General features: G+C 70.9%; 58 protein-coding genes and 1 tRNA gene (1 of these 59 cut by a window edge). 30 read left to right on the top strand and 29 right to left on the bottom strand.

The genetic code is table 11. From position 1 onward, the window contains the following. From GXW76_RS09500 to GXW76_RS09480, 5 genes are all read left to right on the top strand, one after another. Positions 1–460, top strand: the 3' portion of a protein-coding gene (locus tag GXW76_RS09500) for a microcin C ABC transporter permease YejB (RefSeq protein WP_211861773.1). It extends 659 nt beyond the left edge of the window; only the last 460 of its 1,119 coding nucleotides appear in the window; its start codon lies off the left edge, out of view; the stop codon is at positions 458–460. 250 nt (positions 461–710) lie between these two features. Beyond that, a complete protein-coding gene (locus GXW76_RS09495) occupies positions 711–1,751 on the top strand; it encodes an ABC transporter permease (protein ID WP_211861772.1) in 1,041 nt (346 codons plus the stop codon). Then, positions 1,751–3,358, top strand: a complete 1,608-nt coding sequence (locus tag GXW76_RS09490) for an ABC transporter ATP-binding protein (RefSeq protein ID WP_211861771.1) — start codon at positions 1,751–1,753, stop codon at positions 3,356–3,358. The genes GXW76_RS09495 and GXW76_RS09490 overlap by 1 nt, the downstream gene beginning before the upstream one ends. Continuing rightward, a complete protein-coding gene (locus tag GXW76_RS09485; protein WP_211861770.1) occupies positions 3,355–3,822 on the top strand; it encodes a hypothetical protein in 468 nt (155 codons plus the stop codon). The genes GXW76_RS09490 and GXW76_RS09485 overlap by 4 nt, the downstream gene beginning before the upstream one ends. Next, complete coding sequence (locus GXW76_RS09480; protein WP_211861769.1) at positions 3,822–4,754, top strand: 2-hydroxyacid dehydrogenase; 933 nt, start codon at positions 3,822–3,824, stop codon at positions 4,752–4,754. The genes GXW76_RS09485 and GXW76_RS09480 overlap by 1 nt, the downstream gene beginning before the upstream one ends. 66 nt (positions 4,755–4,820) lie before the next feature. On the opposite strand, the gene GXW76_RS09475 is transcribed toward GXW76_RS09480, so the two are convergent. The 9 genes from GXW76_RS09475 to gmd form a co-directional block, all read right to left on the bottom strand. After that, the gene (locus tag GXW76_RS09475) at positions 4,821–5,222 is read right to left on the bottom strand and encodes a MarR family transcriptional regulator (RefSeq protein WP_211861768.1); all 402 of its coding nucleotides are present in this window, start codon (positions 5,220–5,222) and stop codon (positions 4,821–4,823) included. Positions 5,223–5,304: 82 nt separating this feature from the next. Then, complete coding sequence (locus GXW76_RS09470; protein ID WP_211861767.1) at positions 5,305–6,699, bottom strand: leucyl aminopeptidase family protein; 1,395 nt, start codon at positions 6,697–6,699, stop codon at positions 5,305–5,307. A 164-nt stretch (positions 6,700–6,863) separates the two neighbouring features. Beyond that, on the bottom strand, positions 6,864–7,691 hold the full coding sequence (locus GXW76_RS09465) for an SGNH/GDSL hydrolase family protein (protein WP_211861766.1): 828 nt from the start codon (positions 7,689–7,691) through the stop codon (positions 6,864–6,866). Further along, on the bottom strand, positions 7,688–8,575 hold the full coding sequence (gene rfbD / locus GXW76_RS09460) for a dTDP-4-dehydrorhamnose reductase (RefSeq protein ID WP_211861765.1): 888 nt from the start codon (positions 8,573–8,575) through the stop codon (positions 7,688–7,690). The genes GXW76_RS09465 and rfbD overlap by 4 nt, the downstream gene beginning before the upstream one ends. Beyond that, a complete protein-coding gene (gene rfbC, locus GXW76_RS09455) occupies positions 8,575–9,141 on the bottom strand; it encodes a dTDP-4-dehydrorhamnose 3,5-epimerase (RefSeq protein WP_211861764.1) in 567 nt (188 codons plus the stop codon). Before rfbC ends, rfbD begins: the two co-directional genes overlap by 1 nt. Further along, positions 9,138–10,019 carry a glucose-1-phosphate thymidylyltransferase RfbA gene (rfbA, locus tag GXW76_RS09450; protein WP_211861763.1) on the bottom strand — a complete coding sequence of 294 codons (882 nt, stop codon included), beginning with the start codon at positions 10,017–10,019 and terminating at the stop codon, positions 9,138–9,140. Before rfbA ends, rfbC begins: the two co-directional genes overlap by 4 nt. Further along, positions 10,016–11,077, bottom strand: coding sequence for a dTDP-glucose 4,6-dehydratase (gene rfbB / locus GXW76_RS09445; protein WP_211861762.1), 1,062 nt, complete (start codon positions 11,075–11,077; stop codon positions 10,016–10,018). Before rfbB ends, rfbA begins: the two co-directional genes overlap by 4 nt. Before the next feature lie 139 nt (positions 11,078–11,216). Continuing rightward, a complete protein-coding gene (fcl, locus tag GXW76_RS09440) occupies positions 11,217–12,179 on the bottom strand; it encodes a GDP-L-fucose synthase (RefSeq protein WP_338150920.1) in 963 nt (320 codons plus the stop codon). Beyond that, the gene (gmd, locus tag GXW76_RS09435) at positions 12,172–13,257 is read right to left on the bottom strand and encodes a GDP-mannose 4,6-dehydratase (RefSeq protein ID WP_211861761.1); all 1,086 of its coding nucleotides are present in this window, start codon (positions 13,255–13,257) and stop codon (positions 12,172–12,174) included. The genes fcl and gmd overlap by 8 nt, the downstream gene beginning before the upstream one ends. A 319-nt stretch (positions 13,258–13,576) precedes the next feature. On the opposite strand from gmd, the gene dctP reads away from it, so the two are divergent. From dctP to GXW76_RS09400, 7 genes are all read left to right on the top strand, one after another. Beyond that, positions 13,577–14,566, top strand: coding sequence for a TRAP transporter substrate-binding protein DctP (gene dctP, locus GXW76_RS09430; RefSeq protein ID WP_211861760.1), 990 nt, complete (start codon positions 13,577–13,579; stop codon positions 14,564–14,566). A gap of 5 nt (positions 14,567–14,571) precedes the next feature. Continuing rightward, positions 14,572–15,066, top strand: a complete 495-nt coding sequence (locus GXW76_RS09425; RefSeq protein ID WP_211861759.1) for a TRAP transporter small permease — start codon at positions 14,572–14,574, stop codon at positions 15,064–15,066. Further along, positions 15,063–16,364: a TRAP transporter large permease gene (locus tag GXW76_RS09420; protein WP_211861758.1), complete on the top strand. Its 1,302-nt coding sequence runs from the start codon at positions 15,063–15,065 to the stop codon at positions 16,362–16,364. Before GXW76_RS09425 ends, GXW76_RS09420 begins: the two co-directional genes overlap by 4 nt. Positions 16,365–16,408: 44 nt before the next feature. Further along, positions 16,409–16,852: a type II 3-dehydroquinate dehydratase gene (locus GXW76_RS09415; protein WP_211861757.1), complete on the top strand. Its 444-nt coding sequence runs from the start codon at positions 16,409–16,411 to the stop codon at positions 16,850–16,852. A gap of 654 nt (positions 16,853–17,506) precedes the next feature. After that, positions 17,507–17,707, top strand: a complete 201-nt coding sequence (locus GXW76_RS09410) for a hypothetical protein (protein WP_211861756.1) — start codon at positions 17,507–17,509, stop codon at positions 17,705–17,707. Positions 17,708–17,792: 85 nt separating this feature from the next. After that, positions 17,793–17,951, top strand: a complete 159-nt coding sequence (locus GXW76_RS09405; RefSeq protein WP_211861755.1) for a hypothetical protein — start codon at positions 17,793–17,795, stop codon at positions 17,949–17,951. Between the two features lie 248 nt (positions 17,952–18,199). Continuing rightward, positions 18,200–18,445: a hypothetical protein gene (locus tag GXW76_RS09400; protein WP_211861754.1), complete on the top strand. Its 246-nt coding sequence runs from the start codon at positions 18,200–18,202 to the stop codon at positions 18,443–18,445. Positions 18,446–18,570: 125 nt separating this feature from the next. On the opposite strand, the gene cysK is transcribed toward GXW76_RS09400, so the two are convergent. Beyond that, the gene (cysK, locus tag GXW76_RS09395) at positions 18,571–19,587 is read right to left on the bottom strand and encodes a cysteine synthase A (RefSeq protein WP_211861753.1); all 1,017 of its coding nucleotides are present in this window, start codon (positions 19,585–19,587) and stop codon (positions 18,571–18,573) included. A gap of 498 nt (positions 19,588–20,085) precedes the next feature. Between cysK and GXW76_RS09390 the strand changes: the two genes are divergently transcribed. Next, entirely contained in the window at positions 20,086–20,535 is a 450-nt protein-coding gene (locus tag GXW76_RS09390) for an RrF2 family transcriptional regulator (RefSeq protein ID WP_211861752.1), read from the top strand. A gap of 224 nt (positions 20,536–20,759) precedes the next feature. On the opposite strand, the gene GXW76_RS09385 is transcribed toward GXW76_RS09390, so the two are convergent. Then, the gene (locus tag GXW76_RS09385) at positions 20,760–21,728 is read right to left on the bottom strand and encodes a Bug family tripartite tricarboxylate transporter substrate binding protein (RefSeq protein ID WP_211861751.1); all 969 of its coding nucleotides are present in this window, start codon (positions 21,726–21,728) and stop codon (positions 20,760–20,762) included. Positions 21,729–21,738: 10 nt separating this feature from the next. After that, the gene (locus tag GXW76_RS09380; RefSeq protein ID WP_211861750.1) at positions 21,739–22,737 is read right to left on the bottom strand and encodes a tripartite tricarboxylate transporter substrate binding protein; all 999 of its coding nucleotides are present in this window, start codon (positions 22,735–22,737) and stop codon (positions 21,739–21,741) included. Between the two features lie 168 nt (positions 22,738–22,905). Here GXW76_RS09380 and lpdA point away from each other — a divergent pair, with 168 nt between their 5' ends. The 10 genes from lpdA (at position 22,906) to GXW76_RS09330 (ending at position 30,348) form a co-directional block, all read left to right on the top strand. Beyond that, positions 22,906–24,297 carry a dihydrolipoyl dehydrogenase gene (lpdA, locus tag GXW76_RS09375; RefSeq protein WP_211861749.1) on the top strand — a complete coding sequence of 464 codons (1,392 nt, stop codon included), beginning with the start codon at positions 22,906–22,908 and terminating at the stop codon, positions 24,295–24,297. A 145-nt stretch (positions 24,298–24,442) separates the two neighbouring features. Next, the gene (locus GXW76_RS09370) at positions 24,443–24,724 is read left to right on the top strand and encodes a PGPGW domain-containing protein (RefSeq protein WP_211861748.1); all 282 of its coding nucleotides are present in this window, start codon (positions 24,443–24,445) and stop codon (positions 24,722–24,724) included. A 42-nt stretch (positions 24,725–24,766) separates the two neighbouring features. Further along, positions 24,767–25,129, top strand: a complete 363-nt coding sequence (locus tag GXW76_RS09365) for a DUF423 domain-containing protein (protein WP_211861747.1) — start codon at positions 24,767–24,769, stop codon at positions 25,127–25,129. Continuing rightward, positions 25,126–26,034 carry an SAM-dependent methyltransferase gene (locus GXW76_RS09360; protein ID WP_211861746.1) on the top strand — a complete coding sequence of 303 codons (909 nt, stop codon included), beginning with the start codon at positions 25,126–25,128 and terminating at the stop codon, positions 26,032–26,034. The genes GXW76_RS09365 and GXW76_RS09360 overlap by 4 nt, the downstream gene beginning before the upstream one ends. A 227-nt stretch (positions 26,035–26,261) precedes the next feature. Beyond that, on the top strand, positions 26,262–26,570 hold the full coding sequence (locus GXW76_RS09355; protein WP_211861745.1) for an EF-hand domain-containing protein: 309 nt from the start codon (positions 26,262–26,264) through the stop codon (positions 26,568–26,570). A 52-nt stretch (positions 26,571–26,622) separates the two neighbouring features. After that, positions 26,623–27,486, top strand: a complete 864-nt coding sequence (locus tag GXW76_RS09350; protein WP_211861744.1) for a YihY/virulence factor BrkB family protein — start codon at positions 26,623–26,625, stop codon at positions 27,484–27,486. Between the two features lie 34 nt (positions 27,487–27,520). Further along, the gene (locus GXW76_RS09345) at positions 27,521–28,609 is read left to right on the top strand and encodes an enolase C-terminal domain-like protein (RefSeq protein WP_211861743.1); all 1,089 of its coding nucleotides are present in this window, start codon (positions 27,521–27,523) and stop codon (positions 28,607–28,609) included. A gap of 10 nt (positions 28,610–28,619) precedes the next feature. After that, positions 28,620–29,540, top strand: coding sequence for an NAD(P)-dependent oxidoreductase (locus GXW76_RS09340; RefSeq protein WP_246514057.1), 921 nt, complete (start codon positions 28,620–28,622; stop codon positions 29,538–29,540). Positions 29,541–29,652: 112 nt separating this feature from the next. Next, positions 29,653–29,738: transfer RNA gene (locus GXW76_RS09335), tRNA-Leu, on the top strand. A 64-nt stretch (positions 29,739–29,802) separates the two neighbouring features. Further along, the gene (locus GXW76_RS09330; RefSeq protein ID WP_211861741.1) at positions 29,803–30,348 is read left to right on the top strand and encodes a hypothetical protein; all 546 of its coding nucleotides are present in this window, start codon (positions 29,803–29,805) and stop codon (positions 30,346–30,348) included. Between the two features lie 61 nt (positions 30,349–30,409). On the opposite strand, the gene GXW76_RS09325 is transcribed toward GXW76_RS09330, so the two are convergent. Continuing rightward, positions 30,410–30,832, bottom strand: coding sequence for a hypothetical protein (locus GXW76_RS09325; RefSeq protein WP_211861740.1), 423 nt, complete (start codon positions 30,830–30,832; stop codon positions 30,410–30,412). Between the two features lie 154 nt (positions 30,833–30,986). Here GXW76_RS09325 and GXW76_RS09320 point away from each other — a divergent pair, with 154 nt between their 5' ends. Then, the gene (locus tag GXW76_RS09320; protein ID WP_211861739.1) at positions 30,987–32,399 is read left to right on the top strand and encodes a phenylacetate--CoA ligase family protein; all 1,413 of its coding nucleotides are present in this window, start codon (positions 30,987–30,989) and stop codon (positions 32,397–32,399) included. Positions 32,400–32,636: 237 nt separating this feature from the next. Here the strand turns inward: GXW76_RS09320 and GXW76_RS09315 are convergent, their stop codons facing one another. From GXW76_RS09315 to GXW76_RS09290, 6 genes are all read right to left on the bottom strand, one after another. Next, positions 32,637–33,224: a GNAT family N-acetyltransferase gene (locus GXW76_RS09315; RefSeq protein WP_211861738.1), complete on the bottom strand. Its 588-nt coding sequence runs from the start codon at positions 33,222–33,224 to the stop codon at positions 32,637–32,639. A gap of 215 nt (positions 33,225–33,439) precedes the next feature. Further along, positions 33,440–35,056 (bottom strand): acyl-CoA dehydrogenase, encoded by a 1,617-nt coding sequence (locus tag GXW76_RS09310; protein WP_211861737.1) that lies wholly within the window; start codon positions 35,054–35,056, stop codon positions 33,440–33,442. Then, positions 35,053–35,238 (bottom strand): hypothetical protein, encoded by a 186-nt coding sequence (locus GXW76_RS09305; RefSeq protein WP_211861736.1) that lies wholly within the window; start codon positions 35,236–35,238, stop codon positions 35,053–35,055. The genes GXW76_RS09310 and GXW76_RS09305 overlap by 4 nt, the downstream gene beginning before the upstream one ends. A 10-nt stretch (positions 35,239–35,248) precedes the next feature. After that, positions 35,249–36,106: an aldose epimerase family protein gene (locus tag GXW76_RS09300; RefSeq protein WP_211861735.1), complete on the bottom strand. Its 858-nt coding sequence runs from the start codon at positions 36,104–36,106 to the stop codon at positions 35,249–35,251. Between the two features lie 35 nt (positions 36,107–36,141). Further along, positions 36,142–37,479 (bottom strand): ATP-binding protein, encoded by a 1,338-nt coding sequence (locus GXW76_RS09295; protein ID WP_211861734.1) that lies wholly within the window; start codon positions 37,477–37,479, stop codon positions 36,142–36,144. Positions 37,480–37,585: 106 nt separating this feature from the next. Beyond that, positions 37,586–37,738, bottom strand: coding sequence for a hypothetical protein (locus GXW76_RS09290; protein ID WP_211861733.1), 153 nt, complete (start codon positions 37,736–37,738; stop codon positions 37,586–37,588). A gap of 260 nt (positions 37,739–37,998) precedes the next feature. Between GXW76_RS09290 and GXW76_RS09285 the strand changes: the two genes are divergently transcribed. The 4 genes from GXW76_RS09285 to GXW76_RS09270 are packed head-to-tail and all read left to right on the top strand — an operon-like array spanning position 37,999 to position 42,367. Then, a complete protein-coding gene (locus GXW76_RS09285) occupies positions 37,999–39,639 on the top strand; it encodes an amidohydrolase (RefSeq protein ID WP_211861732.1) in 1,641 nt (546 codons plus the stop codon). After that, positions 39,636–40,589 (top strand): CobW family GTP-binding protein, encoded by a 954-nt coding sequence (locus tag GXW76_RS09280; RefSeq protein ID WP_211861731.1) that lies wholly within the window; start codon positions 39,636–39,638, stop codon positions 40,587–40,589. Before GXW76_RS09285 ends, GXW76_RS09280 begins: the two co-directional genes overlap by 4 nt. 19 nt (positions 40,590–40,608) lie before the next feature. Continuing rightward, positions 40,609–41,580 (top strand): tripartite tricarboxylate transporter substrate binding protein, encoded by a 972-nt coding sequence (locus GXW76_RS09275; protein ID WP_211861730.1) that lies wholly within the window; start codon positions 40,609–40,611, stop codon positions 41,578–41,580. Between the two features lie 28 nt (positions 41,581–41,608). After that, positions 41,609–42,367 (top strand): sulfite exporter TauE/SafE family protein, encoded by a 759-nt coding sequence (locus GXW76_RS09270; protein ID WP_211861729.1) that lies wholly within the window; start codon positions 41,609–41,611, stop codon positions 42,365–42,367. 6 nt (positions 42,368–42,373) lie between these two features. On the opposite strand, the gene GXW76_RS09265 is transcribed toward GXW76_RS09270, so the two are convergent. The 3 genes from GXW76_RS09265 to GXW76_RS09255 all read right to left on the bottom strand — a co-directional run bounded on the left by GXW76_RS09265 (position 42,374) and on the right by GXW76_RS09255 (position 45,378). Continuing rightward, entirely contained in the window at positions 42,374–43,840 is a 1,467-nt protein-coding gene (locus GXW76_RS09265) for an aminotransferase-like domain-containing protein (protein ID WP_211861728.1), read from the bottom strand. Between the two features lie 273 nt (positions 43,841–44,113). Next, on the bottom strand, positions 44,114–44,824 hold the full coding sequence (locus GXW76_RS09260; RefSeq protein WP_211861727.1) for a response regulator: 711 nt from the start codon (positions 44,822–44,824) through the stop codon (positions 44,114–44,116). Beyond that, positions 44,821–45,378: a MarR family winged helix-turn-helix transcriptional regulator gene (locus GXW76_RS09255; RefSeq protein WP_211861726.1), complete on the bottom strand. Its 558-nt coding sequence runs from the start codon at positions 45,376–45,378 to the stop codon at positions 44,821–44,823. The genes GXW76_RS09260 and GXW76_RS09255 overlap by 4 nt, the downstream gene beginning before the upstream one ends. 150 nt (positions 45,379–45,528) lie before the next feature. Here GXW76_RS09255 and GXW76_RS09250 point away from each other — a divergent pair, with 150 nt between their 5' ends. Next, positions 45,529–46,608, top strand: a complete 1,080-nt coding sequence (locus GXW76_RS09250; protein WP_211861725.1) for a branched-chain amino acid aminotransferase — start codon at positions 45,529–45,531, stop codon at positions 46,606–46,608. Positions 46,609–46,691: 83 nt separating this feature from the next. Here GXW76_RS09250 and GXW76_RS09245 read toward each other — a convergent pair whose 3' ends face one another. The 6 genes from GXW76_RS09245 to GXW76_RS09220 form a co-directional block, all read right to left on the bottom strand. After that, positions 46,692–47,534, bottom strand: a complete 843-nt coding sequence (locus GXW76_RS09245; protein ID WP_211861724.1) for an NAD-dependent epimerase/dehydratase family protein — start codon at positions 47,532–47,534, stop codon at positions 46,692–46,694. Between the two features lie 4 nt (positions 47,535–47,538). Further along, the gene (locus GXW76_RS09240) at positions 47,539–48,837 is read right to left on the bottom strand and encodes a TRAP transporter large permease (protein WP_211861723.1); all 1,299 of its coding nucleotides are present in this window, start codon (positions 48,835–48,837) and stop codon (positions 47,539–47,541) included. Between the two features lie 7 nt (positions 48,838–48,844). Then, positions 48,845–49,360, bottom strand: coding sequence for a TRAP transporter small permease (locus tag GXW76_RS09235; RefSeq protein WP_211861722.1), 516 nt, complete (start codon positions 49,358–49,360; stop codon positions 48,845–48,847). After that, entirely contained in the window at positions 49,357–50,358 is a 1,002-nt protein-coding gene (locus GXW76_RS09230; RefSeq protein WP_211861721.1) for a TRAP transporter substrate-binding protein, read from the bottom strand. The genes GXW76_RS09235 and GXW76_RS09230 overlap by 4 nt, the downstream gene beginning before the upstream one ends. A gap of 108 nt (positions 50,359–50,466) precedes the next feature. Further along, positions 50,467–51,354, bottom strand: coding sequence for a dihydrodipicolinate synthase family protein (locus GXW76_RS09225; RefSeq protein WP_211861720.1), 888 nt, complete (start codon positions 51,352–51,354; stop codon positions 50,467–50,469). Continuing rightward, positions 51,351–52,061: a GntR family transcriptional regulator gene (locus GXW76_RS09220; protein WP_211861719.1), complete on the bottom strand. Its 711-nt coding sequence runs from the start codon at positions 52,059–52,061 to the stop codon at positions 51,351–51,353. The genes GXW76_RS09225 and GXW76_RS09220 overlap by 4 nt, the downstream gene beginning before the upstream one ends. A 55-nt stretch (positions 52,062–52,116) precedes the next feature. On the opposite strand from GXW76_RS09220, the gene araD reads away from it, so the two are divergent. Beyond that, positions 52,117–53,844 carry an L-arabinonate dehydratase gene (gene araD / locus GXW76_RS09215; RefSeq protein WP_211861718.1) on the top strand — a complete coding sequence of 576 codons (1,728 nt, stop codon included), beginning with the start codon at positions 52,117–52,119 and terminating at the stop codon, positions 53,842–53,844. Here the strand turns inward: araD and GXW76_RS09210 are convergent. Continuing rightward, positions 53,838–54,398 carry a hypothetical protein gene (locus GXW76_RS09210; RefSeq protein WP_211861717.1) on the bottom strand — a complete coding sequence of 187 codons (561 nt, stop codon included), beginning with the start codon at positions 54,396–54,398 and terminating at the stop codon, positions 53,838–53,840. The two genes, araD and GXW76_RS09210, sit on opposite strands and share 7 nt — an antisense overlap. Between the last annotated feature and the right edge of the window lie 311 nt (positions 54,399–54,709).

The raw sequence follows: 54,709 nt of genomic DNA, 5'->3' as shown, positions 1-54,709 counted from the left end.
CACCCTGCCCTTCTGGCAGCGTGCGCTGGACTACGCCTGGCACATGGCCTTGCCGACGCTGACGATGGTCATCGGCGGCTTCGCCGGGCTGACCATGCTGACCAAGAACGCCTTCCTCGACGAGATCGGCAAGCAATACACCGTCACCGCGCGCGCCAAGGGCAACACGGAAGGGCGCATCCTCTACGGACACATCTTCCGCAACGCGATGCTGCTCATCATCGCGGGGTTTCCCGCGGCCTTCATCAGCATCCTGTTCACCGGGGCGCTGTTGACGGAAATCGTGTTCTCGCTCGACGGGCTCGGGCTGCTCGGCTTCGAAAGCGCGATCCGGCGCGACTACCCGGTGATGTTCGCGACGCTCTACATCTTCACGCTGCTCGGGCTGGTCATGCAGATCGTGGGGGACTTCACCTACACCCTCGTGGACCCGCGCATCGACTTCGAGGCGCGGCGGTGATGCGGGGGGCGGTCGTGGCGCTGCGCGCGCCGCGGGAGGGCTCTGCCCTCCCGCACCCACCCGCCAGGGGCCTAAGGGCCCTTGGAACCCGATACTTGGCCGGTTGGGAGGAGGGGCGCCGAGCGCGCTCCCGGCCCGGCGGTCGCTTCGAGCCCCTCCTCCCAACCGGCCAATTCATGGTGTCCAGAGGCCTTTCGGCCTTTGGCGGGGGGTGCAGGGGGGCAGCGCCCCCCTGCGGCGGAGCAGCCCCATGACGCTCTCCCCCCTCACCCGCCGGCGCCTCGCCAATTTCCGCGCCAATCGGCGTGGCTACTGGTCGCTCGTGATCTTCGGCTTCCTGTTCTTCGTGACGCTTTTCGCGGAGTTCATCGCGAATGACCGCCCCCTGGTCGCGAAGGTGGACGGTCGCTGGTTCGTGCCGGTGCTGACGGACTATGCCGAGAGCGACGTGATCGAGGACGGCCTGCCGACGCTGGCGGACTGGCACGACCGCGGCTTCCGGGAGGAGTTCGAGGCCAAGGGCGGCTGGATGGCCTGGCCCTTGGTGCCCTATTCCTACCGGACCGTGGTGCGGGATATCGGGCGGCCGGCGCCCTCCCCGCCCTCCGCGCAGAACTGGCTCGGCACGGACGACCAGGCGCGGGACGTGTTGGCGCGCGTCATCTACGGCTTCCGCATCTCGGTGCTGTTTGGCTTCTCGCTGACGATCGTGAGTTCCGTCGTCGGCATCACGGCAGGCGCGGTGCAGGGCTTCTATGGCGGGCTGACGGACCTGCTGTTCCAGAGGTTCATCGAGATCTGGTCGGGGATGCCGCAGCTCTACCTGCTCATCATCCTGGCCAGCGTGATCGAACCCACCTTCTGGGTGCTGCTGATCTTCCTGCTTCTGTTCTCCTGGATGGGGCTCACCGGCGTGGTGCGCGCGGAATTCCTGCGCGGGCGCAACTTCGACTATGTGCGCGCGGCGAAGGCGCTCGGCGTGTCGGATCCGGTGGTGATGTTCCGCCATATCCTGCCGAATGCGATGGTGGCGACGCTGACCTTCCTGCCCTTCATCCTCAGCGGATCGGTGACGGTGCTGGCGAGCCTCGACTTCCTCGGCTTCGGCCTGCCGCCGGGCTCGCCCTCGCTGGGCGAGTTGGTGAACCAGGGCAAGAACAACCTGACCGCGCCGTGGCTGGCGATGACGGGCTTCGTCGTGCTGGGCGGGATGCTGACGCTGCTGATCTTCGTGGGGGAGGCGGTGCGCGACGCCTTCGACCCGCGCAAGCTGCCGGGGGGCTCGCGCTGATGCCGTTGCTGGAGGTCGAGAACCTGGCCGTTGCCTTCCGCGGCAAGCGCGTGGTGGAGGGCGTCTCCTTCGCCGTCGAACGTGGCGAGACGGTCGCGCTGGTCGGTGAATCCGGCTCCGGGAAGTCGGTCACCGCCCTGTCCTGTCTGCGGCTCCTGCCGGGCGCGGGCGGCAATCCGGAAGGGCGCATCGCCCTGGACGGCACCGAGGTGCTGACGGCACCCGATGCCGAATTGCTCCGCCTGCGCGGCGGGGTGGCGGGCATGGTGTTCCAGGAACCGATGACCTCGCTCAACCCGCTGCATACGGTGGAGCGCCAGGTCTCCGAGGCGATCACGCTGCACCAGCCGCTGGCGAATGCGGCGCTGCGGGCGCGCGTCATCGAACTCCTCCGCCGCGCGGGCTTCCCGAATGCGGAGGATCGCCTCGGCGCCTATCCGCACCAGTTGTCCGGCGGCCAGCGGCAGCGCGTGATGATCGCGGCCGCGCTCGCCAACGACCCGAAGCTGCTGATCGCGGACGAGCCGACCACCGCGCTCGACGTCACCATCCAGGCGCAGATCCTGGAACTGCTGGAACAGCTCAAGCGCGACCTCGGCATGGCGCTGCTGCTCATCACCCACGACCTCAACATCGTGAAGAAGCACGCCGACAGCGTGGTGGTGATGAAGGACGGGCGCGCGGTCGAACAGGGCCGCGTCGCCGAGGTCTTCGCCGCGCCGTCCCACGCCTACACGCGCATGCTGCTGGCGACCGAGCCGCGCGGCCAGCCCGCGCCCGTCGCCGACGGCGCGCCCGAGATCATGCACGGCGACGCGGTGCAGGTCCGCTTCCCCATCCGCCGCGGCCTGATGCGCCGTGTCGTCGCCGAGGTGAAGGCGGTGGACGGTGTCTCGGTCGCGGTCAGGGAAGGCGAGACGGTCGGGGTGGTCGGAGAATCCGGCTCGGGCAAGACGACGCTCGGCCTCGCCCTGCTGCGGCTGGAGGACAGCGCCGGCGCAATACGCTTCGAGGGAACGCCGATCCAGGGCCTGGGCCGCGCCGCGCTGCGCCCGCTGCGCCGGCGCATGCAGATCGTCTTCCAGGACCCCTTCGGCGCGCTTTCCCCGCGCATGAGCGTGGGCGACATCGTCGGCGAGGGCCTCGCCGTCCACGAACCCGGCCTGACGCGCGCGCAACGTGCGGCCGCGGTGGCGACGGCGCTGGAGGAGGTCGGCCTCGAACCCGGCATGGCCGAGCGCTACCCGCATGAATTCTCCGGCGGCCAGCGTCAGCGCATCGCCATCGCGCGCGCGCTGGTGCTCAAGCCGCGCTTCCTGGTGCTGGACGAACCGACCTCGGCGCTCGATGTCAGCGTGCAGGCGCAGGTGGTGGAACTGCTGCGCGCATTGCAGACGAAGCACCGGCTCGCCTACCTCTTCATCTCGCACGACCTCCGGGTGGTGCGGGCCATGGCGCACCGGATCATCGTGCTGAAGGATGGCAGGGTGGTGGAGGAAGGCGCGGCCGACCAGGTTGTCGCCGCCCCCCGGGAAGCCTACACCCGCGCCCTGATGGCCGCGGCATTCGACCTGCGGTCCGCGGAGGCGCCGGGGTTGCGGACGTGAACGAACTCGAACGCCTCAAGGCATTGCTGGACGCCGACCAGGTCAAGCTCGGCATCCATATCCGCCGGATGAATTCGCCCGGCTCGCCGGTCTATCGCTCCTGGGAGAATGTCTGGCCGGCGGGGCTGATCCTCGCCCTCTCCTTCCTCGCGCTGAGATGGGGTGGCGCGCCCCTGGAGGCGCTCGGCATCGGGCAGGGCGGCGCCTGGGCCGGCACCATCGTGCTGGCCATCGGCTGCTGGTGGTGGTTCTACAAGGTCATGCCGAAGGTGAAGGACGGTGTCTTCGAGCGCACCGCCGCCTTCGCATTGCAATCCCCGGCCCATTTCGACGCGCTGTGGTCGAAGGGGGTGCTGAGCCTCTACGCGAAGGCGCCGGACGGAACGGAGCGCGCGGCGACGCGCAAGGACGACTGGCGCGGCTTCGTCACCGCGGTCGATGAACTGCTGAAGGAAACGCGCTGATGGCGGTGCTGCTCTCCACCAAGGCCCACACCATGCAGGACTGGAAGGCGGCGCTGCTCGCCGTCGATCCGTCGCTGGAGATCCGCCTGTTTCCCGATGCCGGGGAACCGGCGGAGATCGAGGCGGCCGTGGTCTGGACCGCGCACGACATGATGGAGCTGCGACGCTATCCCAATCTGCGCCTCATCGTTTCCATGGGCGCGGGCGTCGATCACCTCTTCCGCCCGCCTGGGCCGCCGCCGGGCGTGCCCGTCGCGCGGCTGGTGGACACGCGGCTGACCCAGGGCATGACGGAATGGGTGCTGCTGAACGTGCTGCGCTTCCACCGGCAGGACCCGGAATACCGCGCCCAGCAGGCGGAGAAGGTCTGGTACGAACTGCCCGCGCCCGAGACCTCCGCGCGGCACGTCGGCATCCTCGGCCTGGGTGAGCTCGGCAGCGACGCGGCACGTGCGCTGCGGGCGCTGGGCTTCCCGGTCCTGGGCTGGTCGCGCCGCCCCAAGGCGATGGACGGCGTCGAGACCTTCCACGGCGCCGAGGGCCTCATGGCGATGGCCGCCAAGGCCGACATCCTGGTCTGCCTGCTGCCGCTGACGCCTGACACGCGCGGCGTGCTGGACGCGCGCCTGATCGGCGCCATGAAGCCCGGCAGCTACGTGATCAACGCCGCACGCGGCGGGCACATGGTGGCGACGGATGTGCTGGCGGCGCTCGATTCCGGCCATCTGGCCGGCGCCGCGCTCGATGTCTTCGAACCGGAGCCGCTGCCGGCGGAAAGCCCCTTCTGGGCGCATCCGAAGGTGATCCTGACGCCGCACGCGGCGAGCATCACCATCCCTTCCAGCGCCGCGCCGCAGGTGGTGGAGAACATCCACCGCGCCCGCGACGGGCGGCCGCTGGTCAACCTGGTGGACTTCTCGGCCGGCTACTGACGCCGGCCGGCCACCAGGCCGGGTCGCGGCGAGGACGGCACGGGGCCGTCCTCGCACGCCATCCCGTCACACCACGCGCAGGGCGGGCTCGGGGCTGGCGGGGGCGGCGAGCACGCGCGCATCGCCGGTCGACTTGGTCGCTTCCACCATGATGCCGCGCAGGTCGTGCAGGAAGGTCGTGCCCTTCGTCGTGCGCTGCACGAGCACGCTGCGGCGGTCGGCCGGGTCCACCTTGCGGCGGGCCAGGTCGAGCTCGCCGAGGCGGTCGAGCGCCCGCGTGATCGCCGGCTTGGAGACGTTGAGGTCGGCGGCGAGCCCGCGGACCGTGTGCGGCCCCTCGCTGAGATAGACGGTCAGCAGCACGGCGAGCTGGCGGGCGGAGAGGTCGGGCCCGTCGCCACGCACCAGCGCGACGATCGTCTCGCGCAGGATGCCGATCTGCTGATCCGGGTTGTTCGTGTTGGTCATTCTGTTTCTTCCTTCATGGGAAATCGGGGCGGGCACGGCCGCCAATTCGTTCCGAACGCGACTCACAATAGTGATCCGCGGTTCAGCCGCCTTGGGGCGGCGGGGAAACTCGACAAAACTTTACAATCGCCGCGTGCAGGGCCCGGGCGCACTGGGCTTCGCCGCCTTCCGGGCGTCCCGGACGTGTCGAATCGTTCCATCCGTAGAGATCGAGATGCGCCCACGGGATTCCGGCGGGCACGAATCGGCGCAGGAACAGGGCGGCCACGACGGCGCCGGCCATCGGCTTCGACGACACGTTGGACAGGTCCGCGAAGGGGCTGTCCAACCAGGAATCGTAGCCCTGGTGCAGCGGCAGCCGCCACATCGGGTCGTGCGCCTCCGCCCCGGCGGCCAGCAGGCGGTCGGCCAGCGCGTCGTCGGTGCAGAACAGGGCGGGCAAATCGGGACCCAGCGCCACCCGCGCCGCGCCCGTGAGGGTGGCGCAGTCGATGATCATCGCGGGTGACTGCTCGGCGGCGAAGGCGAGCAGGTCGCACAGCACGAGTCGGCCCTCGGCGTCGGTATTGCCGACCTCGACCTTCAGGCCCTTGCGGGTGCGCAGCACGTCCATCGGCCGCATGGCGGTGCCGGACACGGCGTTCTCCACCGCGCCGACGAGCACCAGCAACCGCACCGGCAGGTTGCTGCGCATGACCATCTCGGCCACCGCGAGCACCACTGCCGCGCCGCCCATGTCCTTCTTCATGCGCAGCATGCCCGCGGGCGGCTTGAGGTCGAGGCCGCCGGTGTCGAAGCAGACCCCCTTGCCGCAGAGCGCAATCAGCGGCCCATCCTCGGCCCCCGCCCAACGCAGCACGGCGACGCGCGGAGCCCGCGGGCTGCCACCGCCGACCGCCGCGACGGCCGGGAAGCCCTGCTCGAGCGAAGCCCCCGCCACGATCTCGCAGGTGCCGCCATGGCGGGCGGCGAGCGTGCTCACCGCCTCAGCGAGTTCCTCCGGGCCAAGGTCCGCCGCGGGCGCGTTGACCAGGTCTCGGGCGGCGCAGATCGCCTCCGCCACCATCACGGCGGTGGCGGCATCGGCCCCTTCCGGGATCTCGAGCAGCGCAGGTGCCGGACCGGACGCCTTGTGCCGCCGCGGGCGGTAGGCGCCGAGCGCCCAGCCCAGCACCGCCGCCGCGGAGTCCTGCGGGCCAGCCGCCAGTCGCCAGGCGGTGCCGGAAGGAAGGCCGCGCGCCAGGCCGCCGAAGGCCCAGGGGCCGTCATCGGCACCGATGCCGACGACGGCACCGGCCAAGCCCTCCGCGCCTGGGATCAGGGCGAATTCGCCAGGCTTCGCCGCGAAGCCGGCAGCGCGCAGGAAGGCCGCGGCCGCGGCCGGCAGCCCATCAGCGAAAATGCCGAGGCCTTCGGCCCGAACGGCATGCAGCGGCAAGGCACCCGGAGCCCTGCCGGTCAGCCCTTCGAGCATCATTCTCTCCAAACAGCGTCACGCCGGATGGCGCGAATTAACGCGAATTTCACGATAGCTTTTGCTCCGCAGGCTCAACGGAATCCAACCGGTCCATTACGCAAGAGCGATATGCATTCGCTGCAACGCATTCAGGGTTGCCGAATGCGGCGGGATCGATGCGCCGCTCAGCGCGGCTCGAGCGACACCGGCGCGGCCGGCCTCCGGAACTCGCGTCCGGGGCCTCGCGCCGCCTGGTCAGGCGTCGCCATGGCACGCAGCGGCTGCGCCCCCGTCAGGAGGCCGCGCGCGAGGGCCTCGGCCACACAGGCGTAGCCGCGGTCGTTGTGGTGCAGCCCGTCGGAGACGAGCAGCGCGTCGTTCGGAATGCCTGCCGCGGCCAGCGCATCCATCAGCGCGCCACGGGAAAACAGGGAGACGCCCGGAAGCGTGGCGGCTGCCTCGGCGACCACGGCGTCATACGCCTCGTGTCCCGGCCGGGCGGCGATGCGGGGCGCGCGCTGATTGTCCATCAGGACGACGTGGATGCCCTCGCGGCGCAGGCGGGCGAGGCCCTCGAACAGGTAGGCCCTGAACCTGGCGGGATCCATCCGGCGCAGCGCCGCGTTCGCGCCGGCCTGCCAGATGACGAGGTCCGGCCGCTCCGCGATCACGTCGGCATCCATCCGGCCGATCATGTTGGCGACGTCCTCGCCGCCGGCACCGCGGTTCATCACCGTGACGGTCACGTTCGGCAGGCCCCGGCGCAACAGGGTTTCGAGCCGGGACGGATAGGCACGCCACGGCAGGCTCGCCCCCGCCCCGGCGGTGGAGGAGGAACCGAACGCCACGATGCGAACCGCCCCCCCGTGCATCGCCGCCTCGGCGAGACGCGGCACCGCGATCGCCGGCCGCGGCACCACCGGGCAGGCACCGGGTTCGGAGGCCGCCGCCGCCGTGCCGGCCGGCACGGCAAGCAGCAGGAAGGCGACGAGACGGAGCTGCCGCAGGATCACGCCGCGTGCAACGCCCTGATGACGCGATCGAGGCCGGCCTTCCATTCCGGAAGCGCCACGCCGAAGGTCGCGGCCAGCCTGGAGGTGTCGAGCCGGCCATCCGCGGGGCGCACCGCCTTGGTCGGGTAGTCCGAGGTCCCGATGGCATGCACCTTGGGTCGCGGCCCGCCGAAGGGGGCGGCGGCGGCGAAGATCGCCTCGGCGAAGGCGTGCCAGGTGGTGGAGCCGGTCGCAACGGCATGGAAGACGCCGCGATAGGCGTCCTGCCAGCCGGTGTCGCGCATCCGGGCCAGCACGCCGGCGATGGCATCCGCGAGGTCCGGCGCCGCTGTCGGGCTGCCGTGCTGGTCCGCCACCACGCGCAGTTCCGGCCGCGCGGCGCCGACGCGCAGCATGGTGCGGACGAAGTTGCTGCCCATCGGCGCGAAGACCCAGGCGGTGCGCAGCACCGTCGTCCGCGCATTGCCGGCGAGCGCCGCCCATTCCCCCGCCAGCTTGGTCCGCCCGTAGGCGCCGAGCGGGTTGGGCGCGTCATCCTCGGTGTAGGGCGCGCCCTTGCGGCCGTCGAAGACGTAGTCGGTCGAGATCTGGATCAGCGGGATGCCGAGCGCCGCGCAGTGCCGCGCGACCATCGCCGGGCCCAGCGCATTGGCGCGGAAGGCGGCGGCCTCGTCGTCCTCGGCGGCATCGACGGCGGTCCAGGCGGCGCAGTTCACCACTGCCTCGGGCCGCGCCGCAGCGAAGGCGGCGGCGACGGTCTCGGGCTGGTCGAACTCGAATTCGGGCTGGCCGAAGAGGATCGGTTCGAAGCCCCGCGCCGGGAGGGCGGCCTCAAGGCCCGTGGCGAGCTGCCCGCCGCGGCCGGTGACGAGGATCCGCCGCATCACCAGGATCCCTGCGGGAAGGGCGGCGGGATCTCGGCCAGGCGCGGCGCGTTGCGGTCCTTGTCGGAGAGGATGACGCTGCCGGCATCGACCGGCCAGGCGATGCCGAGCGCCGGGTCGTCCCAGGCGATGCCGGCATCCGTGGCGCGGTCGTAGTAGGCGTCGGTCTTGTAGAGCACCTCGGTATCCGGCTCGAGCGTGACATAGCCGTGGGCGAAGCCCCGCGGCACCCACATCTGCCGCCAGTTCGCCGCGCTGAGCTCCATCGCGACGTGCTGCCCGTAGGTGGGCGAACCCTGGCGGATATCCACCGCCACGTCCAGGATGGCGCCGCGCGCGACGCGCACCAGCTTGCCCTGCGCCGAGGGTGGCCGCTGGAAGTGCAGCCCGCGCAGCACGCCCTTCTGCGCGGAGAAGGCGTGGTTGTCCTGCACGAAGTCGGCGTCGAAACCCTGCGCGGCGAGGGCGCGGCGCGACCACACCTCGCTGAAGAAGCCGCGCGCGTCGCCGTGGCGAAGGGGTTCGATCAGCAGGACGTCGGGGACGGCGCAGCGTTCGACCTTCACGCGTGCTTCCCCTTCGCCAGATCGACGAGGTAGGCGCCATAGGCCGTCTTGCCGAGCGCCCTGCCCTGCTTCAGCAGCGCGTCGGCATCGATGAAGCCCATGCGGAAGGCGATCTCCTCCGGGCAGCCGACCTGCAGGCCCTGGCGTTCCTGCACGGTCTCGACGAAGGTCGCCGCCTGCAGCAGCGAGCCCGGCGTGCCGGCGTCGAGCCAAGCGCAGCCGCGGCCGAGCTGTTCCGCCCGCAGCGCACCGAGGTCGAGATAGACCTTGTTCAGGTCCGTGATTTCAAGCTCCCCGCGCGCCGAGGGCTTGAGGTCGTGGGCGAGCTGCGTGACGCGCCTGTCGTAGAAGTAGAGACCGATCACCGCCCAGTCGGATTTGGGCTTCGCGGGCTTCTCCTCGAGCGAGAGGACGCGGCCCTCGGCGTCGAATTCCGCCACGCCGTAGCGTTCGGGGTCGGCCACGCGGTAGCCGAAGACGGTCGCCTCGCCGGCCTCAGCGCGGCGCGCGGCGGCGCGGAGCTGCTCCACCAGGCCATGGCCGTAGATGATGTTGTCCCCGAGTGCGAGGGCGCAGGGCTCGCCCGCGATCCAGTCCGCGCCGATGTGGAAGGCCTGGGCGATGCCCTCGGGCTTCGGCTGTTCGGCATAGGTGATCGTCACGCCGAACTGGGAGCCGTCGCCGAGCAGCCGCTTGAACTGCGGCAGGTCGGCCGGGGTGGAGATCAGCAGGATGTCGCGGATCCCCGCCAGCATCAGCGTGCCGAGCGGGTAATAGACCATCGGCTTGTCGTAGACCGGCAGCAGTTGCTTGGACGCCGCCAGCGTCATCGGATGCAGCCGCGTGCCGGACCCACCGGCCAGCAATATGCCCTTCATGCCTTCACCCCACCCAGGCGCTGGCCCGCGTAGCGCTTGTCCCGGATCGGGCGCCACCAGGCTTCGTTGTCGAGATACCAGGCGATGGTCTGCGCCAGGCCGGATTCGAAATCATGCTTCGCCCGCCAGCCGAGCGCCTTCTCGGCGCCGGACGGGTCCATGGCGTAGCGGAAGTCGTGGCCGGGACGGTCCTTCACGTAGGTAATCAGCCGCTCCCGCGGGCCCGCAGGATCGGGACGCAGCCGGTCGAGCGTCGCGCAGATGGCGCGGACGACTTCGAGATTCGTGCGTTCCTGCCGCGGGCCAAGACAGTAGGTCGCGCCGGGCTGGCCGCGGAACAGGGCGAGGCAGAGCGCCTCCGCATGGTCCTCGACATGGATCCAGTCGCGGATGTTGGAGCCGTCGCCATAGACCGGCAGGGTGCGGCCCTCCAGCGCGTTCAGCGTCACCAGCGGGATCAGCTTCTCGGGGAACTGCCAGGGACCGTAGTTGTTCGTCGTGTTGGAGATGAAATTCGGCATCCCGTAGGTGTGCTGCCAGGCGCGGACCAGATGGTCGGACCCCGCCTTGGAGGCCGAATAGGGGCTGCGCGGATCGTAGCGCGTATTCTCGTCGAAGGGCGGTTCGTCACGGCTTTCGAGGGAGCCGAAGACCTCGTCGGTCGAAACGTGGTGGAAGCGGAAATCGGCCTTCGCGGCGCCTTCCAGCGAAGCCCAATATTCGCGCGCCGCCTCCAGCAGCACCTGGGTGCCGACGACATTGGTGCGGATGAACTCGGCCGGGCCGTCGATCGAGCGATCGACATGGCTCTCGGCCGCGAGATGCATGACGCGCGACGGGCGGTGCTTCGCGAAGACCTCCCGCATCGCCGCCGCGTCGCAGATGTCCGCGCGGAGATGGATGTGCCGCGGGCTGCGCAGCCAGTCGCCGAGGCTCTCGGGGCTCGCCGCATAGGTCATGCGGTCGACGTTCACCACCACCTCGTCGGTGGTGGCGAGCAGCCGGCGCACCACCGCCGAGCCGATGAAGCCCAGGCCGCCAGTGATCAGGAGGGTCATGCCAAGCGTGTCCACGGGTCCGGAATGAAGAAGGCGAGGATCTAGGGCAGAATAGCGGCAGCATCCAGGCAGGCGACCCGTCTTCGTTGCATTGCACAAAATGCCACACGGGCGGGAGGCGCTCCGGTCGCCCGGCCGATCATCGCCGCAGCGTTCCCTGGTCGAGGAACCAGCGGTAGGTGCTCTCGAGCCCTTCGCGGAAGCCGATCCGCGCCCGCCAGCCCATCGCCGCGAGCCGGGCGACGTCCATCCGCTTTCGAAACGCCCCGTCCGGCCTGGTGGTGTCCCATGCGATCCGGCCGGCGAAGCCGGTGATCCGGGCGATCTCCTGCGCCAGTTCGGCGATGGCCATGTCCGTGCCGGTGCCGATGTTCAGGTGGCCTTCCCCCGAATAGTGCCGCAACAGGAAGGCGCAGGCATCCGCCACATCGTCCACGTGCATGAACTCGCGGCGCGGCCTGCCGCTGCCCCAGCAGGTCACGACCTCCGTCCCTTCGCGTGCCGCGGCGTGGAATCGCTGCAGCAGCGCCGGGATGACGTGACTGCGTTCCGGGTGGAAATAGTCGCCGGGGCCGTAGAGGTTGCACGGCATGGCGGAGATGTAGTCGCGCCCGTATTGCCGCCGGTAGGCCTGGCACAGCTTGATGCCGGCGATCTTGGCCACCGCATACCATTGGTTCGTGGGCTCGAGCGGGCCGGTCAGCAGCGCGTCCTCGGTGATCGGGTTCGTCGCCTCGCGCGGGTAGATGCAGGAGGAGCCGAGGAAGAGCAGGCGGTTCACCCCGGTGCGGTGCGCCGCTTCCACCAGGTTCGCCTCGATCATCAGGTTGTCGTAGAGGAATTCGGCCGGCAGCGTGTCGTTGGCGAGCACGCCGCCGACCTTGGCCGCGGCGACCAGCACCGCGTCGGGACGGGCTTCCGCCATGAAGGCCTCGACCTCCGCCTGGCGGCGCAGGTCCACCCGGGACCGATCGGCGGTGACGACCGCGCAGCCCTCCGCTTCCAGGCGCCGCACGCAGGCCGAGCCGACCATGCCGCGATGGCCGGCGACGTAGACTCGAGCGCCGCGCAGCGGAAAGATCTCGGCGAGGGGTTCAGCCACGGTTGCCCTGGCCCGCCTGCGCCGGCGCCTCGTCCCGCATCAGGGCGATGTCGCTCGCGACCATCTCCGCGACCAGGTCCGGTAGCGCGACCTTGTGCGACCAGCCAAGCACCCGGCGTGCCTTGGCCGCATTGCCGATCAGGAGATCCACCTCGGTCGGGCGGAAGTATTCGGGGTCGATGCGCACGACCACGCGGCCGGAGGCCCGGTCGATGCCGACCTCATCGGCCCCGTCGCCGCGCCAATCCAGCGTCATGCCGGCCTCGGCGAAGGCGAGCTCGGCGAAGCGGCGAACCGTATGCGTCTTCCCGGTCGCGAGCACGTAGTCGTCTGGCGTCTCCTGCTGGAGGATGCGCCACATGCCTTCCACGAAGTCGCGCGCATGGCCCCAGTCACGCTGCGCATCGAGGTTGCCGAGCCAGAGGCAATCCTGCTTCCCGAGGCTGATCGCCGCGACCGCGCGGGTGATCTTGCGGGTGACGAAGGTCTCGCCGCGGCGCGGGCTCTCGTGGTTGAACAGCACGCCGTTCGACGCGTGCAGCCCGTAGGCCTCGCGATAATTCACCACGATCCAGTAGGCGTAGAGCTTCGCCACGCCATAGGGGCTGCGCGGGTAGAAGGGCGTCGTCTCGTCCTGCGGCACGGCCTGCACCTTGCCGTAGAGCTCGCTGGTCGAGGCCTGGTAGAAGCGCGTGCGCTTTTCCATGCCGAGGATGCGAATGGCCTCGAGCAGGCGCAGCGTGCCGAGCGCATCCGAATTCGCGGTGTATTCCGGCGTCTCGAAGGAGACGGCGACATGGCTCTGGGCGCCAAGGTTGTAGATCTCGTCCGGCTGCACCTCGGCGAGGATGCGGATCAGGTTGGTCGCATCGGTCAGGTCGCCGTAGTGCAGGAAGAAGCCGACGCCCGGTTCGTGCAGGTCCCGGTAGAGATGATCCACCCGGCCGGTGTTGAAGGAGGAGGACCGGCGCTTGATGCCGTGGACGATGTAGCCCTTGGCCAGCAGCAGCTCGGCCAGGTAGGAGCCGTCCTGCCCGGTGATACCGGTGATCAGGGCGACCTTGCGGCGATCCGACATCCTGTTCCATCCATGTTGCGCGACCCCCCGGCGGGGCGCGCGGGCCCGCCGGCCCTGGTGTCTAGCAGCGGCATTCGGATGGCGGAAGGATGGGGCCGGAGGCCGAGGATCCGGCCGGCGCAACACCCCTGACGCGAATTGCTGCGATACCCGCGCCCGCCACGGGGCGCCGCTCGCCAGCGGATGGTCCGCGCCGCCGAGGATATGCGCGGCGAGGATATCCCGTGCCGCGGCGCTTGATCGGCGCCTGCGGCCCCCCTAGCGTCGCGACCAGAAGCCGCCGCACGGCCAAAGCAAGTCCAGGGAAGGGAGAACGCCCATGCGATCGCATATCGGACGCCGGTCCGCCATGACGGCTGCTGCCGCCGCGCTGGCCGCACCCGCCATCCCCGCACGGGCCCAGGCGCGCCGGCGCATCCGGTTCACCGCCGTCTTCTCCGACCAGGACATCCGTGCCGAGGCGATGCGCGGCTTCCAGCGCGACCTCGCCTCCGACTTCGACGTCGAGCTGCACCTGAACGCGACGCTGTTCCGCCAGGGGACGGAGCTCGTCGCCATCCAGCGCGGCAATGTCGAGATGGCGAACCTCGCGCCGCAGGACCTCTCGCGCCAGATCCCGGCCTGGTCGGTGATGGCTTCCGCCTACCTGTTCCGTGACGCCGACCACATGCGCAAGGTGTTCGACGGGGAGATCGGGCGCGAGTTCAACCGCATGGCGCGGGACCAGCTCAACGTCCATGTGCTCGGCCCGCTCTATTTCGGCACGCGGCACGTCAACCTGCGGCCGCGCAAGCGCATCAGCACGCCGGCCGACATGGCGGGGATGAAGCTGCGCATGCCGCCGGGAGAGACCTGGCAGTTCCTCGGCGAGGCGCTTGGCGCCAACCCGACCCCCGTGGCCTTCGCGGAACTCTACACGGCGCTGCAATCCGGCACGGTGGACGGGCAGGACAACCCGCTGCCGACCAGCCGCACCATGCGCTTCCACGAGGTGACGACGCAGTTCGTGCTGACCAGCCACCTGGTCGCCTACGACCTGCTCTCCATCTCCACCCGCTTTTGGGACGGGCTGGCCCAGGCACAACGGGACGCCATCCAGGCCGCGGTGAACAAGGCGATCGACCAGAGCACGCAGCGCCACCTCGCGCAGGAACAGGAGATGGTCACCTTCTTCCGCTCCCAGGGGCTCGAGGTCTATGAGCCCGACGTCGCCGCCTTCCGTGCCGAGGCGCAGCGCCGCTACCTCGCCTCCCCGCAGTCGCAGGGCTGGCCGGCGGGAATCCTCGACCGCATCGCCGCGGTGCGCTGATCCGCATGGGAACGGCGCGCCGCCTCATCGGCTGGGCGCGGCGGCGCGCCGAGGAAGTGCTCTCCGCGCTGCTGGTGGCGATGTTCATCGCCTTCATCCTCCAGATCGTCACGCGCTACCTGCTGAACGCGCCGCTGAGCTGGACGGCGGAATTCTCGACCCTCGCCTGGGTGTGGGGCATCCTCTGGGGTGCGGGGCTGGTGCTGCGCGACGATGAGGAGATCCGCTTCGACATCCTCTACGGCACCATGCCGGGCGGCCTGCGCCGCATCTGCGACGCGATCACCGGCAGCGCCGTGGTGATGATCTTCACCTGGTCGCTGCCCGCGATGTTCGACTACGTCACCTTCATGAAGGTGGAGCGCAGCGCCTATCTCGGCATCCGCTTCGACATCCTCTACTCGGTCTATCTGATCTTCGCCGTCGCCACGATCATCCGCCATGCGGCCATCGCCTGGCGCGCGGTGACGGGGCGCGGCATCGCCAGGGGTGCCGCGTGAACCTGCACGATCCGTTCAACCTGGCGATGATCGCGCTGGTCGGCTTGTCCCTGATGGGACTGCCGATCGGGCTTTCCATGATCTGCGCCAGCATCATCTATCTCGGCCTGTCCGGGCAGGACATGTCGATCGCGGCGGAGCAGGTGCTGAACGGGCTGAATGGCAGTTACGTGCTGCTGGCGGTGCCGCTGTTCATCTTCTCCGCCGGGTTGATGAACGCCGGCAGCCTGACGGATCGGCTGCTGCGCTTCTGCAACCTGCTGGTCGGCCGCCTGCGCGGCGGGCTCGGGCACGTCAACGTCGTGCAGAGCGTGATCTTCGCCGGCATGTCCGGATCCGCGATCGCCGATGCCGCGGGCAGCGGCAAGGTGCAGATCGACATGATGACGAAGAACGGCGCCTATCCGGCGAGCTACGCCGCCGCCCTCACCGCGGTGACCGCCGTGATCGGCCCGATCATCCCGCCCTCCATCCCGATGGTGCTCTACGCGCTCGTCGCGGATGCCTCGATCGGCTACCTGTTCCTCGGCGGCGTGGTGCCCGGCCTGCTGATGGCGTTGGCACAGATGGGCATCAACAGCTGGATGGCGCATCGCCACGATTTTCCGATCTCCGAGCGCGTGCCGCTGCGCGAGTTCCCGCGCCTGACCCTGGAAGCCATCCCGGCGCTGCTGATGCCGGTGATCCTGCTGGGCGGCATCTATGGCGGCGTGATGACCCCGACGGAGGCCGCAGCCGTCGCCGCCGCTTATGCCTACGTGATCGCGGCGCTGTTCTACCGCAGCCTCACTCTGCGCCAGACCTACGCCGCGGTGGTGGAAAGTGCGCGCTCCACCGCCGCGATCGGCATGCTGATCGCCGGCGCGCTGGCATTCAACTACGTCATCACCAGCGAGAACGTGCCGAACACGGTGCGCGGCATCCTGGCGGGCTGGGAGATGTCGCGGGGGGAATTCCTGCTAGTGGTGAACGTGATCCTGCTGGTGCTGGGTTGCCTGCTGGAAGGCAGCACCATCCTGCTGGTGGTGGTTCCGGTGCTGGTGCCCACCGCGCAGGCGCTTGGCATCGACATGGTGCATTTCGGCGTGGTGGTCGTCGTCAACATCATGATCGGGCTCGTCACCCCGCCCTACGGGCTGCTGCTGTTCATCGTGGCGAAGCTGTCGGATACGCCGCTCTCCGCCGTGGTGCGGGACTCGGCGCCATTCATCGCGGCGATGATCGGCGCGCTGGCCCTGATCACCTATGTCCCCGAACTGGTGCTCTGGCTGCCGCGGCTGCTGGGCTACCAGGGCTGAGGGCGGCGGGCCCTCCCCGTCATGGCAACAACAGGGAGGCCAGCGTGCCTCGCACCATCCACGTCCTGAACGGCCCGAACCTGAACCGGCTCGGCAAGCGCGAGCCGGAGATCTACGGCCGCACCACGCTCGCGGAGGTCGAGGCGATGTGCCGCGCCGAGGCGGGCGACGACGCCGTCGTCTTCCGACAGACGAACCACGAGGGCCAACTCGTGGAGTGGATCCACGACGCGATCGACGACGAGGGCGCCGGCATCGTGATCAATCCCGCGGGATTGACCTTCCGCTCGATCCCGGTGCTCGACGCGCTGAAGATGTTCAACGGGCCGATCATCGAGCTGCACATCTCCAACATCCACCGGCGGGAGGCGATCTACCACCAGTCCCTGGTGTCCACGGTCGCAACTGCGGTCATCGCCGGCCTCGGCGCCCGAGGCTACGCGACGGCGATGCGGTCGATGCGCGAACTGATCGACGCCGGCGCATAAGGTCGATCGCTCGCTGCCGATGACGGGGCCGCCTGGGCGAGCGCACTCCGGCGCAGACCGCTCCGCGCCTCGGGGACGGCGATATCCTCGGCGATGGTGCCATGCAGGGCGCGGCCCCTCGCCTTGGTGCCTTCGGCCGCGCTGGGTCTTCCCGACATGTCCGTTGTGCACTCCGCGACGCGGTTGATCGCGGCCGCGGGATAGCCGGGCCCATATTCACGATCTGATTTTGTGCTTCATCTCACCGGACGCCATGGGCGGCGATGGCAATCCGCCGGGAGCCCGCCCTGGGCAGGAACGACGAATTATTTTGCAAGCATTACATGGGTTACGAGCGATATCTTGCCTCCCGAGACACCTCTGGAGCAGCAGAGTCTTTCTCGCAGGAAGCACGTGATTCTTCGGCACTTTGATTGACAAACAGCGCTTGTGAATGGTGCAATATCGTCACTCAAGACGGGAGGCCGACGCCTCCGGAGACCAGAGACGATGCCGTTCGCCACGCGACAGGATGCGCCACGCCGCCACGACCGCCTCGGGCCGTGTCGCCGCTGTCCGCCCTGGCGAATGCGCGGCGGCCGCTGAGCAGCCGCGAACCGTCCCCGAAGATCCGGTCCCAATTCCTGGCGCCAGGCGCGCCGGCGGAGTTCCGCCATGATCCATGCACGTCCCATCACCGAGAACGGCCAGATGATCGGCGTCGCCACGACGGCCGATCGCGGCTGGCTCTTCACCGCCATCGACCCGCGCGTCGAGGATCTGCACGGCACATGCTTCGGCACGCCGGCGGAAGCGGAGCGCGTGGCGCTGCTGGTGCTTGCGCGCGGCCGCGGCGCCGCCAGGGGGCTGGCATGATCGGCCTCGCGCTGCGCGCGATCGGGACCGGCGCCGCGGTGCTGGCGCTCCTCTCCCTCGCCGGCCTGCTGCAGGGGAGGACACCGTGACCAGCCTGCTCCTCGCGCCCGTCCTCGAGCCCGGCGCCATCGCCTGGCTGACCGCCGTCGCCGCCGCCTTCGGCGGTGTCATCCTGCATGTCGCCTTCCCGCCGACGAATCCGGCGGTCGCCGAGGCACTGCTGCTCGCGGCAGTGCATCCATGAGCGCGGCACGAGGCGCCGGAATGGGCGGTCGCGCCGCTCCATCCGGGCTTCGGCGCCAAGATCCACGATGCCGCGCTCGGGCAGGACACGCCCGTTGCGACGCTCGCCACGCCCGGGGATCTCGTGCGCGCGCACGGCCTCGTGGTGCTGCGTGGACAGACCACCGCGCCGGCCGTGGTGGCGCGGCGGCTCGACGGCCTGAGAGCCATGCGCTCGCGCATGCGCGCCACGCCGAACAGCCGCAGATCGTGATCGAGGGCAACGCCATGGGTTCCGAAGGGCTCGGCGATGCCGGCCTGGCTCGGAATGCGGACCTGGCCTGGCGCGCCGCGCCGTCGCGGCTGTCCCTGCTGGTCTGGGACAATGCGCTGTCGCTGCATCGCGTCGTGGCAGCGGCGCCAGGCGAAGTGATCCGGCTGCATCGCAATGCCGTCCGCGGCGAGAGGCCCGCCGGGCCGATCTCCGTGGCGCAGCCCCGGATCGTGGCCGGGTAAGTCTCCGCGCGCCGCCCGCGGAGCGGCCCGCCATCCGGCAGGCCGTGATCAGGCGGCTGTCCGTGACCGGACGTTTCCTCCCGAAACTTCGGCCGGGATCCCGCGGGGTCCCGGCCGCCTTTTCGTCAGAGTCCGGCGAAGAGGCGCGTCGAGAGATAGCGCTCCGCGAAGGACGGGGCGATGGCGACCACCAGGCGCCCTTCCATCGCCCTGTCCCGCGCCACCGAGATCGCGGCGGCGAGTGCGGCGCCGGAGGAGATGCCGACCGGCAGGCCTTCCTCCCGCGCGCAGCGCCGCGCGGTCTCCAGCGCCTCGTCCTCGGAGACGCGCAGGATGCCGTCGAGCCGATCGAGTTCGAGCACCGTCGGCTTGAACCCCGCGCCGATGCCCTGGATGTCGTGCGGGCCCGGCTCGTCGCCCGACAGCACGGCGCTCTCGGCCGGTTCCACGCCGATGATGCGCAGGCCCTTCCGCCGCGGCTTCAGCACGCGGGCGATGCCGGTGAGCGTCCCGCCCGTGCCGATGCCGCCGACGACGGCATCCACCTCTCCGCCCGTGTCGGCCCAGATCTCCTCGGCCGTGGTCGCGGCGTGGATGGCGGGGTTGGCGGGGTTGTCGAACTGCCGCGGCATCCAGGCGCCGGGCGTGGCGGCGAGGATCGCCTCGGCGCGCGCGATGGCGCCGGCCATGCCGCGGCGGGCGGGCGTGAGTTCCAGTTCCGCGCCCATCAGCCGCATCATGCGGCGGCGCTCGATGCTGGCGCCGTCGGGCATCACCACGATCAGCCGGTAGCCCTTCGCAGCGGCGACGACGGCAAGGGCGATGCCGGTGTTGCCCGAGGTCGGCTCGACCAGCACGGAGCGGCCCGGCGAGATCAGCCCCTCGCGCTCGGCGGCCTCGACCATGGCGAGACCGATGCGGTCCTTCACCGAGCCGAGCGGATTGAAGAATTCGAGCTTGAGCGCGACCCGCGCCGCAAGGCCCTCCGTCGCGGCGATGCGCGGCAGCAGGACGAGAGGCGTGCCGCCCACCGTCTCCAGGATGCTGCCGAAGAGCCGGCCGCGCGGCGGCGCAAACGGGGTGGCCGCAGCTTCGGCCTTCCGGGGCCTGGTGCGGCGGCGCGGGGTGTTTCCTTCGGGCATGGTGCGCGGCATACCACGTCCGGCCGAGGTGGTTCAGCCTGCATGGCCGGGTCCGGATGCCGGCGGGGAACTCGGTGGGCATGTGGAAGTGGCCGCGCTTCGGCCCGCATCCTCGGACGCTCGCGGGAAATCGCCGTCTCTCGCGGCTACGCGTGCCTGGAGGGCCCGGACTGCGGGCGCGCCCGAGCCGCGTGGTGGCCCCTGCTTCCTGCCGCGACTGGCGGACCGGATATGGCCTCCGTCGCAACGCAATGATCATTCAGCCCACGCTGGAGGATGCCGTGCGGCACCTGACCCGTTCTTGGCGCAGCCCTCACCATTGCAGGCTGCGGCGGCATCCGGTCCGGCGCCGCTGGCGGCCGGGGCCGGCAGGGGTTGCCGCGCGCCGGAGGGACACGGCATCCCGGCAGCCGCGGCGATCGCAGGGCGGCGGGCCTCGTATTCCACTATGATTGGCTGTAGAGACAGGCCCAAATCCGCCCGAGGAAGCCGCCCGCCATGCTGCTGCGTCGCGACCGCGCCCTGACCGCCATCGCCATCGTCCTCGACGTCGCCTTCCATGCCGGCCGGTCGGGCGAGTTGGTCGTGGGGGCCGAGATCGCGGAGCGCCTCGGCGCCGCGCGGCGCGGCGTCGAGCCGGTGTTCCAGGCACTTTCGCGCGCTGGGCTGCTGGAAAGCGTGCGCGGTCCGCGCGGCGGCTACCGCCTCGGCCGACGCCCGCGGGAACTGCGCCTCTCGGAGATCGCCGCCTGCGTGCAGGAGGACGCCGAGCCGCCGCAGGACCTGACGGGGCGGCTGCAGACCGCGGTGCTCCATCCGCTGTGGCGGGACCTTGATGCCGAGATGCGGACGCGACTTGCCGCCATCACCATCGAGGACCTGTTGCGCCGCGCGCAGGCGGCCGGGCTCAAGCGAGCCGTGACGGAGCCGCTGAACTTCGCCATCTGACCGCCGGCAGGCCGGCGCGGCTGCCTGCGGCCCGCCGAACAACGCGGTCGCGGCATGGGCGCGGGTGCCTCGCCCGTCAGCCCCGGATGCTTCGCGCCTGGCGCCCAGCCGCACCGGCCGGGCTCTCCGCCGGCAGCGTCGCGGCGGCGAGCACCTGGCGACGCCGGCGCGTGGCGGTCATCGCTTCTTCCTGCCTGCCATGCATTCGCCGTCTGCGCGGCGTGTCAGTCGATGCTGAGGTTGAGCCTCGTCACCATGCGCTGTTCGTACGCCGCACGCTCGCGCGCGAAGGCGGTGTAGTCCGCCGGCCCGAGGTATTCGTCGGGCATGTCGTTGCGCTGCATGTAGGCCTGGATCGGATCGCTGTACTGCATCTTCTTGAAGGCCTGGTGCAGGAACTCCGTGGCCTCCGGGTCCATCCCCTTCGGCCCCGCGATGCCGTAGGGCGACGTCACGACCATCCCGTAGCCGAGGTCCTGCAGCGTCGGCACGTCGGGGAAGGCGCGCAGCCGGTTGCGCGTCCAGACGGCGAGCAGCCTGAGCTGGCCGGCCTCGACGTTCGGCATCCAGGCATTGGAATTGGCGATGACGTCGAGCTGGCGCGCCAGCATGGCGGTGATGTTCTCGCTCGTGCCCCGGTAGGGCACGTGGATCATCTGCACGCCTTCCTTCTCGCAAAGCTCCTCCTGCGCCAGGTGGTTCGAGGTGGCGATGCCCGAGGTGCCGTAGCTGAGTTCCCCCGGCCGCCGCCGCGCCTCGGCCCACATGTCGGCCAGCGTGTTCCAGCCCGAGGCCGGATGCACCACATGCCCGAAGACGAAGCCCGTCTGCTGCATGACGTAGGTGAAGTCGTTCACCGGGTCCCAGGTCGGCCGCCGCGTCAGGAAGGGATGGCGGATCACCGAGAGGTGGTGGTGCGCGATGGTGTAGCCATCCGGCCGCGTCTGCGTGACGAGTTGGATCGCGGCGAGCGTGCCGCGCGCGCCGGGCCGGTTCTCGATGATCAGCGGCTGGCCGAACTCGCGCTGGAACATCTCGGCCTGGAGCCGCATGAAGCCGTCCAGCGCGCCGCCGGGCGCCCAGGGAATGAGGAAGCGCACCGGCCGATTGGGGAAGCGCCCCTGGCCGAGCGAAGGCCGCGCGAGGGCGACGGACGCCCCCGCGAGAAGAAGTGTCCGTCGCAGCGTCATCATCCCTGCCTCCTCAGCCGTCCAGCGTCAGGCCGAGCCGCCGGACCATCGCCTTCTCGTATTCGACCCGTTCGGCGATGAAGGCGCGGTAGGACCGCGTGTCCTGGTAGACCAGCGGCATGTCGAAGCGGGAGCGGACCTCGGTGTTCTCCGGCGACATCAGCGCGTCCTTCATCACGTCGTGCAGGATGCGGACCACGCCCTCGTCCATCCCCTTCGGGCCGCTGACGCCGTAGGGCGAGGTCACGACGAGGTCGTAGCCGAGCTCCTTCAGCGTCGGCACGTTGGCGAAGCGCTGGACGCGCTCGGCCGTCCAGACCGAGAGGGCGCGCATCTGCCCGCTCTCGACGAAGGGCGCCCAGGTGCTGCTGTCGCAGACCATGTCCACCTGACCGCCGATCACCGCGGTCACCGCCTCGTTCGACCCGCGATAGGGAACGTGGGTGAGCTGGATGTTCTCCTTTTCCTGGATCGTTTCCATCGCCAGGTGGTTGGTCGTGCCAATGCCGGAGGTGGTGTAGTTCAGCTTGCCCGGATTGGCGCGCGCATAGGCGATCATCTCCTGCCAGGTCTGGAACCGGCTGTCGGACTTGACGGCGCAGCCGAACAGCCAGCCGGTCATGCCGATGATGTGGGTGAAGTCGGCGATCGGGTCCCATTGCGGGGTCCGCATCATCCAGGGCCGGCGCAGCACGGACAGGTGCATCTGCGTCAGCGTGTAGCCGTCCGGCCGGGCCTGCTGGGCGACCGTCATGGGCCCGAGCGTCCCGCCGGCGCCGGGCCGGTTCTGGATCACCACCGGCTGGCCGAGGGTGCGGCTCGCGATGTCCCCGATGGACCGCAGCTGGACATCCGCCGAGCCCCCTGCCGGCCAGGGCACGACGATCTGGATCGGCCGGTCCGGGAACCGCCCCTGCGCGCGGGCAAGGCCCGGCGCCGCCAGGCTGGCCGCCCCCGCCGCCAGCAACTGCCGGCGCGTGGGCGCGATGCGGGTGAACTCCCGGTCGGACATGCGATACTTCCTCTCCTCGGGCGGCGCGTCTGCCGGCGCCTGCCTGCCCGTCAGGATAAGCGCTTGACGCGGCGCGGCCCAAGGGGTTCTCCGCGCATTGATCCGGCGCGCGGGGGCAGGCACCCTCCGCGCGCCTTTCCGAAGCCGCGAGCCCAGGACGACCGACCCATGCCCGAATCCTTCGACGTCATCGTGATCGGCGCCGGCCCCGGCGGCTATGTCTGCGCCATCCGCGCGGCGCAGCTCGGCATGAAGGTCGCCTGCGTCGAGAAGCGGGAGACGCTCGGCGGGACCTGCCTCAACATCGGCTGCATCCCGTCCAAGGCGCTGCTGCACTCCTCCGAGGTCTATGAGGAGACGGCCCACCACCTCGCCGACCACGGCATCGGCGTCGGCCAGGTGACGCTGGACCTCGCGAAGATGCAGGCCCGCAAGGCCGAGGTCGTCGGCGCCAACGTCAAGGGCGTGGAGTTCCTGTTCAAGAAGAACAAGGTCACCTGGCTGAAGGGCGAGGGCCGCATCGCCGCCCCCGGCGTGGTGAACGTCGCCGGCACCGACTACGCGGCGAAGCACATCGTCATCGCCACCGGCAGCGATTCCACCCCGCTGAAGGGCGTCGAGGTGGACGAGAAGCGCATCGTCACCTCCACCGGCGCGCTGGAACTCGAATCCGTGCCGAAGCATCTGGTGGTCATCGGCGGCGGCGTGATCGGCCTCGAACTCGGTTCCGTCTGGCGCCGCCTGGGCGCCGAGGTGACGGTGATCGAGTTCCTCGACGGCATCCTGCCCGGCATGGATGGCGAAGTCCGCAAGCAGTTCGAGCGCATCCTGACCAAGCAGGGCATGAAGTTCCGCCTGAAGTCGAAGGTCACCAGCGCGGCGACGGACGACACGGGCGTGACGCTGAAGGTGGAGCCCGCCGCCGGCGGCGCCGCGGAGGAGATCCGCGCCGACGTCGTGCTGCTGTCCATCGGTCGCCGCCCCTATGTGGCGGGCCTCGGCCTCGATGCCGTGGGCGTGGCGCTGGACGAGCGCGGCCGCGTGAAGACCGACGCCCATTTCGCCACCAGCGTCCCCGGCATCTACGCCATCGGCGACGCGATCGCCGGCGCGATGCTCGCCCACAAGGCGGAGGACGAGGGCTACGCGCTCGCCGAGATGCTCGCCGGCCAGAAGCCGCACATCAACTACGATGCCATTCCGGGCGTGGTCTATACGTGGCCGGAGGTCGCCTCGGTCGGCGCGACCGAGGAAACGCTGAAGGCCGCGGGCACGGCCTACAAGGTCGGCAAGTTCCCCTTCATGGCCAACGGCCGCGCGCGCGCGATGGGCGCGACGGACGGCTTCGTGAAGGTCCTGGCGGACAAGGCGACGGACAAGGTGCTCGGCGCGCACATCATCGGCCCGGATGCAGGGACACTGATCGCCGAGATCGCCATCGCGATCGAGTTCGGCGCCTCGGCCGAGGACATCGCACGCGTCAGCCACGCGCATCCCTCGCTCAACGAGGCGGTGAAGGAAGCGGCGATGGCGGCCTGGGACAAGCCGCTGCACATCTGACGACCGCCGCCGGGCGCAGTCGCCACACCTGCCTGCGCCGCGGCAAACCCGCCCCGGCACGCGTCCGCCGAGCGGGAAGAAGACAAGCACCTGATGCACAGGGGCGCGGTTGCACCGCGCCCCGTCGCGGCCCATTTGAAGCGCCATGGTCATCCTGCGCCCCTCCCTCTCCCGCAAGGTGACGGGCTGGACACTGCTGGCGCTTGGCGTGCTCGGCATGGTGCTGCCGCTCCTGCAGGGGTTCCTTTTCCTTGCCCTCGGCGTCTTCGTCCTGCGCGACCAGCACATCTGGGCCGCCCGCCGCTGGGGCTGGGTGCGGCGCCGCTGGCCCCACCAGGTGGCGCGGGTGGAGGGGGCCGAGGCGGCCCTGCGTCGCCGCCTGGCGGCTGCGGCGGACCGGGTGCGGCGGCTCTTCCGCCGCCACTGACACCCCTGGCCGCCGGCGCACGGCGCGCGTAAGCACCGAACCATGCATCGTCTCTGGCTCTTTCTCGGCGCGATCGCCGGGCTCATCGTCGTCGGCCTCTCGGCCTGGGCCGCCCACGGCACCCCCGCGGGCTTCGATGGCGTTCAGCGCCGCGCGGTGGACAACGCGCTGATGATCCAGGGGTGGCACGCCCTCGCACTGATCGCCGCGGGGCTGATGGCCGAGAGTGGCCGCCGGCTGGCGCATCTCGCCGGCGCGGCCTTCTCGCTCGGCACCGTCATGTTCTGCGCCGCGGTGTGGTGGAGCGCACTTGGCAACCCCTCGCTCGGGGGCGCAGCACCCATCGGCGGCATGTTGCTGATGGCTGGCTGGGCGCTGCTGGCGCTGGCGGCGCTGAAGCGGTGATCCGCAGCGCCTACCTGGCGGCCGAAGGCTTCGAGCGCGACCTCGAGGAAGACCTCCGTCGCGCCGGCGCCCGTCTCGGGGCCTGGCACGGGCGGCTGGCGCTGTCCCCCGACACCCCCGTTCCCGCCCCTTGGGCGCTGGATGTCTGGACCGATCCCCGCGAGATCCCGGCCCCGTCCGTCAAGGCCGGCGCCGACGCGCTGCGCGCCATCCAGCGCAACTGGTCGCATTACCCGTTGCTGCACCACCGCCGCTCGGCCCTGATCGCCGACCGCCTGCCACCGGTGAAGGCCCGCCCGCTGGTCTTCCCCGAACCCGCGCCGGGTGCGCATCTGGGCGCCTGGACGCTGCTCGCGCCGGAGCGGATGCTTGCCAGCCCCACCAAGGCCAGCCCCTTCGTGAACGGCGAGGTCCGCTTCGCCGAGGACCGCGAGGGCCCGCCCTCCCGCGCCTACCTGAAACTCTGGGAAGCCCTGACCCGGATCGGCCGCCATCCGCAGCCGGGCGAGACCTGCCTCGACCTCGGCGCCTCCCCCGGCGGATGGACCTGGGCGCTGGCGCGGCTCGGCGCGCGCGTCACGGCGGTGGACAAGGCGCCGCTCGACCCGGCCATCGCAGCCATGCCCGGCGTTTCCTGCCGGCAGGAGAGCGCCTTTGGACTCGATCCCCGGCAGGAAGTGCCGGTGGATTGGCTGTTCTCGGACATCATCTGCTACCCGGCCCGGCTGCTGGCACTCGTGCAGCGGTGGCGGGAAGCCGGGGCAGCACGGAACTTCGTCTGCACGCTGAAATTCCAGGGCGAGACGGACCACGACACGGCGGCAGCCTTCGCGGCGATACCGGGAGCCCAGGTTTTCCATGGGTTCCACAACAAGCACGAGCTGACCTTCGCGCTTCTGGCGTGAGGCGGGGGGAGAAGGGAACTTCTCCCCCCGCACCCCCCTCAACCTTCTTTGGCTTCTGGGAACTGACCGCCGGGGCCGGCGCCAAAAAACCAAAGAAGGGAGGGGGTTCGGGGGAGGTTCACCCTCCCCCGACCTTCTCTGGCACGCCCCGTGCAATGCCCTGTCCGCCCCAGGACGGGGCCGCTCGGCAGAAGGACGGGCGTTCCACCATCAAGGAGTTCGCAGCCATGCAGATCACCCCGGAGAGGTCACTCACCGCCCCCCAGGCGATCCGGGCGTTCCGCATGCAGAGCCAGCAGGACGCGGCTCGGCTTCAGGCTGCCGGCGGCGGACAGGAGTTCGCCGCCACGCTGCAAACAGTGCAGCAGCGTCCCGCCAACATGGCGGGACCGGGTACACCCACGGGCAATACGCTCGCCGCCCTGCTCCAGCGGCTGGATACCGACCAGGACGGACGGATCACGCCGCTGGAGTTGCGGGCCGCCACGGACCGGCAGCGCCCGCCGGAGACTGCCTCCTCGCCGCCGCCCCGTTGACGGAACATTTCCCCGAGCGCCGATCTGGCCTACCTCATGCGGCATGGACGTCATGCCGCCCTTGCGGAGTCACCCCTCGCGCCGGGAAGGCGCCATCGCGATCGCGCGCCGCGTCATGCGCGCGGCGGCGTCGGACCGGATCTCGCTGACCGCGGCGGGCTGCGCTTTCTACGCCATGCTGGCGCTCTTCCCCGGCATCTTCCTGCTGGTGCTGGTCTATGGCCTGGTCTTCGACAAGGCGACGGTCGAACCTCAGCTCGAGGTGCTGCGCGAACTGGTGCCGGAGGAAACCTTCGACCTCATTGCCGCGCGGCTGCACGACCTGGTCACCGCGCCCCGGCCGCGGCTGGAATGGGGCGCCATCGTCTCGGGTGGCGTCGCGATCTGGTCGGCCTCGGCCGGCACGCGAGCGATGATCGGCGCGCTGAACATGGCGCATGACGTCACCGAACAGCGCGGCTTCTTCCACTACCACCTGCTCGCCATCGGCATCACGCTGTCGATCACGCTGGCGGCGACGCTGGCGATCGCGTCCCTCGTGGCGCTGCCGGGGGTGGCGGCGCTGTTCGGCCTGCCTTCCCCGCATGCCTGGGCGCTGCGGGGCATGTCCATGAGCACCCTGCTGGGCCTGGTCTTCGTCGGCCTGGTCGTGGTCTACCGGCTGGGACCGTCGGGGCGGCATCCCGGGCTGGCCTGGACGCTGCCGGGGGCGGTGGTGGCGACGCTGCTCTGGGCGGTGGCCTCGGCGGCCTTCACGCTCTACGTGTCGAACTATGCGACCTACGACCTGATGTACGGGCCGCTCGGCGCGACCGTCGGCCTGCTGATGTGGTTCTGGGTCAGCGTCTATGTCGTGCTGCTCGGCGCCGAGTTGAATGTCGCGCTGATGACGGTCGCCGGCTCGACGAAGGGCTGAGCGCCGGGCAGGATCGCGGGCGGAGGAACCGCCCATGACCACGCCGATCATCCGGGAGGTGCGCGTGCGCGCGGTGGACGCGCCGCTCGACCCGCCGCTGCGCAACAGCCTGAACGTGATACCGCGCGCGCCGCTGGTGATCGTGGACGTGCGGACGGAGGACGGCGCCGCCGGCACCGCCTATGTCTTCCCCTATACGGCGGCCGCGCTCGGCCCGACGGCGGCGCTGGCGCGCAGCCTCGGCGCCGGCCTCGTCGGCCGCGCGCTGGCGCCGGCGGCGATCTGGCGGGACCTGCACGATGCCGGCCGCATCCTCGGCACCGAGGGGCTGGTGCAGATCGCGCTCTCGGCGCTCGACATGGCGATGTGGGATGCTCTGGCGGTGCGGGCCGGACTGCCGCTGTGCGCGTTGCTCGGCGCCGAACCGCGGCCGGTGCCGATCTATGCCTCCCTGCGCGGCTGGGGCGCGGCGATGCTGGCGGAGGAAGCCGGGCGCGCCGTCGCGACGCTCGGTGCGCGCGCGGTGAAGTTCAAGCTCGGGCAGAAGCGGCTGGAGGACGACCTCGACACCGTGCGGGCCGTGCGCGCGGCCGTGGGCGACGCGGTCGAGATCCTGGTGGACTACAACCAGGCCCTGACCCTGCCCGAGGCCGAGCGCCGTGGCCGTGCATTGCAGGACCTCGACGTGCGATGGCTCGAGGAACCGCTGCCGGTGCAGGATGATGCGGGGCTGGCGGAACTCGCGCGGCGGCTGACCATTCCGGTCCAGGGCGGCGAGAACTGGTGGGGCCCGGCCGCGATGCACAAGGCGCTGATGGCGGGCGCCGTGGACCTCTGCATGCCGGATGCGATGAAGATCGGCGGCGTCACCGGCTGGCAGCGCGCGGCGGCGATGGCGGCGGCGCATCGCGTGCCGATGTCCTCCCACATCTTCGTGGAAGCCAGCGTCCACCTGATGAACGCGACGCCGACCGCGCACCTGCTGGAACACCTCGACGTCGCCGCGCCCCTGCTGGCCGAACCGCTGGTGGTGAAGGACGGCATGGCCCTGGTGCCGGAGCGGCCGGGCATGGGCATCGTGTGGGACGAGGCGGCGCTCGCGAAGCACGCCGCGGATGTGTGAGGAGAACGGAATGCGCGCAACCTTCGTCGACGCCAATGCCTCCCTCGCCGAGGTCATGCGGCGGCTGCATCGCCCCGGCGACCTGCCCGTCGCGATCCACGAAGACCCCGACATCGCCGCCGAGGCCCTGCCCGCCCTGCTGAAGGGCGTACAGATCGCGATCGACGACCACACGCATTTCCCCGTCGATCTCGTGAAGCGCTGCCCGGACCTGAAGCACATCGTCTTCCTGGGCACCGGCGCGCGGTCCTACATGGACCCCGAGGCGCTGGACGCCGAATGCGGCGTCAAGGTCCACATCATCAAGGGCTACGGCGACACGGCGGTGGCCGAGATGGCCTTCTCCCTGATGTGGGCGGCCGCGCGCGGCATCGGGCTGATGCACCACGCCATCGTCGGCGGCGGCTGGCCGCGCACGGACGGGGTGCAGCTCACGGGCAAGACCGTCGGCATCATCGGCTTCGGCGGCATCGGGGCGGAGATGGCGCGGCTCTGCGCCGGTGCTGGGATGAAGGTCCTGGCCTGGAACCGGACGCCGAAATCCCACCCCGGCGTCACCTTCACCGACATCGACACGCTGCTGTCGGAAAGCCACGTCGTCAGCCTGCACCTCCTGCTGAACGACGAGACGCGCGGCTTCCTCGGCGCGGAGCGCCTGGCGAAGATGCGGCCCGGCGCGCTCTTCGTGAACACCGCGCGCGGCGCGGTCGTGGACGAGGCCGCGCTGACCGAGGCGCTGAAGTCCGGTCGCATCGGCGCGGCCGGGCTCGATGTCTTCGTCGAGGAACCGCTGCCCGCGGGCCATCCGCTCGCGTCGCTGCCGAACGTGGTGCTGACCTCGCATTCCGCCTTCCGCACGCCGGAGGCGACGGACAACCTGATCGAGGCCTCGCTCGAGCATTGCCGGCGCATCCTGCGCGAAGGGGCGTAGCCCCCTCGGCTACCGCCCCTACTTGAGAGGGGGCTGCAGGGAGGATACTTCCCCTCCACGGCCGCGCCGGTAGGGTTGGCGTGGCAGCCCCCCGTGCAGCCGACCGACGTGTGCCCGCCTGGCGGAATGGTAGACGCAGCGGACTTAAAATCCGCAATCCGCAAGGATGTGCCGGTTCGAGTCCGGCGGCGGGCACCAACCGCCCCACGCCATCCGGCGGCGCCGATGTCCCGGCCGCCGCGTCGCCACGCAGGAGCGCCCCATGGAGTCTCAGCGTCATGCGAACGGCGTCCGTACCCGGCTCGCGCACGAACTGAAGGCCTTTGCCGGCCTGTCCCTCTATCTCTATGTCTGCCTCGGCGCGATCCTGCTCTACCGGGCGGCGGTCGCGGGGGAGCACCGGTATGGCGCGCTCCCCTACGGTACGGCGGCGATCAAGGCGCTGGTCCTGGCGAAGTTCGTCCTGATCGGGGAAGCCGCGCGGCTCGGCGAGCGGCTGCAGTCGCGACGCCTGGCAGTGGCGGTGCTGCAACGCTCAGTGCTCTTCCTCCTCCTGCTCGTCGCCCTGACCGCGGTGGAGGACGTTGTCGCCGGCCAGTTGCACGGCCGCTCGGCGGGACAGGCCCTGGCCGAAACCCTCGCCGGCCGCCAGTGGGAGATCGCGGCCTCCTGCCTGCTGCTCTGGCTGGTGCTGCTGCCCTACATCGCCATGCAGCACCTGCGCGCGGCTATGGGCGCCGATGCGTGGCGCCGGATCGTCTTCGGCCGGGGCGAGGCAAGCGACAGTGCCGGCAGGCGACCCGGCTGACACGGGCCGGCATCGTCGCCGCGCGCCCACGACAAGGCCACGGCGCGCCTGGATGGCCGGATCAGAACCGGAAGTTCAGGCTGATCCCCGGCGCCGGCGCGTAATACACGGGCGGCGGCGGCGCGTAGTACACCGGGGGAGGCGGCGCGTAATACGCGCGCGGCGGCGGCGCGTAGTACACGCGCGGCGGCGGCGGCGCGTAATAGACCGGCGGCGGCCCCCACCCGTAATAGCCGTAACCATAGCCGTTGCGCCGCCAGCGGCCACGCCCGCCCTCCCCGACCGGCACCAGTTCGGGCTGCGCCGCGTCGGGCACCGCGAGGAAGGCACTCGCCCCGGCGCGCGCCAGCGTCGCGCCCCGGCCGCCGTCGCCGCCTTCGCCAAGGGCCGCCGCCAAGGGGCCAGGCATTGCCGGCATCGCCGCGGCAACGGGCGTTCCAAGCGCAACATGGGCCACGCCGAGCAGCACCGCACTGATCGCCACGGGTCGCATCCAGGCCGTTCTCCTCAAGCCAGGTCCCGGAAACGGGACATAAGCAGGTGTCGGCAAAATGCCATCCTCCTGTGGCGCAGTCGTGGCGGCGCCGGTCGCGCCGCCGTCACGACTGCGCGAGCAGCAGCCGAAGGAGACCCTGGGCATGGATCGTTCCTCACCGCCGCTGGATGTCGTCTCGGCGGTGCCGGGCATCGCCTGGCCGGCCCTGCCGGGCCCGACGGGTGCGGCGCTGCTCGCGCTGCTGTTCCAGTTCGAGCAGACGCAATGGTGGCCGGCGGAACGGCTGCGCCTGGCGCAACGGCGGCAACTCTCGGCCCTTCTCGCCCATGCGCGCGAAAATGCGCCCTACTGGCGTGGCCGCCTGCCGCGCGACTGGCCCGCCCCGGCCGAGGAACCGGCCTGGGAAGCCGTCTGGCAATCCCTGCCGATCCTGCGGCGCGAGGACATCCAGGCGGCGGAGGCAAGCGAGGCCATGCTCGCCGGATCCTTGCCCCCCGGCCATGGCGATTACCGGGAGATCTACACGTCCGGCTCCACCGGCCGGCCGGTCCGCGCCGTGCGCAGCGAGCTCTGGGAACTGGTCTGGAGCGCCTTCACGCTGCGCGACCATCTCTGGCACCGCCGCGACCTGACCGGGACGCTGGCGGCGATCCGCGAAAGCGGCGCCGGCAAGGCGTCCTACCCCGACGGGGACGTGGCCGAAGGCTGGGGCGTCTCGAGCGCCGCCCTGTTCGAGACCGGCCGGCTGGTCAGCCTCAACGTCACCACGCCGGTGGCGCAGCAACTGGAATGGCTGGTCCGGCAGGATCCCGACTACCTGCTCTCCCACCCCAGCATCCTGGCGCGCCTGGCGGCGGCGGCGCGGGAGGCCGGGGTGCGGCTGCCGCGGCTGCGCCAGGTCATCGCCATCTCCGAGACGCTGCGCCCCGAGGTCCGAACCGCGATCGAGGCCGCCTGGGGCGTGCCGGTGGTCGATGTCTATTCGTCGCGGGAGGCCGGCTACCTGGCGCTGCAATGCCCCGACCATCCGCATTTCCACATCCAATCGGAAGGGCTGCGGGTCGAGGTGGTGGACGAGGCCGGCAGGCCCTGCGCCGCCGGCGAAACCGGCCGTGTGCTCGTCACGCCGCTGCACAACCTGGCCATGCCGCTGATCCGCTACGACATCGGCGACGCGGCCGAGGTCGGGCCGCCCTGCCCCTGCGGCCGTGGCCTGCCGGTGCTGACGCGCATCCTCGGGCGGCGGCAGAACATGCTGCGCCTGCCAGGCGGGGAACGGCGCTGGCCGCTGCTCTCCTCGAACGACATCGGCGCGTTGCTGGCGGCGGCCCCGCCGGTCAGGCAGCACCAGGTCATCCAGGCGGCGCTGGACCGGCTGGTGGTGCGCCTCGCCGTCGCACGCCCGCTGACGGCGGAGGAGCAGGTCGCGGTCGCCGCCTGGGCGCGGGCGAAGTTCGGCGCGGGCTTCGCGGTGACGGTGGAGACGATGCCCGAACTCCCGCGCACCGCAGCCGGCAAGTTCGAGGATTTCGTCTGTGAGGTGCCCGGCGCATAGAGCAGATCGCATGCGGCTGGAATCAGCCGTGTGCGTGAAGATGCCCGCTCAAACAAGACGAGAGCAGATCGAATACGGCTGGGATCCGCCGTGTGCGTGACGATGCCCGCTCAAACATGTCGAGAGCAGATCGCATACGGCTGGGATAGGCCGTGTGCGTGCCGATGCCGGCTCAAATATGACGAGATCGGTTTCCACCGATGTGGAAACCCATATCGCGGGCGACGGGCCGGGGGATCAGCCCGCCGCGGCCGTGACGACCGCGAGCCGTGCCCCGGCCACGGGCCGCGGCGTTTCGAACCACAGGCAGGTCTCCTCCCGCCCGCGGGCGGGGCACCAGATCCGCCCTTCCCCGAGCGGCGTCATGCCGAGCAGATCCACCACGGCGAGCGACGCAGCGTTGTCCCCCTGCACGGCGGCGCGCACCCGTGCGACATCCAACTGCTCGAAGGCCGCAGCCAGCGCGGCGGGGGCCGCTTCGCGCATGTAGCCGCGGCCCTGGTACCCTTCCCCGAGCCAATAAGTGAGCAAGGCCGTGGCTTCGTCCCCCGGTGCGCGGGAGACACTGATCCACCCGACCACCACCCCATCCGCGCGCCGCTCCATCACCAGCGGCAGGGATCGCCGCTGCGCCGCCGCCATGCGCACGCCGGCAATCCGGTCCAGCGCCATGGAGGGCGTATAGGGCACGGGCCATGAGGCTAGGCGCCGGCTGACCGTCTCGCTCATCATCGCGGCGAGCGCATGGGCATCACGGGGTTCGGCGCAGCGAAGACGCAGGCGTGGCGTCTCGACGGCAGGAAGAGCGGGCGAGTCCACAACCATGCCGAGAGCATACGCGGGAAATGTTAACGTACCAGATGTTTCGCTGCCGCTCGGGGCGCTCCGCGCAGGGTCGCCCGCCCTTCGGCGAGCGTCACCCGGCAGGGCGGGGCAGCCGCCCCGCGCCCGGTCCACCGAACCGGCGCAGCACGGCGCCGCGCCGTGAGAAGGCAGCCTCCGCCGCTCGGGCGTTCGGCGCGGCGACAGCCACCTCGCCCTCAGGCGGCGAGCGCCCCGTCGATCTCCGCCACGCGCCCGGCCGCGCGCGGCAGCAGGCGGCGCAGGTAGAAATCCGCCGTCGCACCGTAGGTTTCCGGCGCCTCGACCGCGGCGCGCGCCAGCATCCAGCCGCCGAGCAGCCAGCCTGCCGCGTCGAGATAGGCGACCGCCACCGACTGGCCGGCATCCGCGTCGCGGCCCTGGGCTTCCAATACCGTCGCGGTGGCGCGGTCCAATGCATCGGCCGCGGCACGCAGCCGGGCGTCGGGGGTGCGCTTCACCTCGGCGAGCAGGGCGCGCATCTCGGCGCCGCCGTCCTTCGCCACCTTCCGCACCAGCAGGTCGATGGCCTGGATGCCGTTGGTGCCCTCATAGATCGGGGCGATGCGGGAATCGCGCAGCACCTGGGCGGCGCCGGCATCCTCGATGAAGCCCATCCCGCCATGCACCTGCACGCCGATGGACGCCGTCTCCACCCCGCGATCCGTGCCCCAGGCCTTGAGGATGGGCGTCAGCAGCGCCAGGCGCGCCTGCGCGTGGGCGTCGCCCAGCAGCGCATGGCGATCGACGCAGGCGGCGGTCTCCAGCGCCAGCAGCCGCGCGGCCAGGGTAACCGCGCGCATCTCCATCAGCATGCGCGCCACGTCAGGGTGCTGCGCGATGGGGCGGCCGCCCTGCACGCGCTCGGCGGCATAGGCTTCCGCGAGGCGCAGCGCGGCCGCGCCATGCGCCACGCCCTGCGTCCCGACGCCGAGGCGCGCATTGTTCATCATCGCGAACATGGCGTTGAGGCCGCGATTGGCCTCGCCGACCAGTTCGGCCTCCGCGCCCTCGAACAGCATGACGCAGGTCGGGCTGCCGTGGATGCCGAGTTTCTTCTCGATCCCGCCGCAGCGCAGGTCGTTGCGCGTGCCGTCCTCCTTCGCCTTGGTCGTGACGAAGAGGCTGATGCCCTTCGAGCCCGGAGGCGCATCCGGCAGCCGCGCCAGCACCAGGTAGACGATGTTGTCGGTGCAGTCGTGGTCGCCCCAGGTGATGAAGATCTTCTGGCCGTGCAGGGCATACTTGCCATCGCCCAGCGGTTCCGCGCGCGTCTTCAGCACGCCGAGGTCGCTGCCCGCGCCCGGCTCGGTCAGGCACATCGCGCCGGTCCACTCGCCGCTGACCATCTTCGGCAGCCAGCGCGCCGCCTGGTCCGGCGTCGCGTGGTGGTTCAGGCAGTCGATCGCCCCCGCCGTCAGCAGCGGCCCGAGCATGAAGGACGCATCGGCCGCCATGCCGAGTTCGACCATCGCGGTCCAGAGCGCCGCCGGCAGCCCCTGCCCGCCATGGTCCACAGGCGCGGAGAGCGACTGCCAGCCACCCTCGATCCACTTCGCATAGGATGCGGGATAGGATGGCGGCGTGGTGACCGTGCCGTTGGCATAGACGGCGCCGGCGCGGTCGGCGGCGATGGCGTTGGGCTGCAGCACCTCCCGGCAGAAGCGGTCGGCTTCCTCGACGATCTGCGCGATGTCCTCGGCCGAGAGCGGCGCCCCGGCGCGATCGGTCAGCGCGGGCAGGCCGACCACGCGGGTCAGGCCGAAGACGAGGTCGGCGGCGGCGGTGGACGTCATGCGGAAACGCCTTCGAGGGCGGCGAGAAGGCCGCTTGCGGGTGGCGCCTCGCCCGCTGCCCAGACGGGCAGCTCGGGCATCGGCGCGGGATCGGATGCGGCGGCGGCGAGCGCCAGGCCCCAGGCGGCGGACAGGCCCATGATGCCGGCGCCGAGCGCCAGCGCGGTGGGGGAGGAAGGCATGGCAGGCATCCTATGCCGTGCCGCCCGGCGCGTGTGAACACTCGAGGCCGATCCGCCCGGAGAGCGTCCCGCCGGGCGCCAGCACCCGCATCGGGCCGAGCGGCGCCAGATCCGGCCGGTTCGCGGCGTCCGGCAGATGGGAGGACGGCTCGACGCAAAGCACCGCCCGGTCGCGCGGCGCATAGACCTGGAGGTTGGTCGCCAGCGCCCCGCTCGCCGTCATGGTCAGCACCAGGCCCGGCCAGGCGATCCGGGCCACGCCATCCCAGCCGGCGAAATGGGTGTCGAGGCCGAGGATGGCCTCCTCCCCGCCATCGAGGCCCGAATCCGGCTCCGCCGAGACGGGCAGGCAGCGGGCGTCGTGGGTGCAGCGGTGCGTGGCGCGGAACGAGAGCCGCGTGCCCAGCGGGCGCACGAACCAGGGGTGCCAGCCGGCGCCGAAAGGCAGCGCTTCCTCGCCGGTGTTGGAGACGGCGAGGTCCAGCAGCAGCCTCTCCTCCTCGGCCGCCACCACGAGCCGCGCGGCATAGCGGTAGGGCGCTTCGGCGACGTCCTGCACCAGTGCGACGCGGCTGGCCGAGCGTTCCGCCACCCGCCAGGGCCGGTCCCGCGACAGGCCGTGGATGGCGGTGCCGTCCTGCGGCCGGTTCATCGGCAGGCGATGCAGGCCGAGGCGGCCACCGTCGAGCCGATTCGCCCAGGGGATCATCCAGAAGGCGCCGAAGGGCCCGCCGAGACGAGCGCCTTCCGGCGCCGGGACCAGCACGTCCCGGCCGCGATGGCGGAGCGCCGTCAGCCCGCCGCCGTCGGCGGCGGCGAGGCGCGCCTCCCAGTCAGGGCCGGCGATGGTGAGAAGGGTGTCGTCCATGTCCTCATCGCCCCCTGCCCGGGCCTCGGGGGCGATCATGCCGGCAGCCGGACCCGCGCCCGCAATCCGCCAAGCGGGCTGTCCTCCAGCACGATGTCGCCGCCATGCGCCCTGGCAATGTCCCGCGCGATGGCGAGGCCAAGGCCGGTGCCGCCGGAGGAGAAGGAGGCGAAGGGCTTGAAGGCCTCCTCCCGCTGCGCCTCGGGGATGCCGGGGCCGTCGTCGTCCACCGTCACCACCGCCCAGGTCCCGGCCTCCCCGCGCGGCACGCGGGAGAGTGCCACCGCGATGCGCCGCGCATGCCTGCGGGCGTTGTCGAGCAGATTGCCCAGGCAGCGTCGCAGCGCATCCGCGCGCACCGGCAGCACGATCGGTTCCCCCGGCAACGCGAGATCCACCAGCGCGCCGTCCCGCCGCGCCTTGGCGGCGGCCTCCCCCACCAGTTCCGCGAGGTCCGCCGGCGCCGCCTGCTCGATGCCTTCCCCGCGCGCGAAGGAGAGGTAGGCGGCGATCAGCCGGTCCATCTCCTCCACATCCTGGGTCATGGCCTGGGCATCGGCCTGTGCGCTTTCGGGCAGCATGGCGAGGCCGAGGCGCAGGCGCGTCAGTGGCGTGCGCAGGTCGTGGCTGATGCCCGCCAGCATCTCCGTGCGGCTTTCGACGAAGCGACGGATGCGACCCTGCATGGAATTGAAGGCGAGCGCCGCCTGGCGGGCCTCGGCCGCGCCTTCCGGCTTCATGGGGCCGAGGTCGCGGCCGCGGCCGAAGGCTTCGGAGGCCTCGGCCAGGCGGCGGATCGCGCGCACCTGGTTCTTCATGAACAGCGCGGCGACGAGGAAGAGCAACAGGGCCGATCCGACGACCCAAATGACGAACAGGTACAGCGTGCCGCTGAACAGCCGCTTGCGGGCCGCTTCCACGTGCAGCACGCCGTCCGGCAGCTGCACGCGGATGATCACGCTGCGCGGGTCGGACTGCCAGTCGGTGTCGAAGGGCAGGCGCACGCGCTCGCGCATCGCGTCATCAAGGTCCTCCTCGAGCGGCAGCAGCGGGAGGGAGGCGCCGCGGTGCGACGCGGGGCCGAGCACCGCGCCCTGTTCGAAGGCGAGCGAAAGATCCAGGCGCCAGGCCGCCTCACGGAAGATCCAGCCGCGCTCCTCCTCCCGCGGGTGGCGGGAGAGCAGTTCGACGACCATCGCCACGTCGCCGGACACCGCGGCGGCAAGACGGCGCGAGATAACGTCGAGGTGGCTGCCGTAGAAGAGATAGAGCGCGATGACCTGAAGCACGACCAGCGGCACCAGGATGATGAGCAGCGCGCGGCCGAGCAGGCCGCGGGGCACCAGGCGACGAAGGAAGCCGGCGAAGGTCATGCGGGGACGGTCGGAGGCAGGGACCTCCCCCCGTACTCCCCCTTCAGCGGAACCCGCAAGCGTGGCCGTGCGGCTTGTGCCAAGGGCGCTCCCTCCAGTCATCGCGTCACGTCGCCGGCTCGAAGCGTGCCATGCGGTCGCCGATCAGCCCGATGCGCGGCGTGGCGCCGGGGCGGTCCGGCAGGCAGACAATCACCTTCTCGATCAGGGTGTGCGGCCTCCGGCAGTTCCTCGCGGCCGTGCGTCTCGTCCCGGCCATCGACTGTCGGGCGTGACTGAGCCCAGACCCGGAAAGAAGTCCAGTCGCTTTGATCGCCCGCGATTCCCTGCACCTGCGGACGATACGGGGGGCAGACGGGTGGCATGGGCGGCGGCACGGCGCCGAACCGCCATGGCCCCGGGCGCGGCGCCTGCCCTGGCACCATGCATTGCGGCGCCCTGGCCCAAGCCAGCCGTCCGATCCCCCGCCTAGAAGCCGCGCAAGCCCTGTTTCCCGCGGGGCAGGGAGAAGCGCCGACCATGGCCGAGGACATCGTTGTCTTCCGTGCACGCAAGATCATCACCATGGATCCCTCGTGCCCCGAGGCGACCCATGTCGCCGTGCGCGACGGCCGGGTGCTGGCCGTGGGCGGGGAGGCCGAGACCTCCGCCTGGGGCCCCGTGCGCCGCGACGACCGCTTCCGCGACCTGGTGCTGATGCCCGGCCTGGTCGAGGGCCACAGCCACGCCATGGAAGGGGGTGTCTGGTCCTTCACCTACACCGGCTTCCACGCCCGCACCGATCCCGAGGGGCGGCGCTGGTCCGGCTGCGACAGCATCGAAGCGATGATCCAGCGGCTGATCGAGGCCGACCGCGCCATGGCCGATCCGGAAGCACCGCTCTTCGCCTGGGGCTTCGATCCCATCTTCTTCGGCACGCGCCGCGTCGTCGCCGCCGACCTCGACCGCGTCTCGACGACGCGGCCGATCCTGATCCTGCACTCCAATGGCCATGTGCTGAACGTCAACAGCGTGATCCTGCGCCGCGCTGGCATCACCGCCGCGACGGAGGTCGCCGGCGTGGTGCGCGATGCGCAGGGCGAGCCGACCGGCGAACTGGCCGAGATGGCGGCCAAGTACATGGCCCACAAGGTGGTGGGGAACCCGTTCTACGAGGCGCTGGAAAACCCGCAGACGCTGCGTCGCTTCGGCATGGCGGCGAACCGCACGGGCGTCACCACCGCGACCGACCTGTTCAGCGCATTGCCCGACGCCGCCGTTGACAACTACCTGCGCGTCACGGCCGAAGAGGATTTCCCGATCCGCCTCGTGCCGGCGATGAACGGCCAGGCGATGGCGATCGAGGAGGGCGTCGCGAAGATCCTGCGCCTCCGCGGCCGCAGCACCGACCGGCTGCGCTTCGGCATGGTCAAGCTGATGACCGACGGATCCATCCAGGGCTTCTCGGGGCGCCTTCGCTGGCCGGGCTATATGGGCGGACGGCCGAACGGCGTGTGGAACATGGCGCCGGAGGTGCTGGCGGACTACCTGGACGCCTACCACGCCGCCGGGGTCCAGTGCCACATCCACACCAATGGCGACGAGGCGATCGAGGTGATGATCGGCGCGATCGACCGCGCCCTCCAGCGGACGCCGCGCCTCGACCACCGCCACACGCTGCAGCATTGCCAGATGGCGGATGCGGCGCAGTTCCGTCGCATGGCCGCCCTCGGCATCTGCGCAAATCTCTTCAGCAACCATGTCTACTACTGGGGCGAGGAGCACTGGGCGCACACCATGGGCCCCGACCGCGCCCGCCGCATCAACGCGGCGCGCACCGCGGCGACGAGCGGCGTCAACTTCGCCATCCACTCCGACGCGCCGGTGACGCCGATCGGGCCGCTCTTCACCGCCTGGTGCGCGGTGAACCGCCTGACGGCGAAGGGCCGCGTGCTGGGACCGGAGGAACGCATCAGCGTGCCGATGGCGCTGCGCGCGATCACCCTCGGCGCTGCCTGGACGCTGAAGCTCGACCATGAGATCGGCAGCATCGAAGTCGGCAAGGCCGCCGATTTCTGCGTGCTGCAGGACGACCCGCTGGAAGTCGCGCCGGAGCGGCTGAAGGACGTGAAGGTCTGGGGCACCGTGCTCGGCGGCCGCCCCTTCCCGGTCGCGGCATGAGGATCAATGCGGGGCTGCGCGTCCCGCTCACCGTCATCGGCGGCTTCCTCGGGGCAGGCAAGACCACGCTGGTGAACGCGCTGCTGGCCGAGCCGGGCGGGGCGCGGCTCGCGGTGCTGGTGAACGACTTCGGCGCGGTGAACATCGACGCCAGCCTGATCGTGGCGCGGGAGGGCGACACCATCGCCCTCAGCAATGGCTGCGTCTGCTGCGCGATGGGCGACGATCTCGGCCGGGGCATTGCCACCATCCTGGCGCGCCGCCCGACACCCGAGCACATCGTGGTGGAGGCAAGCGGCGTCGCCGATCCCTGGCGCATCGCCGAGATCGCGCTGATCGACCCGGACCTCGTGCTTGCCGGCGTCGTGGTGCTGGCCGATGCGTCGGGCATCACGGCCCTGCTGACGGACCCGCTCGTGGGCGAGACCGCCCGGCGCCAGCTGCAGGCGGCGGATCTGCTCTTCCTCACCAAGCCGGACCTGGCGCCGGCGGAGAGCATCGAGGCCGCTCGCGCCGCCCTGGCGGAACTGGCGCCGAAGGCGCGCCTGCTGACCGTCTCGCACGGCGCGGTGCCGCCGGAGGTGGTGCTCGGCGAAACCGGCGCGGATCGCCGCCTCGGCCCTTCGCGCCCGGCCCGCCATGCCTCGCTGTTCGAGACGGTGACGCTGCGCCCGTCACGCCCCCTGGCCGAAGCGGAACTCCGCGCCGCGCTCGATCGCCTGCCGGCGCCGGTGCTGCGCGCCAAGGGCCTGCTCCGCATGGCCGGCGAGACGGGCCGGGCCTGGCTCGTGCAGCGCGTCGGCCGGCGCACCGAGATCGCCCCCCACCCGCTGCCGACCGGCGCCGCCGAGGCGCTGGTGCTGATCGGCACGGCCGGCACGGATGCCGCGGCCGAAGCATTCCGCCCCCTGGGCCTCACGCCGGTCCAGGCGCTGCAGATTCCGCGCTGAACAACCCAAGGGAACGACCATGCATCGCCGTCACCTTCTCGCTCTCGGTGCGACCGCTCTTGCCGGCGCCGGCACCGCCCAGGCCCAGGGAACCTTTCCGACGCGGCCCATCCGCATCATCTATCCGTATCCGCCGGGGGGCGGCGGCGACATCGTCGCTCGGCTGGTGGCGGAGAAGATGCGCAGCGACCTCGGCCAGCCCGTCGTGGTGGACAACCGCCCCGGCGCCGGCGGGCTGATCGGCGCCGAGGCCGCCGCCCGCGCGCCGAAGGATGGCTACACCGTGCTGGTGACCGCCGGCGGGCTTGCCATCGCCCCTTCCGTCTACACCCGGCTCCCCTTCGATCCGGTGCAGGACCTCGTCGGCGTGGCGCAGCTCGCGCTGGTGCCCCTGCTGGTGGTCACGCGCCCCGAGAGCCCGCTCAACAGCATCACCGACCTGATCGCCCAGGCGCGGCGGGAGCCTGACGGCGTGATCTTCGCCTCCTTCGGCAACGGCACGCCGCCGCATCTCGTGGGCGAGAGCATCCAGCAGCACGCCGGTGTGCGCATGACGCACGCACCCTATCGCGGCGGCGCGCAGGCCATGCCGGACCTGCTGTCCGGGCAACTGACCGTCGGCATCTTCGATGTCGTGTCCATGGCGCCGCATGTCGCCGCCGGCCGGCTGAAGGCGCTCGCCATCACCGGCCCGCGCCGTGCCGCGGCGCTTCCCGAGATACCGACGCTGTCCGAGGCGGGCGTGCCGTTCGACGCCGTCGGCTGGCATGCGGCCTTCGCGCCCGCCGGCACGCCGCAGCCGATGGTCGATCGCCTGAACGCCGCCTTCGTGCGCGCGGCGAACCTGCCCGAGGTGCGGGCGGCGATCGTCGCGGGCGGTTCCATTCCGGTCGAGCCGCCGCTGACCGCGCCCGAGTGGACCGCGCAGTTCCGGCGCGATGTCGAAACCTGGGGCGCCGTCGCCCGCGCCGCGAATGTGACGATGGACTGACCGGGCGCAACGGACGAACGGCGGCGACATGGATGTGACGAGCCTATTGTCGCCGACCGCGGCGGTCTGCGCCGCCATGGTCTTCGCCGTGGCGGTGCTGCGGGGCTTCACCGGCTTCGGCTTCGCCCTCGTGGCGGTGCCGTTGCTGAGCCTGGTGCTGGCGCCGATCGTCGCCGTTCCCCTGGTCCTGCTGCTCGAGGTCGTGGCGAGCGCGCAGTTGCTGCCGAAGGTGTGGCGGCAGGCGCAGTGGCGCATCGTGCTCATGCTGACGGGGGGCGCGGTGCTCGGCACGCCGTTGGGCCTGTACGGGCTGTCGCTCCTGCCTACGGAAGTGATGCGACTTGCCATCGCCGCGGTGGTGCTCGCCACCGCGCTTCTGATGAGCGCCGGCCTGCGCTTCCGCCATCCCCCGGGGCGCCGCATGGCAGTGGCGGCAGGCATGGTTTCGGGCGTGCTGAACGGCGGCGCAGCCATGAGCGGGCCGCCGGTGGTGTTGTTCTTCCTCGCCTCGCCGGGCGCGATCGCGATAGGGCGCGCCTCGCTGCTGCTCTACTTCCTGCTGGCGGACGTGATCGGTGCAGGCCTTGCGGCGGCCTCCGGCCTCGTCACCGGGGAAGTGTTGCTGCTGACCGCCTGGCTGCTCCCGGCATTGTTCGTCGGCCAGGCGATCGGCGCGCGCCAGTTCCGCGAGGATCGCCAGCACGCCTACCGTCGTGTCAGCATCCTCGTGCTGCTGGCCGCCAGCCTGCTCTCGGCCTTGCGCGCCGCGGCCGATATCTGGGGCTGAATGCCGCTACGGCGCCGGCGCCTCATGGCGGTCGGCGAGGATCCGCGCACAGGCCGCAAGCCGCATGATGCCCGGCTCGATCCGTTCCGCCGGAATGGCGGAGATGCCAAGGCGGATGCAGTCGGGGGCCGTGGCGGGATCGGCGAAGAACACACCGCCGGGTTCGACCAGCACGCCGCCCCCGGCGGCAGCGGCGCACAATGCATCCGCACCGATGCCGGGCGGGCAGCGCAGCCAGAGCGCACTACCTTCGGCATGCTCGGCCATGCCGAAAGCCGGCAGATGCTGCCGCACGGCGTTCCGCAACGCCATGCGTCGTTCGTGCTCTGCCTCGCGCAGCTTCGCGATCAGGCCGTCATAATGCCCCTCGGCCAGGAACAGGGCGGCGGTGCGCTGCACGACGAGCGGCGTGTTCCGATGCATCAGGCGCCGAAGCGCGCGCGCCTCGGCGATGAAGGGCGCCGGGCCCACCAGGAAGCCGAGCCGCACGCCCGGTGCAAGAACCTTGGAAAAGCTGCCGAGGTGAAGGACGCAGCCCGCACGGTCCTGCGCACAGAGCGCGGGCCCACCGTCGCCGAGGTCGCCTTCGTAGTCGTCCTCGATCAACACGGCGCCCGACTGCCTCGCCCATTCGAGCAGCGTGCGCCGCCGCGCCGGCGACAGCGGGGCCATGGTCGGGCAGTGGTGGCCGGGTGAGAGAATGAGGGCGTCGAGACCGTCCAGCGATGGCCCCGGCACCAGGCCCTCCGCGTCCACGGGCAGATGGCGTACCGCGCCGGCGTGCAGGACGGCGATATTGCGGGCGTCGGGATAGCCGGGATCCTCCACCCCCACCGTGGTGCCCGGCCCGAACAGCAATTGGGCGACGAGGTAGAAGCCTTCCTGCGAGCCGAGCGTCGTCAGGATCTCGTCCTCCCGCGCCAGGATGCCGCGGCGGGGCAGCACATGGCGCCGCAACTGCTCGATGAGGAGCGGGTCGTCCTCCGCGATGTGGTCCGCGACCCACCAGTTGACCGCATTGCGGCCGAGGGCATCGCGCGAGCAGGCGCGCCAGGCGGCGAGCGGGAAGAGGCCAGGATCAACCTGGCCGTAGATGAAGGGGTACGGGTAGCGCTGCCAGTCCCTCGGCTTGACGATGTTCCGCTGGAGCGACGGACGGCGTTGCAGGCGCTCGGTCCAGCCGGGCGTCGCCGGTGATGGCGGCGGCGCGTCGCGGGCCGGGGCTGACGCCGCGCCGGCCGCGACAAAGACGCCCCGCCGCGGCACGCTGTGCAGCAGGCCGCGCGCGATGAGGTCCTCATAGACCGCGACCACGGTGTTGCGCGCCAGCCCGTGGCTTTGCGCGAGTTCCCGGGAGGAGGGCAGCGCCTGCCCGGGGGCAAGCCGCGCCGTTTCAATGGCGGCGACAATGGCGCGCCGCAATGCCGCTTGGCGCGGTACGTCGCCCTGGCTCTCCAGATCGAAGCGGACCATGTCTTCATCCCAGATGCCTGGTGGTGGCCATGGGCAGGACAAGCCACGAACTGCTGCCGTGGCGAGCCCGGTGCCTCCTCAAGCAACCCGCACCAGCGAAGTGCGGGATCGCGGAGCCCTACGCGCGCGGCTGTGTTGCGAATTCAGAGTTGTCGCGCACGCGCTGGACGGCCCTTCCGGATCCCCGGCACCACCCGCCGCCGTCAGTCCCCAAAAGCCAAAGAAGGGAGGGGGTTCGGGGGAGGTTCCCCTCCCCCCGACCTTCCCTTCCCCTCACGGCCCCGGCCTCAACACGTACCCCCGGTGCCGGATGGTCTGGATGAACCGCGGCTCGCGGGGATCGGTCTCGATCTTGCGCCGCAGCCGCGTCACCTGCACGTCGATCGCGCGCTCGCCCGCCTCGGGCGTACCGAGGGCGGCGCCGATCTCCTCGCGGCTCAGCACCTCGCCCACGCGGCGCGCGAGCGCCTGCAGCAGGGAAGCCTCGCCCCCCGTCAGCCGCACCACGCCTTCCGGACCGCGCAGTTCGGCGCGCTCGATGTCGAACCAGCGCAGCCCGAGCTGGACCGGCGCGGCGGAGAGCGGTTGCGGTGCGGAGGCCGGCGCGGCACGGCGCAGGATGGTGCGGATGCGCAGCGCGAGCTCGCGCGGGTCGAAGGGCTTGGCCAGATAGTCGTCCACGCCGTGCTCGAAGCCGGCGATGCGGTCTTCCGGCGCGCCGCGCGCCGTCAGCATCAGGATGGGCACCTCGTCGCCGTCGCGGCGCAGGGATTCGGCCAGTGCCAGGCCGGATTCGCCGGGCATCATGACGTCGAGCACCAGCAGGTCGAACATCATGGCGGCGATGGAACGCCGCGCCGCGGCCGCGTCCGCCACCGCGGTGACGCGGAAGCCCTGCTCGGTGAGGAAGCGCTGCAGGAGGTCGCGCAGCCTGGCGTCGTCATCGACGACAAGAAGGTGCGCGGTCTCGGCCGATCCGTTCATCGGGTCGTGCCCGGCGCGACGGCCGGCCCTTCCAGCAGGTCGCAGGCAGCCCGCGCCTGCTCGCCCATCAGCCCGCGCATCACGCGGCGGAAGCCTTCCACCGCGGCCGGGCCCGCCTCGCGGTAGGCCTGCATCACTGTCTCGCGCTGGCGCTCGAAGAGACGGCGCTCCAGCGCGGCCCCCTTCTCGGTCAGCGTCAGCAGGCGCTGGCGGCGGTCGTTGCGTCCCGGCGTCTGGGTCACGTAGCCGTCCTCGACCAGCGGCTGCAGAACGCGGCCGAGGCTCTGCTTTGTGATGGCGAGGATACCCAGCAGGTCGCCCACCGTGATGCCTGGCCGGCGCCCGACGTAATGCAGCACGCGATGGTGCGCGCGGCCCATGCCGAGTTCGGCGAGGATCGCGTCCGCGCCCGCGGTGAAGTCCCGGTAGCCGAAATAGAGCAGGTCCTGGGCGAGACGCAGTTCCTCCTCCCGCAGGAAGAGAAGGTTGCGTCCGGCCGGCAGCGTGCTGCGTTCCGGGGTGTCCGCGATCTGCGCGCTGCGACTGCCTGACATGTGCTGCCGTGGGCCTCCTCTTGGGTCAGTATCATTGACCGATCAGACGTGTCATTCTAACTTATTGGCCATTGACGCAACATTCTTTCGTCGTCGCTGCTGCCCGCATCGCCAGCCCGCACGCATAACGAATCAGGAAGGATCCGCCGCATGGGCCAGTTCCCGATCACGCGCACCACCTCGCCGAAGCAGAAGCCGGCGGATGATTCGCTGTCCTTCGGCAAGGTCATGACGGACCACATGTTCCTGATGAACTATGAGGAAGGGAAGGGCTGGTTCAACCCGCGCATCGAGCCGTATGGCCCGATCAGCCTCGACCCCGCGACCTCGGTGCTGCACTACGGCCAGGCGATCTTCGACGGGCTCAAGGCCTTCCGCGGCGATGACGGGCAGATCCGCCTGTTCCGCGCCCAGCGCCATGCCGAGCGCTTCAACCGCTCCGCCCAGCTCATGTGCATGCCGGACCTGCCGGTGGACATCATCCGCCAGAGCTTCGACGCGCTGGTCGGCGTGGATGCGGACTGGGTGCCGCGCAAGGCCGGCACGGCGCTGTATCTGCGCCCGACCATCATCGCGACGGACGTGATGCTCGGCGTTCACCCGGCGCACAACTACCTCTACTTCCTCATCCTCTCGCCGGTCGGCTCCTACTACAAGGAAGGCGTGAAGCCGGTGCGCATCCTTGCCACCGACAAGCACGTGCGCGCGGTGAAGGGCGGCACGGGGGAGGCCAAGACGGCGGCGAACTACGCCCAGTCCCTGGCCGGCCAGCGGGATGCGGAAAAGGAAGGCTACACCCAGGTGCTCTACCTGGACGGCGTGCACCGCAAGTACCTCGACGAGGTCGGCACCATGAACATCATGGTCCGCATCGGCGACGAGGTGATCACGCCGCCGCTCGCCGGCACGATCCTCGACGGCGTCACCCGCGCCTCCACGCTGCAACTGATGCGCGACTGGGGCCTGAAGGTCAGCGAGCGGCCGATCACCATCGACGAGGTGATGGAAGCCGGCCGCAACGGGACCCTGCGCGAGATGTGGGGCACGGGCACGGCGGCGGTGGTCTCGCCGGTGGGCACGCTCGGCTACAAGGGCGAGGACGTGGTCATCAACGGCGGGCAGACCGGCGAAGTGACGCAGAAGCTCTACGACGCCATCGTCGGCATCCAGTACGGGCGCAGCAACGACGCGCACAACTGGACCAGCGTCGTGCCCGCGAACGCGGCCTAGGCCGCGCCCACCGATGGACTTGCGCGGCGCGCGGCCTGGGACTGCCGCCGTCGCCGAGCCGCGAGCCGGCGCGCTGAGCCGGATCAGTCTTCCAGAGAGAAGGCATCGCGCGGGGAAGGCTTCGCCCGCGAATACTCGATCGCTGTGTAGCCGCCGCCCTGGTAACGCTCGGTCACCGGGTCGGCGGTGACATGCGCCACCTCCGGCCGCCAGGATTCGGCGGAGTCCCGGGGCGCCCAGCCGATGCGCTCGCGATGGTCCCTGCCCCAATAGGAGGCCGGGTTGTCAGAGCAGGCCCAGATCACGGCATGTCCGGCCCGATCGGCGAGCACACAGCGCTCCACCAGCCGCGTCAGGTCGCCAAAGGACAGCCAGGTGGAGAGCATCCGCCGGTCGACCGGCTTCGGGAAGCAGGAGCCGATGCGAAGGTTGACGTTCTCGATGCCGTGCTTGTCCCAGTACATGCGCCCCATCAATTCACCATAGGCCTTGGACAGGCCGTAGTAGCCGTCCGGGCGGAAGGCGCAGTCGTGGTCCAGGCGCTCGCTGTTGCCCGTGGGGCGTTCGTGGAAGCCGATCGAGTGGTTGGAACTGGCGAAGACCACCCGCGCGCCTTCCCGCCGCGCCGCTTCATACACATGGTAGAGGCCGCGGAGGTTGGGGCCGAGCACCTCCTCGAAGGGACGCTCCACGCTGACGCCGCCGAAATGCAGGATGGCGCCGCAGCCCTCCGCCTGGCGGATCAGCGCCACGCCGTCATTGAGGTCGGCCTTCACGAAGGATGCGTTCGCCGGCATCGGGTCCGGGAAGGGCACGATGTCGGTCAGGCGCAGGCGCCAGCCGTGCTCGGACAGCGCCTTGGCGAGATGCCGCCCGAGCGCGCCGGAGGCGCCGGTGAGCAGGACAGGCCTGGCGGGTGCGGTCATGGCGTCAGCCTCCGTAGCCGAGCAGCAGGCGCGGCAGCGTCAGGGAAATGTCCGGCCAGTAGGTGGTGAAGGCGAGCGCGACCAGGATCGCGCCCCAGAAAGGCATGATGGTCCGCATGATGTGCTCGATGCGGATCTGCCCGATGGCGCAGCCGACGAACAGCACCGCCCCCACCGGCGGCGTGGTCAGGCCGAGGCCGAGGTTCATCATCATCACCATGCCGAACTGCACCGGGTCCATGCCGATGGCGGTGACCACCGGCAGGAAGATCGGCGTCGTGATGAGGATGAGCGCCGCCATGTCCATCACGCAGCCGAGGACCAGCAGGCAGACGTTGATCAGCAGCAGGATGACGATGGGATTGTCGCTGATGGCGAGCATGCCATCGGTGAGGATCTCCGGCAGCCGGTACATCGCCAGCAGCCAGGCGAAGGCGGTCGCCGTGCCGACCAGCAGGAAGACCACCGCGGTCGTCCGCACCGAGGCGCGGACGGCGATGACGAAGTTCTCCCAGCTGAGTGCGCGATAAGCCAGGATCGTCACCAGAAGCGCCCAGATGGCGCCGAAGGCCGCGCTCTCCGTGACGGTGAAGATGCCCGTCAGCACGCCGCCGAGGATGATGAAGGCGGTCAGCAGACCCGGCATCGCATCGACGAAGGTCCAGGCCAGGTGCCCGAAGCCCTTCCACGCCTCGGCCGGGTAGCCGCGGCGCACCGCCACGACATAGGCGGCGATGCCGAGGAAGAGGCACATCAGCACACCCGGCACGATGCCCGCGATGAAGAGCGCCGAGACCGAGATGCCGCCCCCCGCCGCCAGCGAATAGAGGATCATGTTGTGCGAGGGCGGGATCAGGATGCCCGCTATGGACGATGTCACGGTCAGCGACACCGCGTAGTCCACCCCGTAGCCCTTGGCCTTCATCGCCGGGATCAGGATGACGCCCGTCGCCGAGGTGTCCGCCACCGCCGAGCCGGAGATCCCGCCGAACAGCATGGAGGTGGAGACATCCACCATGCCGAGCCCGCCGCGCATCCAGCCGACGCAGGCGGAAGCGAGGGCGATCAGCCGCCGGGCGATACCGCCATGCAGCATGATCTCGCCAGCGAAGATGAAGAAGGGGATGGCGAGGAGCGCGAAGATGCTCATGCCGCTCGCCATCTGCTGGAAGGCGACGGCGGGGTTCAGCCCTTCCCACAGGAAGCCCGCGACGGCGGCGATGCCGAGGCAGAAGGCCACCGGCACGCCGGCCATCACGCCGATCGCGAAGACCGCAAAGATCAGGAGGAGTCCCGGTTCCACGCGCGCGCTACTCCAGGAAGGCGGCGGCGACGCCGCGCTGTTCCGGGGCTTCCTTCGACAGGATGTCCTTCAGCACCTGCTCGATGGCGAAGAGCACCATCAGCGCCCCGCCGACCGCCATCGGCACGTAGGTCCAGCCCTGGCTGATGCCGAGCAGCGGGATCCTGAACGCCGCCACCATGCCGACGAGTTCCCACGACCACACCGCCATGCCGAGGCCGAACAGGCCCATCAGCGTGTCGCAGCCGAGCGCGACCCAGCGCTGCGCGGGGCGCGGCAGCGCCTCTCGCACGCCGAGGACGGAGAGGTGGAAGCGCTCCCGCACGCCGACCGCTGCCACCGGCATGGCGATCGCCAGGATGGCGAGCGTCGCCGCGCGCTCGATCCAGGTCGGCGTGTCGTTCAGCACGTAGCGGCCGAAGACCAGCCAGCCCATCATGGCGAGCAGGCCGACCAGCGCGGCGCCCGCCACGGCGACCGTCAGCGCGGCGAGCCAGTCGAGCGCGCGGGAGAAGGCGTTCACCGGAGTTCGCGGATCTGGCGCACCAGCGCCGCGAGCCGCGCATCCGCGGCGTACTTGGCGTAGACCGGCTCCATCAACGCGGACCAGGGCGCGCGGTCGCTGATCTCGATGACGGTCACACCGGCCGCGGCGACGCGCTCGCGGGAGACGCGCTCGCGCTCGGCCCAGGCGCGGCGCTGGATCGTGGCGGATTCACGCGCGGCATCGCGCAGGATGGCGCGTTCCTGATCGTTCAGCCGGCGCCAGCGCTGGGCGGAGACGGCAAGCACCTCCGGCACGTTGGAATGCTCGGTGGTCGAATAGTAGCGCGCCACCTCGAAGTGCCGCGTGCTCTCGTAGGATGGCCAGTTGTTCTCCGCCCCGTCGATCACGCCGGACTGGAGCGAGGTGAAGACCTCCCCGAACGGCAGCGGCGTCGGGTTGGCGCCGAGCGCGCGCATCAGGTCGATCCAGAGGTCGGAGGTCTGCACGCGGATCTTCATGCCGCGCAGGTCGGCCGGCGTGCGCACCGGCCGCGTCGTGTAGAGGCTGCGCGCGCCCGCGTCGTACCAGGACAGCGCGATGATGCCGATGCGCTCGAGGTCCTGCGCGATCGCCTCCCCCGCCGGCCCGTCGATCGCTTGCTGCATGTGCCCCACGTCGCGGAACAGGAAGGGCAGCGTGACGACGTTCGTCGTCGGCGCCAGGTTGTTGAAGGGCGAAAGGTTGAAGTTGGCGAAGTCGATGGTGCCGAGGCGCATCTGCTGGATCGCCTCGTCCTGCTGGCCGAGCTGCGCGGAGTGGAAGGTGCGCATGCGGATGCGATTGCTGGTGCGTTCGCCGACCATGCGAGTGAAGGCATCCATGCCGATGCCATTGGGATAGTCGGCCGCATGGATGTTCCAGCCGCGCCATTCCTGGGCCGCGGCCGGCGCGGCCGACAGGCCGATCGCACCAAGGGCGGCGGTTGCCAGCGCAGCCAGCAGGAGGCGGCCACGCCGCCAGGGGGTGGGGTCCATCAACGTCTCCTCCGCGTCGGGGGTTGGTCGGGCCACCCCTCGGTTTTCATTGGCTGCAATAGCAGATCGCAGTTTGATGCGCCGGCGTGACGGACGTCAACGCCGGTGTCAGCCTCTCCGCCAGCCTGCCACGAGGTCGCGAAGCCGCGCGAGGGATTCCGGCGCCAGCGGCCAGGAAGCCGGCGGCCGCGCATGGCCGACATCGTCCCCCGCCAGGGCCAGCGCAGCCTTCACGACCGAGACATTGGCGCCGTTCTGCTCCTCGGCGCGCAGCGCCTCGAAGGGTGCCATCTCCGCGATCAGGGCATTGGCGCGCGGCATGTTGCCGGCGCGCAGCGCGGCGAGGATGGCGACAGAGCGCTCCGGCGCGAGATTGATGAGGCCGGAGGTGAAGCCCTGCGCGCCGAGGGCCGTCATCGGCGGCGCCCAGGGCTCGGCCAGGCCGCAGACGAAGCGGATGCCGGGCGCGGCGCGGATGGCGCGGGCGAGCGCCATCAGGTCGGGATTGGCCCACTTCACCGCGACCACCCCGGGCAACGCGCAGAGCGCCGCGATCGCGTCGTGCCCGATGCCGGCATTGCGCAGGTAGAGCACGACAGGCAGGCCCGCCGCCTCGGCGACGCGGCGCACGTAATCCGCCACGCCGCGCGGGCTGGCGAAGGGGTCGGGCGGCTGGTGCACCATGACGGCGTCGGCGCCGTCCGCCTTCGCGCGCGCGGCGAGGCGCACCGCCTCCGTCACGCTGCGCCCGACGCCGGCGATGATGCGTGCCCGGCCGGCAATCAGCGCGGGGACCTCCGCCTGCATGCGTTCCGCCTCGAAGATGGTCAGGCCGTAGAACTCGGAGGTGTTGCCGTTGACGGTCAGCGCGTCCACGCCCGCCGCGACGCAGCGCTCGACGATGGGGGCGAGGCGGGCCGGGGCAATTCCGTCATGCGCGTCGAACGGCGTGACCAGGATCCCGGAAATACCGGACAGCGCCTCGGCAAGCGTCATGGCGATCGTTTCCCCCGGGGCGGCCGCAACACGCCGTTGGTGACGAGCGAGCGCAGCACATGCGCGCGCATCCGGGCCTCGGCCAAGGTAGGGTCGCGGCGCCGCAGGGCGGCGACGATGCCCTGGTGCTCGCGCAGCGCCCTGGGCAGGTCGCGCGGCATGCTGCCGACCGCGCGGCAGCGCCCGAGATGGTCGTAGGCACGCAGCGAACCGAGGGAGCGGATCAGGAACGGGTTCCCCGTCGCGTGGTGGATGCGGGCGTGGAAATCCTCGTTCGCCGCGTCCAGGGCTTCATGGTCGGCGGTCTCGGTGCCGGCCTTCATGCGCGCGAGGATGGCGGCGAAGGCGGCAAGCGCCCCGGCCTCGAGCCGCTCCGCCGCCAGCGCCGCCGCCACCCCTTCGAGGGCAGCGCGGATGCGCCCGAGTTCGGCGAGTTGCGCCGGGCCGACTTCCGCCACCACGGTCCCGCGGCGCGGCAGGGTGATGACCATGCCGTCCTGTTCGAGGCGCTGCAGCGCCTCCCGCACCGGCTGGGCGGAGATGCCGAGCTGCGTCGCCAGGCCGCGTTCGGAAATCTTCCCACCCGGCGGCAGCATGCCCTGCACGATGGAGGCCCGGAGGCGGCGATAGGCCCGTTCGCCGAGGGAGAGCGTCTCCTCCTCGGCCAGCGGCGCGAGCCTTCCTCGGGCTGTTTCGGCGGCGGCCATGGACAACTGCCATAGCAGTTGGCAGCCTTTCCGGGAAGTACGAGGAGGACCCGCCATGCCCCGCAAGCGCCCCGAGGAACTGCGCAGCCACCGCTGGTTCGGCGTCGACGACCTGCGCGCCTTCGGCCATCGCAGCCGCATGCTCCAGGCCGGCTATGCCGAGGATGATTTCCGCGGCAAGCCGGTGATCGGCATCATCAACACCTGGTCGGAACTCAGCCCCTGCCACTTCCACTTCCGCACGCGGGCGGAGGAAGTGAAGCGCGGCGTGTGGCAGGCCGGCGGCTTCCCGGTCGAACTGCCCGCGCATCCCGTGACGGAGCAGTACCAGAAGCCGACCAGCATGCTTTATCGCAACCTGCTGGCGATGGAGACGGAGGAACTGGCGCGGTCGCATCCCTGCGACGGGCTGGTGCTGCTCGGCGGCTGCGACAAGACGCCGCCGGGGCTGATGATGGGTGCGATCTCGTCGGGGCTGCCGTCGATCTTCGTTCCCGCCGGGCCGATGCTGCGCGGCAACTGGCGCGGCAAGACGCTCGGTTCCGGTTCCGACGTGTGGAAGTACCATGCGGAGCTGCGCGCGGGGAACATCACGCCGGCGCAGTGGAAGGACATGGAGGGCGGCATCGCGCGGTCCTTCGGTACCTGCATGACCGCGGGCACCGCGGCGACGATGATGCTGGCGGTGGAGGCGTTGGGCTTCACCCTGCCCGGCGCTTCCTCCATCCCCGCCGCGGATTCCGCCCATCCGCGCATGGCCACCGAGACCGGCAAGCGCATCGTCGAGATGGTGTGGGAGGACCTGACGCCGCAGGCGCTCATCACCGAGGGCAGCGTGGACAACGCCGTCACCGCCACCATGGCCTTCGGCGGATCGACCAATGCGATCCCGCACCTCATCGCCATGGCGCGGCGCGCCGGCGTGATGCTGGATCTCGAGCGCTTCGACGCGCTGTCGCAGCGCGTGCCGCTGGTGGCGAACCTGCGCCCCAATGCGGGCGAATACCTGATGGAGGATTTCTTCTACGCCGGCGGCGCGCGCGCCTTCCTCAACCGCATCCGCGACTACCTCGACCTCTCGGCGCGCACGGTCACGGGCCGCAGCATCGGGGAGGACATCGAGGGCGCCGAGGTCTTCGACGAGAGCGTGATCCTGCCGCTCGACAAGCCGTTGCAGAGCGAGGGCGGGCTCGCGGTACTGAAGGGCTCGCTGGCGCCGAAGGGTGCCGTCATCAAGACCTCGGCCGCCGATCCGCGCCTGTTGCAGCACACCGGGCCGGCGGTGGTGTTCGAGGACTACGCCGACCTCAAGAAGCGCCTCGACGATCCCGACCTGCCCGTCACGCCCGATTCCGTGCTGGTGCTGAAGCAGGCCGGGCCGCAGGGCGGGCCCGGCATGCCGGAATGGGGCATGCTGCCGCTGCCGAAGAAGATGCTGCAGGCAGGCGTGCGCGACATGGTGCGGCTGTCGGATGCGCGCATGTCCGGCACGTCCTACGGCACCTGCGTCCTGCACGTGGCGCCGGAAAGCCATGTCGGCGGGCCGCTCGCCTTGGTGAAGGACGGCGACCTGATCCGCCTCGACGTCGCGGGCCGGCGGCTTGACCTGCTGGTGGACGAGGCGGAGATGGAACGCCGCCGCGCCGCCTGGACGCCGCCGCAGCGGCGCTACGGGCGCGGCTGGACCTCGCTCTACCTCGACAACGTCACCCAGGCGGACGAGGGCTGCGACCTGCGCTTCCTCGAAGGCACGCTGCCGACGCCCGAGCCCGACATCTACTGACCGCGGGTGAGCGCGGCGTTCGAATCCTCGAAGCGCCGCGCCGCCGCGTCCACGTCGAAGCGGCGTTCGTCGAGGGTCTCCGGGTCCCATTCGCTGCGCTCGGCGGCGAAGAAGTCGCCGCCATAGACGTGCAGGGCCGCGGTCAGGCGGGGGATGGGGTTGGTGACGGAATGGATCACGTCCCGGCCCAGCACCGCGCAATCGCGGGTGGCGAGGGCCTTGGCGCCGGCGGCTTCGATGTGGTGGCCTTCGCCGGTCTCGATCCGCCGCCAGAATATATTGTCCTCCCGGCCCGTATAGATGCCGATCACGGCCCACATGCGGTGGTCGTGCGGCAGCAGCGTCATGTACGGACCCCAGACCAGGTTCAGGATGGTCAATTCCGGCGAGCGGTAGATCGGGGAGAGCCCCGCGCGTTTCGGCTCGCCCATCGCGGCGAGGACGGCGCCGGGGTCCGAGACGGCGCGCGCGATCACCTCCCGCACCGACTTGTGGGTGCGGTCCTGCTCGATCGCCTGGCGGCAATCCTCGACGAGTCGATCGATGTCGAACATGGCCTGGCCTCCCTTCCCGGTCGCGGGCCGAGTTCAGGCACCCGGCCCGGCGCGCCCCAATGTTACGCCCCCGTGCCGTGGCCGTGCACGGGGATTGCACCGCGGGACGCCTTGCCGAGCCCGCGCAGCCCGGAGAACATGGCGCGACACTGAGGAGCCGCGCCGAGATGAAGACGATCGCCGATGCCGCCGCCGCGCTGGCCGCGGGCCGCACCACTGCCGCCGCGCTGACCGAGGCCGCGCTCGCGCGCATCGCCGACCCGTCGGGCGAGGGCGCACGCGCCTTCACCGCCGTCCATGCGCAGTCGGCG

This window comes from Neoroseomonas soli (assembly GCF_018129065.1).
GTDB lineage: Bacteria > Pseudomonadota > Alphaproteobacteria > Acetobacterales > Acetobacteraceae > Neoroseomonas > Neoroseomonas soli.
Note: the sequence above shows the minus strand (reverse complement) of the source record. Positions and strands in the feature narration are given on the sequence as shown.

Bases quoted from the DNA above. Each gene is read 5' to 3' on its own strand.
- GXW76_RS09495 (WP_211861772.1), top strand. From the start codon at position 711: ATGACGCTCTCCCCCCTCACCCGCCGGCGCCTCGCCAATTTCCGCGCC.
- GXW76_RS09490 (WP_211861771.1), top strand. From the start codon at position 1,751: ATGCCGTTGCTGGAGGTCGAGAACCTGGCCGTTGCCTTCCGCGGCAAG.
- GXW76_RS09480 (WP_211861769.1), top strand. From the start codon at position 3,822: ATGGCGGTGCTGCTCTCCACCAAGGCCCACACCATGCAGGACTGGAAG.
- GXW76_RS09475 (WP_211861768.1), bottom strand. From the start codon at position 5,222: ATGACCAACACGAACAACCCGGATCAGCAGATCGGCATCCTGCGCGAG.
- GXW76_RS09470 (WP_211861767.1), bottom strand. From the start codon at position 6,699: ATGATGCTCGAAGGGCTGACCGGCAGGGCTCCGGGTGCCTTGCCGCTG.
- rfbD (WP_211861765.1), bottom strand. From the start codon at position 8,575: ATGCGGCGGATCCTCGTCACCGGCCGCGGCGGGCAGCTCGCCACGGGC.
- rfbA (WP_211861763.1), bottom strand. From the start codon at position 10,019: ATGAAGGGCATATTGCTGGCCGGTGGGTCCGGCACGCGGCTGCATCCG.
- rfbB (WP_211861762.1), bottom strand. From the start codon at position 11,077: ATGACCCTCCTGATCACTGGCGGCCTGGGCTTCATCGGCTCGGCGGTG.
- gmd (WP_211861761.1), bottom strand. From the start codon at position 13,257: ATGTCGGATCGCCGCAAGGTCGCCCTGATCACCGGTATCACCGGGCAG.
- dctP (WP_211861760.1), top strand. From the start codon at position 13,577: ATGCGATCGCATATCGGACGCCGGTCCGCCATGACGGCTGCTGCCGCC.
- GXW76_RS09425 (WP_211861759.1), top strand. From the start codon at position 14,572: ATGGGAACGGCGCGCCGCCTCATCGGCTGGGCGCGGCGGCGCGCCGAG.
- GXW76_RS09410 (WP_211861756.1), top strand. From the start codon at position 17,507: ATGATCCATGCACGTCCCATCACCGAGAACGGCCAGATGATCGGCGTC.
- cysK (WP_211861753.1), bottom strand. From the start codon at position 19,587: ATGCCCGAAGGAAACACCCCGCGCCGCCGCACCAGGCCCCGGAAGGCC.
- GXW76_RS09390 (WP_211861752.1), top strand. From the start codon at position 20,086: ATGCTGCTGCGTCGCGACCGCGCCCTGACCGCCATCGCCATCGTCCTC.
- GXW76_RS09385 (WP_211861751.1), bottom strand. From the start codon at position 21,728: ATGATGACGCTGCGACGGACACTTCTTCTCGCGGGGGCGTCCGTCGCC.
- GXW76_RS09380 (WP_211861750.1), bottom strand. From the start codon at position 22,737: ATGTCCGACCGGGAGTTCACCCGCATCGCGCCCACGCGCCGGCAGTTG.
- lpdA (WP_211861749.1), top strand. From the start codon at position 22,906: ATGCCCGAATCCTTCGACGTCATCGTGATCGGCGCCGGCCCCGGCGGC.
- GXW76_RS09370 (WP_211861748.1), top strand. From the start codon at position 24,443: ATGGTCATCCTGCGCCCCTCCCTCTCCCGCAAGGTGACGGGCTGGACA.
- GXW76_RS09365 (WP_211861747.1), top strand. From the start codon at position 24,767: ATGCATCGTCTCTGGCTCTTTCTCGGCGCGATCGCCGGGCTCATCGTC.
- GXW76_RS09355 (WP_211861745.1), top strand. From the start codon at position 26,262: ATGCAGATCACCCCGGAGAGGTCACTCACCGCCCCCCAGGCGATCCGG.
- GXW76_RS09350 (WP_211861744.1), top strand. From the start codon at position 26,623: ATGCCGCCCTTGCGGAGTCACCCCTCGCGCCGGGAAGGCGCCATCGCG.
- GXW76_RS09345 (WP_211861743.1), top strand. From the start codon at position 27,521: ATGACCACGCCGATCATCCGGGAGGTGCGCGTGCGCGCGGTGGACGCG.
- GXW76_RS09340 (WP_246514057.1), top strand. From the start codon at position 28,620: ATGCGCGCAACCTTCGTCGACGCCAATGCCTCCCTCGCCGAGGTCATG.
- GXW76_RS09330 (WP_211861741.1), top strand. From the start codon at position 29,803: ATGGAGTCTCAGCGTCATGCGAACGGCGTCCGTACCCGGCTCGCGCAC.
- GXW76_RS09320 (WP_211861739.1), top strand. From the start codon at position 30,987: ATGGATCGTTCCTCACCGCCGCTGGATGTCGTCTCGGCGGTGCCGGGC.
- GXW76_RS09315 (WP_211861738.1), bottom strand. From the start codon at position 33,224: ATGGTTGTGGACTCGCCCGCTCTTCCTGCCGTCGAGACGCCACGCCTG.
- GXW76_RS09310 (WP_211861737.1), bottom strand. From the start codon at position 35,056: ATGACGTCCACCGCCGCCGCCGACCTCGTCTTCGGCCTGACCCGCGTG.
- GXW76_RS09305 (WP_211861736.1), bottom strand. From the start codon at position 35,238: ATGCCTTCCTCCCCCACCGCGCTGGCGCTCGGCGCCGGCATCATGGGC.
- GXW76_RS09300 (WP_211861735.1), bottom strand. From the start codon at position 36,106: ATGGACGACACCCTTCTCACCATCGCCGGCCCTGACTGGGAGGCGCGC.
- GXW76_RS09295 (WP_211861734.1), bottom strand. From the start codon at position 37,479: ATGACCTTCGCCGGCTTCCTTCGTCGCCTGGTGCCCCGCGGCCTGCTC.
- GXW76_RS09290 (WP_211861733.1), bottom strand. From the start codon at position 37,738: ATGGCCGGGACGAGACGCACGGCCGCGAGGAACTGCCGGAGGCCGCAC.
- GXW76_RS09285 (WP_211861732.1), top strand. From the start codon at position 37,999: ATGGCCGAGGACATCGTTGTCTTCCGTGCACGCAAGATCATCACCATG.
- GXW76_RS09280 (WP_211861731.1), top strand. From the start codon at position 39,636: ATGAGGATCAATGCGGGGCTGCGCGTCCCGCTCACCGTCATCGGCGGC.
- GXW76_RS09275 (WP_211861730.1), top strand. From the start codon at position 40,609: ATGCATCGCCGTCACCTTCTCGCTCTCGGTGCGACCGCTCTTGCCGGC.
- GXW76_RS09270 (WP_211861729.1), top strand. From the start codon at position 41,609: ATGGATGTGACGAGCCTATTGTCGCCGACCGCGGCGGTCTGCGCCGCC.
- GXW76_RS09265 (WP_211861728.1), bottom strand. From the start codon at position 43,840: ATGGTCCGCTTCGATCTGGAGAGCCAGGGCGACGTACCGCGCCAAGCG.
- GXW76_RS09260 (WP_211861727.1), bottom strand. From the start codon at position 44,824: ATGAACGGATCGGCCGAGACCGCGCACCTTCTTGTCGTCGATGACGAC.
- GXW76_RS09255 (WP_211861726.1), bottom strand. From the start codon at position 45,378: ATGTCAGGCAGTCGCAGCGCGCAGATCGCGGACACCCCGGAACGCAGC.
- GXW76_RS09250 (WP_211861725.1), top strand. From the start codon at position 45,529: ATGGGCCAGTTCCCGATCACGCGCACCACCTCGCCGAAGCAGAAGCCG.
- GXW76_RS09245 (WP_211861724.1), bottom strand. From the start codon at position 47,534: ATGACCGCACCCGCCAGGCCTGTCCTGCTCACCGGCGCCTCCGGCGCG.
- GXW76_RS09230 (WP_211861721.1), bottom strand. From the start codon at position 50,358: ATGGACCCCACCCCCTGGCGGCGTGGCCGCCTCCTGCTGGCTGCGCTG.
- GXW76_RS09225 (WP_211861720.1), bottom strand. From the start codon at position 51,354: ATGACGCTTGCCGAGGCGCTGTCCGGTATTTCCGGGATCCTGGTCACG.
- GXW76_RS09220 (WP_211861719.1), bottom strand. From the start codon at position 52,061: ATGGCCGCCGCCGAAACAGCCCGAGGAAGGCTCGCGCCGCTGGCCGAG.
- araD (WP_211861718.1), top strand. From the start codon at position 52,117: ATGCCCCGCAAGCGCCCCGAGGAACTGCGCAGCCACCGCTGGTTCGGC.
- GXW76_RS09210 (WP_211861717.1), bottom strand. From the start codon at position 54,398: ATGTTCGACATCGATCGACTCGTCGAGGATTGCCGCCAGGCGATCGAG.